The following is a 57671-nucleotide window of genomic DNA, read 5'->3' on the forward strand; positions in this document are numbered from 1 at the left end:
ATTTAGGTGCAAGGGTTCGCAGTTATCCGGTGAAGTAACCATAACCGTTACGGAATTGGTCTTTTACTTGCCTAAAAATCTATAGAGCTTGGATATTGATTGGAAAACGTTTTAAGTAACTCCAAGCAGTGTAGATTTACTAGAAAGCCTTTCTTATAAATAGGTTTGCTGAAAGGCTAACGTAAAAGCTCCAAGTCTAGTTCTGTAACAACCCGATTTCGTCCAGATTTCTTCGCATGATACAGCGCATCATCGGCGCGCTTCACAAACTCTTCTGGTTCTTCGATTGCTTTAAACTTTGAAATACCGAAAGACGCGGTGACAGTTCTAAGTGGCTCGGTTGAATTTTTACGCTTCAGGTGAGCCGCTTCAATCTCTTTTCGGCAACTCTCAGCAATTTCTATTGGAACTTCAATGTCTGGGCCTTTGATTAAAAGTGCAAACTCTTCACCGCCATAACGACAGGTGACCTGATTCGGAATTTGATTTCGTTTAAGGATGTTTGAGTAGTAACGCAAGATGCTGTCACCAATTAGATGACCGTAGGTATCGTTGAAACTCTTGAAATGGTCAATGTCACTGAGTATCAAATAAACATTTTCTTCGGTTTCGCCATTAATGACTTCATCAGTTAATTCTTTAAGAGACATGTTAAAGGCTTTACGGTTGCCGATTTGCGTCAACTCGTCTTTCAAGGCTTCAGCTTTTGCATCAACAAGTTGTTGGCGCAGTTTGTTGATTTCTTCTGCGCTTTCGCTCATTTCTGCGGTAAATTTCTGACTGCTTTCTTGCATTGAATTTGCAGTGCTCAAGACATCGGAAGTAATTTTTCGTACTTGATGTTGGTCGAGGTTGTCAGCACTCAGTTGGTCGGTACAACTTTCCAAACGATTGGTTTGCTCCTCAAGTTTGTCGCCCCAAGCTTGAATGCGCTTGGCCATCATTTCCAGCAAACGCTTTAGTGCTTTATCAAAGCCTAATTGATCCTCCATGTCTTGGTCGGCAAAATAGGTTTGATAAAGTCGTCGACCAGCGCGGTCGTGATAGCCAAATGGATCTTGAAGAATGGCATCCATTTCAGCTCGAAACTGAGGGTTTTCGCCTTTGTAATATTGGTACCAGATATAGTAATTCAATGGCGTTGGGTTAATGTTTTGCTCTTCAAAAGAATCAATTATGCGATTGAAATAGCGTAATGCTTTCTCTTGATCATCTTGTATTTCTAACATGTCCAACATATCCGATAACTTTTTATTTTTGCCTTATATTAAAGGCGTTTAGGGCTTCACTGTGCAATAGTGGCGCAATGTCTTAGAATAGAGAATCCATGTGATTTTGTCTAGTAAACTTCTGCGACAGATTTGGATTTTGCAGGCATTTTGGCGTTAAATTTCAGAGTAATTGATTTACTTTAAGATTTGCGAAATTTTTTGATGCAAGGTGCGCAAGTAGAGTTCGTTCCAAGTCAGGATTGTTAGGCAGACTATAACTCACTTTTTTCATTTACATTATGTTACCTTAAACATTCAGTCAACTCAGAGGAGTTAATATGATTCAGCCTCCACCTATTGACCAGTTAATCGGTCAATTATCCAAATCGATTCCGCAAGGTTTTGGAGACCAAAATGACCAGATTAAACAACAAATGAAATCCATTCTGTCTCGCTGGTTAGAGGAAATGGATTTTGTGACTCGTGAAGAATTTGAAGTGCAGAAAGCCGTTTTACAAAAAACGCGTCAAAAACTAGATGAATTGAGTCAGCGTTTAGATGAAATAGACGCTGGTCACGACTAAAAAGAGACTATGAATGGGATTTGCACGAGTTTATTCCCGAGCATTGTTGGGGGTTGATTCCCCTCAGGTACTTGTTGAAGTGCATATCAGTAATGGTTTGCCAAGCTTAACCATCGTGGGTTTGCCGGAAGCTTCGGTTAAAGAGAGCCGAGAACGTGTTCGAAGTGCATTGCTTAATGCGGGGTTTGACATGCCGGTTCAGCGAATTACGGTCAATCTTGCGCCTGCGGATTTACCGAAATCCGGTGGACGTTACGACTTAGCCATTGCTGTCGGTATTCTGATTGCGTCAAATCAGATTTCATTACCTGATGGTTTGAATGGCGATGGATCTCTTGAAACATTTGAATTTTTTTCCGAGTTAGCTTTAAACGGAAACAGTCGTGCGATTGCTGGAGTTCTGCCAAGCTTGTTATCTGCTCAAGCAGCTGGACGTATCTCCGTTGTCGCTTGGGATAATGCTGAAGAAGTCGCTTTGCTTCAGCAAGCTTGGCAACAAATTCATCACATGGGTGAAAATTCTTACCGGCCGGTTATTGTTGCCAAAGATTTGAATGCGGTCGCAACGGCTTTATCCACTGACACACCAGACGTTTTTACGAGTCAGGAATTTTCAGCGGTGGATTATGTTCCTACTCTATGTCTGTCGGATATTCGAGGTCAACGACAGGCCAAGCGCGTATTGGAGTTGTGTGCTTCTGGTGGTCATAGTCTGCTGATGGTTGGAGAGCCGGGCGCTGGCAAAACCATGTTGGCTTCTCGGTTGCCAGGAATTTTACCTAAAATGTTGCCGGAACAGGCATTGGAAACAGCCGCTATCCATTCTATTGCTGGTCGACCAAGAGATTTGGAACACTTTTTTGAGAGACCATTTTTGCAGCCTCATCACACGGCTTCAGCCGTCTCTCTTATTGGGGGTGGTTCAAATCCAAAACCGGGTGCTATTTCTTTAGCGCATAATGGAGTGTTGTTTTTAGATGAGCTTCCTGAATTTAGCCGGCCGGTATTAGAAGCGCTACGCGAACCTTTGGAAAATCGAAAAGTCGAAATTTCACGAGTGCGCCAGCAGGCTTGTTTTCCGGCAAGTTTTCAGCTTGTGGTTGCGCTTAATCCTTCGCCTTCAGGATATTTTCCTGATGATCGTAAAGGGCGTTGTAAAGACACGCCGAATGAAATTAATCGTTATCTAAAGAAAATATCAGGGCCGTTATTGGATCGCATTGATTGCCATTTGGAAGTACCTGCTGTAGACGTTTCGGAGTTACAAAGAGCTGATAATGTTGAAGGTGCAGAGGCCGAAACCAGCCTTGATGTAAGAGCTCGGGTTGAAGTCTGTCAGGCAAGGCAAATTGAACGCCAAGGATGTCTAAACGCTTTTTTGGAGAACAAACAATTACAATCCCTCAATTTGGATGAGACTTCAATGCAATTGCTGAAGGTTGCTACCGAGGAGCTAGGGTTGTCGGCGCGTGCTTATTACCGAACTCTTCGTCTGGCACAAACGCTAGCGGATATGGAATCCACAGAGATTCAAGCGATGCATGTTGCTGAAGCACTTTCTTATCGACCTTCTCAACGATTTTTGGAATTAGTGTAATCAATGGAATGGACACTGTTAGTTACCGCCGCCATGGTGGGTTTATTGGGTGGTGTGCACTGTTTAGGCATGTGCGGTGGAGTTGTTGGTACACTTACGTTTAGTTTGGATGTTCGCAATCAACAAAGTTGGTGGCGAATGCTGCCATTTCAGTTCGCTTACAATATGGGGCGAATTTTAAGCTATATGGTGATTGGTGCAATTTTTGGACTGATTGGAATGGCAATGGGATCGCTATCCGCGATGCTTCCAGTGCAACAAGCTTTACAAATTTTTGCCGGCATTTTTATGATTGCGTTGGGTTTGTATCTTGGCGGTTGGTGGTTTGGCGTCGCTAAAATTGAAAAAGTCGGTCAAGGACTCTGGCATAGGTTGCAACCTTATGCGCAGCGCATGACGCCTGTGAGTTCACCTTTGCAAGCATTTAGCTATGGGCTGGTTTGGGGCTGGTTGCCCTGTGGCTTGGTTTACAGTACTTTGATTATGGCGATGACCGCTGGTGGTGCACTAGAAGGTGCTTTAGTCATGATGGCTTTTGGTCTGGGAACCTTGCCAAATTTAATGTTGATGGGAGTATTTGCGTTTTACTTCACTCGGTTGGCTCGCACGACTTGGGTTAAAACATTGGCTGGATTAGGTGTGATTGGCATGGGCGTTTACCAAATTTATTTAGCTAGTGTGGTTTCGGTCGGTTGATATTTGCCAAATCTTCAGCAAGCGTTTGTCCTGTTTTGAATTCTTGTGTGGTCATAAGTATTACTTTCTTTTTGATATAGAATTTACTTATTAAAATAGACTGATGATTTTAATAAGGATGTCTATGTCTTCCTTCTCTTTATTCTTTACCGGCCGGTTAAGTTTTATGCAAACGGTTCTAATAATTGGTTTGTTATTGATTTTAACGGCGCTTTATCAGGCTTCACAAAGTCCGATTTCTCTTGTTACGTTCGTTATTGCTTTGGCAATGGGCGCGGTTCTCAATGGCTTGCATTTTGGATTTAGTCGTAGTTTTAGAGAACTGATTTTAGAACGAAAAACGCTCGCTGTTCGTGCGATTATTTGGATGTTGGCGTTGGTGCTTGTTCTGTTTGGCTGGTTACAAAATACTGCTGACAGTTTACAAGGTGAGGCGCTTTATGGTTTTATCCGGCCGGTAGGTGTTTATAGTCTGCTGGGAGCTTTTCTGTTTGGAGTCGGGATGCAGCTGGGTATCGGTTGTACTTCTGGAACGCTGAATCGAGCAGGGCAGTTGCAAGTGCTGTCGATTCCAACCTTGTTCATGATGATCGTCGGTGGCACCGTAGCTGTTTGGAGCCAAGAGCTTTGGCAAGCATGGCCAGCGGTTGCGCCATGGGCGTTTCAGCACAGCGTTCATTGGTTGGTTGCAATCGCTGTTCAATTGCTGTTGTTATTAGTTATTTATCGAAGTTTATTGATATTTGAACGGACTTCAAACGGACAAGTTCAGACATTGCTCCAACTCAAAAAAAGGGGGGATTCAGCATACTGGCATCCGTGGTTATTAGCGGGATTGAGTTTGGCCACGCTGAATGCGCTGTTGTTTTGGGTGTCCGGCTCACCTTGGTCGATTAGTTCAATTTTCCCTTATTGGGGAGTCCACTTGATTGAGCTATTGAAACTTCCTGTTGATTGGCAATTTTGGGATTATGTCATGGAAAATCCGAATCATTTAGCGTCTGAAGCCATCAACCATACTGTCAGCTTAACAACTTGGGGAGTGCTTTTCGGCGCTTTGTTTGTGACTCTCTGGCAAACCAGTGGGCAGTCTAATGCAAAGCAAAATAGGTCAGTTAAATCTGTTTCGCATTGGCGAGCTTGGTTGGTCAGCTCGGTTGCAGGGTTCATTATGGGGTTAGGCGCAGTCATGGCATCGGGTTGCAATATCGGTGCGTTTTTCAGTGGCATTGCTTCTGGTAGTTTGCATGGCTGGGTTTGGTTGCCTGCCGCATTGATTGGAAACTGGGCAGGGCTTTATTTGAAACGATTTTTATCGCTGTAGTTTTCACTCTATAGGCTTTGTTTCATTGCATTAATCAGCACTTCATTCGGCAAGCTCACCACATTTCCAAGCATGCTGCCTGAACGACAATTATCTATTACCGGCTGAAGATTGTCTGCCGTTAGGCCATATTGTCCCAGACCTTGTGGCGTGTAGGTTTGGGCGTAATGCTTGAGTGTCAGAATCAAATCCTCAAGCGTCTCACCGTCAAACAGTTTGGCAATTGTTTGGTATTTATCGAGTGTTGATTTCGCCAATTCGCTACTGTTCTTGTGCAAAGCTTCGATATTCGCTTGCGTGATGGGAGCAAGAAGTTTGGCGCACACTATGCCATGTGGTGCTTCAAAGAATGCCCCGATTGGGCCGGCTAGGCCATGAACGGCTCCTAAGCCGGCATTAGCAAGTGTCGTTCCAGAGAGAGTCGCAGCAAGCATGAGGTTGCTATAGCCCATGTTTTGTTCGGTTTCTTTATCAGAGTCAATGGCTTCAAACGCGCCTTTGAACAGTTTCATGCCTTGAAGCGCGAGTGCATCGGTAATGGGGTTGGCATTTTTTGTGGTGTAGCTTTCCAATAGCTGAGTAAAAGCATCCATTCCTGTGGCGTATAAAACATCTTTCGGACAGCTTTTTAACAGTTCTGGATCAAGCCAGACTGATCTGGCGAGAAGTTTATTGTCGCGAAACGATTTTTTAAAATAGCCAATGCGCGATAAAACCGCGTTTTTGGTGGTTTCTGAGCCTGTACCTGCGGTGGTTGGAACGGCGATAAAAGGACAAGTTTCAACATTGAATGGTTTGCCTGCGCCAACGCCTTCAAGGTAGTCCATCACCGAAGTTTGACTGGGAATTAGGCCTGCGACAGCTTTGGCGGCATCGAGAACACTGCCTCCACCGAGTGCAACCACTGCCGTGGAATCTGCATCACATTTCAAGACGATTTCATCCACTAGATCCGGTGAAGGTTCACCGCTGACAATAAAATGTTGAATCGTATGTGATTGGCTTAAGGTTTCTAAAAGCTCCGCTCCAAATTGCCCTGTTTGAGAAATTGACCGGCCGGTCAAAAGCACTAATTTGCCAGCATAATTTTTTTGTAAGAACTCTGATAATTGGCTGCGAATGCCTAATCCAAAATGCATTTCAGGGTGCGTTGCAAAACTAAAGTTGGCAATAGGATGATTTGAGTACATTTGGAGTCTCCGGGCTTTGAGTTGACAAAAGTCGATATGCGTTAAGTCTTTCAAAAAGACACTGTTCACCATCTTTGGTCGCTCGGCTCAGCCTATCCCATGGGCTTCGACGCATTTTGAAAGACTTAATAATGCATATCTTTTGAAATTAGCGCTAAACCGCCTTTTGATTTAACATCGCTTTGATGTTTTCCAGGTGGTCATTGCCTTGTTGCAGATTTTCTTCTTTGCTAATGACCACGCCTGGTTTACCCTCCCATTTCAAGCCCTCTTCAGGGATTTCAAACAGAAAGCGGCTTGGCTCACACGCGACATCTTCACCACCTTTTCGGCGCTTATTGGCGTAGGTCATGGTCAAACTGCGTTTGGCCCGTGTCACGCCAACATAAGCCAAGCGACGTTCTTCTTCAAGACCCGGTGATTCCATGTTTTGTTTATGCGGCAAAAGCTCTTCTTCCATGCCGATTAAATAGACATGTGGGAACTCAAGACCCTTTGAGGCGTGAAGTGTCATCAGACTAACCATGTCTTGCTCTTGGTCAGATTCATTTCGATCCAGCATATCACGCAATGCCAAATGAGAAACAATCGATGTGAGTGTGCGTTCCTCATTGTCTTCGGTCAGCGCTTTATTAACAATGCGCTCAATCCAGACAATAAAATCACGGACATTGTTAATGCGTTTTTCAGCTTGTTTGGGGGTGTTGGCCGTTTCATGCAGCCAGTTGTCGTATTCTATCTTTTCCATCAGCGCTTTAATAAAATGAATCACCGCTTCACCGGCAATCGAATCGGCTTCTTTAATCCATTCCAGCAGCATTTCACTGAAAAAGCCAACGCGTTTCATCGCCTTTTCGGACAACTCTTGGGTGATGCCAAATTCTTGGGTGGCATCAAATAGGCTGATATTGCGTCGAGTCGCGTAGGTGGCGAGTTTTTCTAATGTGGAAGCACCAATTTCACGGCGCGGCGTATTAATAACGCGTAAGAATGCGGCATCGTCATCGGGGTTGGTAATGAGCTTGAGATAACTCATCACATCTTTGATTTCTGCGTGGTCAAAAAACGATTTTCCGCCAGAGATGACATAAGGAATATTTTGTTCGCGTAGTGCACGTTCAATTAATCGTGCTTGATGATTTCCGCGATACAAAATCGCATAGTCTTTGTGTTTGGTGCGATGTTTAAAGCGGTGCATGACCATTTCAGACACCACGCGCTCGGCTTCTTGGGTTTCATTGGCGCAGGCAATGACGCGCAAGTCTTCACCTAAGCCCATTTCCGACCACAGGCTTTTTTCAAACACGTGAGTGTTGTTAGCAATCAGTTGGTTAGCTGCGGTCAAAATCCGATTACTTGACCGATAATTCTGCTCAAGCTTAATGAGCTCAAGAGAAGGAAAGTCCTCTTTCAGCAAAGCTAAGTTTTCTGGCTGTGCACCACGCCAAGCGTAAATGGATTGGTCATCATCGCCAACCACGGTAAAGCGTGCTTGGATGCCAACGAGTAATTTAACCAATTGATATTGCGCGGCATTGGTATCTTGATACTCATCGACCAATAGATAACGCACGCGGTTTTGCCATTTTTCTAGCACGTCTGGGTTTTGCTGGAAGAGTGTCACTGGCAAGGTAATCAGATCGTCAAAATCAACGGCGTTATAGGCACGAATCTGTTTTTGATAGAGTTGATATAAAACCGCTCGAGCTTGTTCCGTTGCATCTTCAGCGTTTTCAATCGCTTGCTCAGGGGAAATATGGGCATTTTTCCAACGTGAAATATCCCACTGCACGCCATCTAGGACTTCAGGATCAACAGTTTGTTTAGACATTAATTCTTTTAAAATCTGTCCGCTGTCGGTGGCATCCATAATGGTAAAGTTGGCCTTAAACCCTAGGTGTTTGTATTCACGGCGAATAATGTTTAAACCAAGGTTGTGGAAAGTGGAAACATTCAGCCCTTTGGAATTGTCGTCTTTGAGCAGCTTAAACACACGCTCTTTCATCTCTTTCGCTGACTTGTTGGTAAAGGTGACAGCATAGATGTGATGTGGAGCGACTTGATGATGCCGAATCAAATAAGCGATTTTCTCGGTAATCACCCGTGTTTTACCCGAACCAGCACCGGCCAGAACCAAAGCCGGGGTTTCAACGTGTTTAACAGCCATGTGTTGACGATCATTCAATGAATGCATAAAGAGGAATCTTGTATTGGAATGCTTAAAAATGTAAGTCGCATATTTTAGCAAAGCCAATATAAATTCAACACACAATTCAAAGTCTACCGGCCGGTATCTTTTTTTAATGACGCTACCGAGTTAGTCAGTGAAGGTATAATTGGCAAATTACGATTTTCCAAATTTTCCAAATTTTTTTCTAAGGATTTTAGGAGGCCATATGGCAAAACTCTCAGCGCAAGAGATTGCAAAACTCAAAGCTGATATTCAATTTACTGAAGTTTTGAAAGATAAGACTTTGCAGTTTCGCAGTACTTGGGGGATTTTTAGCCCACGAGAAATTGATGCTGGAACACACTTGCTGCTTAAACACCTCGATATTAAAGAAGATGAAATCGCTTTAGATTTAGGCTGTGGTTACGGGCCAATCGGTTTAACAATTGCTGCTTGTGCACCAAAAGGTGAGATTCATATGGTCGACAAAGATTTTATGGCAGTGGAATACGCAAACCGTAATGCAGAATTGAACGGGTTGAACCATGCTAAAGCGTATTTATCGAACGGTTTAAGTAATGTGCCAAAAGATTTGCAGTTCACGACAGTTGTTTCCAATGTGCCTGCAAAAGTTGGAAAAGAGATGTTGAGCATTATGTTGCATGATATTCATGCACAGTTGGCGCCAGGTGGACAGCTTGTGGTGGTGACTATAAACGGACTTCGCGACTATATGAAGCGAAACTTTAACGAGGTTTTTGGGAACTATAAAAAGGTCAAACAAGGGAAAGACTATACGATTTCACGAGCGGTGAAGGAGTGAAATCGACAGAGAGAGGAAAGGATTTGTATAAAACAGCAATTTTAAGAGGTTGTAGTGGATAAAATTCCCCCCCCCAAATACTGACGCATCCAGTTTTTCTGGGACTGGATGGAAATGCAAAAATAGTCAGAGCTCAGCTTTTCTTTGTTAGTTCAATAGGTTTGGTACTTTCCTTTTTTAATTTAAATATTAGTGAGGAATCATCCATCCTAGGAATCAAGTTTCAAAACCTTGAGTCTTGGTTGTCTTCATATAAAGCTAACTTTGTTTATGATTGCTTGTGTTTGTTGGCAAGTACTTTATTTATCTATTAAGCCTTTAGTTTAGTGAGTTTTACCAATTACTACGCAGTACATTAGTCGACCTGTAATTTGATTTATATCAATTTTTGTATTTTTTAGGTGTCTTTTATCACTTAAATGTAGCAAGATGTGCTGTTGTATATTCCATCTTTCTTTTTAAAAATATCTTTTTATACAGGTTTAATAATGACTAAAACTTCTATTTTTAGCGGTAAAAGTTTGCTCAAACTTTCTGCGATTTTTGCCTTTGCCTTAGGCGTTTCAGGTTGTATGTCGAACATGAACCCCGGTTCAAGCGATGCTAAAACAACCGCGACTGGTTCTGCTGGTGGCGCGAATTCTCAAAATGCGAACAGTGGCTTGGAGCGATGCGATGCGACTTTAGGAACTTTGGCAATTTATGAAGACCAAACAGAATCTTGGTATCGATATTTAAGTCGAGATTTGAGATTACCGTCAACCACGCCTGTTATTCGTCTATTAGCACAACAATCTAACTGTTTTGTCATTGTTGAGCGTGGAAAAGCATTCAAACAAATGCAACAAGAGCGACAGATAATGAATTCTGGTGAGATGCGATCAGGTTCAAACTTCTCTAAAGGTCAAATGGTTGCAGCGGATTATACGGTCACGCCTTCTATCACATTCAGTTCTAATGATACCGGTGGCGGTGGTGCCGTTGTCGGTGCGATATTTGGCAGTTTAGCCGGAGCAGTTGCGGGTGGTTTTAAAAACAGTGATGCAAGCACGATGCTGACTATGATTGACAACCGTTCAGGGGTTCAGCTTGCTGCGTCAGAAGGAAGTGCAAGAAATACTGATTTCTCACTGTTTGGTGGACTATTCGCTGGAGCAGCAGCAGGGGGGGCGGGTGCATATTCAAAAACGCCAGAAGGTAAAGTACTTGTTGCAGCTTTCACCGATTCTATGAATGGTTTAATTAAAGCGCTTAAAGCTTACAAAGCACAAGAAGTGAATGGTGGCCTTGGTTCTGGCGGTAATTTAGGTGTTCAGGGTGCTACGACGACTCTTGATGGTGTAATGACAGAGCGTCGATATGACAATGCATTAAAAATGTATGAGTATAAAATCGTAACGAAAGATAAATCTCAGACATACCGATTTAATCACAGTAAAAAAATTCCATATAAAAACGACTTGGTTCGTTTTAGAACGAGTGGAAATAAGGTTGATCCAGAAAGCATCTTATTGCTTGAAAGAAAGTATGTTCAAAAATACTGGTAATCTATACTGATTATTTGGCTTTTCTAAAGCCTTTAATCTAAGCTTAATTCATTGTTTTTTAATAAATCAATGGGTTAGGCTTTTATTTTTGGCTAGATATGCCACCCCTCCTCCATTTTTACGACCTTTCAAAAATAGAAATTTATGCTTGAAGTTTGAGGCGCGTTCTCATAAACGCTTTAAGGCAAAATCTGAATGGTTGTTGAATTTTTTATTTGAGAAGCCTGTCACTATCGCTATATGAAGCAGTGATGTTACAATCCTTTTGAATTTCTAACTTGAGAGAAGATGCATGATGCAGAGTCTATGGAATATACGTTTTGCAGGATTAGGGTTAGCCTTGGTTGCAATTATGTTGATGACATTCAGTCAGTTTGCGGAGGCAAAGCGACTGGGTGGTGGGAAGAGTTTTGGTTATCAAAAGCAGGTGGCGCCTAAGAGTTTTAATAATCAAAAAGATAATAAATCCTCACAAACAACACCGGCCGGGCAAAATGGTACGGCAGCTGGTACAGCTGGAGCAGGCACGGCGGCCGCAGGAACTGCTGCCAAATCTGGTGCCTCAAAATGGCTTGGACCTTTGGCAGGATTAGCAGCCGGTGGACTTTTGGCGGCGATGATTTTTGGGGATGGATTTGAAAATCTTCAAATTTTGGATATTCTAATTTTTGCGTTAATCGCCTTTTTGTTGTTCAAACTGTTTATGTCCCGCAAACGTGCGCAACAAGCTCAAGAGCCTGCTTATCAAGGCTATCAGCAGCGAGCGCCTGACAATGTGGCGCAGCGTGAGATGCCACAAGAATCACCAGCTCCGCAAGTCCGTCAGACACATAAGGATCAGCCTGCTTACAACCCAAATGAAGGGGGGTCGATTTTTGGTGCAGATTTGGGCGAAAGTCCAACGCAGAATGCACAGCCGGTATCTCAAGCGCCTGAATGGTTTGATGCAGATGGCTTTATAGATGGATCGAAATCTCACTTTCTTGCGTTGCAATCTGCGTGGGATCAGGTGGATTTATCTGCCTTGGAATCCTACTGTACGCCAGAGCTTTATAAAGCTTTAGAAGCTGAATTAGAAGGTGTCCAAGCAGGTGAAAATCATACGAAAGTAGAAGATTTACAGTCTGAAATTGCGGCAATGTCGGTTGAAAATGACTACTTTTACGTGAGTGTGCGTTACAGCGGATTTATGGATGAAGATGGGCAAGGTGCGCACGCCTTTACGGAAATTTGGCACATTCGTCGACTTGCTGAAGGCGAAGGTAACTGGGCACTTGCAGGAATACAGCAAAACCACTAACATCATAAGGTCTTTTTGACTGTGTTAGGTGCCTAGACGAAAGGGAGGCAAAGATGCTAATAAAAACCATAACTTTGGCTGGCGTTATTTTATCGGCTTTACTGTTGGGCGCTTGTTCAAAAGAGCCGGTAAAACTGACCAACGCTCAGATGGTGGATTCTTTGGATCGTGGGTCGGGCAACTTTGACCGCGTTTTGCAGATTTGCTTCGATAAACCGCTTTCGAGTGAGTATTACCACAAAATCACTTTAATCACTCAGGAAGATGTAAAAATCAGTGGTGAGGGAGTTCTTCGACCTTTGGCATCTGACCCAGACAATAAGTGCCATTTACGTAATATGTATCTTTATATCCATAAAGATTCACCGGTTGATGCGCGACAGCTTATTAAAGATTTTGTTCGAAAAGGCAATATCCGCCAGCTTTTAGTTCAGGTCTATTACGACAAACCTGAGGGTAAAGAGTTGCCTGTAACGGAGAAAGTTTTTAAAGGTTTGTAACCTTTGATTTTGTCTAATCAATGGATAATATTTTCAAACCCAAGTTGAAAGGTGAGAGCTTTTCACTTGGGTTTTTTGTTGATGAAAAATGTCGAATGAAAACCGAACGGCATTTTGCTTAACGGCATTTTTAGGACCATGTATGACTCAAGATTCCACAAGTAATTTCGACCGGCCGGTAGAGTTTATTAAATCGGAGATGGCTGACGAAGCGGCTTTTTCCGCTTTAAATTATGCAACACAAGCGCCAGTGGTGAGCGGTTATCTACGTGTTAAACCAGAAGATTTTTTGGTTGAAGAGCAGATTGCCTACGATCTTTCTGGGGACGGCGAACATTTGTGGATTTGGGTAGAAAAAACCGGCGAAAACTCGGATTGGGTTGCTGGAGAATTGGCCAAATGGGCGGGTGTTTCCAAGAAAAACGTTGGGCTGGCGGGCCAAAAAGACCGTCATGCAGTGACGCGACAGTGGTTTAGTATTACTTTGCCCGGTAAGCCGAATCCAGATTTCGACGCCTGGCCTCATGACACTGTACGTTTGTTAAAACATTGCCGTCACCAGCGCAAATTGCAAAAAGGTGGTTTGAGTGGCAACCAGTTTGTCATTCGTCTACGAGGTCTGCAGTCGGTTGATCAAAGAACTCTACCGGCCGGTGAATTACAAAATAATATTGAACAGCGAATCCATTTTATTCGTACCCAAGGTGTTCCAAACTATTTTGGTGAGCAGCGTTTCGGCCACTCTGGAAATAATTTACGAAAAGCGATTGCGTGGTTGGTTGAAGGAAAATCAATGCGAATGAAACCAAATCAGAGAAGTTTGTATTTATCTGCTATGCGTTCGTGGGTGTTTAATCAATATTTGAGTGCTCGGATTGAGGCGGGTATTTGGGATCAATATATTTCAGGCGATGCGCTAAATTTGCAAGGATCCAGTCGTTGGTTTGTGGAGACGGATGGCTCTGAGATTGAGAAGTTGCCGCAACGAGTTTCTTCGGGCGATTTGCATCCAACTGGACCTTTGATTGGCGAGGGTGATTTGCCGGTGATGCAAGAAGCGAAAGCTCTGGAAGAGGCACTTTATGAAACCTTTCGTGATTGGTTTGAAGGGTTGAAAAATCAACGGTTAAAGGCGGATAGACGTGCGCTCAGACTACTGGTCTCAAGTGAGCAGCATGCGTTTAATTATCGTTGGCTTGAAGCCGATAATACGAGTTTTTTAGAAAATGATGAGGATTTCAAAGAGCAAGGGTTGCCGGATTTAGAACTCAGCTTTTTCTTACCGGCCGGTAGCTTTGCTACCATGGTTTTGCGTGAAATTGTGCAGGTAGTGGATTATCAAAAGAAACTAAAATTTGTAAAAAAATAAATGCGTATAAGTACGAGTTTGGTATAGTTGTTAATTTACGGCGTAAAGGCATATGCTTTGGGCTGTTGGGGAGCATCTATCGCCTCGAATTAATCCATTAATATAGTCTGGTAGACTATTTCAAAGAGTATTGTCTAATTCATGAACCGATTAGCTGGTCTCATCGCTGATTTTCTGACACGAAAACTATCAATGTTTGCGGTGGTGGCAGGGATGTTACTTGTGGGAACCTTGGTTGTCACAGAGGCTGAAGTCGAAGAGCGTAACAATGATCTTTTTGAACAAGCAGAGTTTGCCTCGCACGCTTTACGTGCAAATTTAGAAAGTGAGTTGAATAGCCAGAAGCAAATTCTGGATGCATTGAGCGAAAATGCACTTACTTCTCTTATTCAATTAATTCAGATCGCCGAAGAGACCACCCCTGTAGGCCAGGGCTCTTCAGAGGGTTTAGTCACCCCAAAAAGCGACCCGTTTTCAGCGTTGAGTCAGCAACCTAGCTGGCAAGATTTCCAATCCAAACTTTTAAATTATCTTCCGCAAGTACAGCAGTTCGCTTTGTTGGACTCTCAAGGCAATGTTGTACTTGATGGCGGCGGATTTTTTATGGGAAATGCTTGTCGGGTTCAAGTTGAACATGGATTGGGAGGTAATAAGGGCGGTGCTGTGATGTTGCAGGCGCACTTTTTCCATGATGGCGACCACCATTATGATTTGATCTATTATTTGCTTGAAGGTGATCAGGTTAAAGGGGCGATACTTGCCAGTTTGCCTTTGACATCGCTTTCAGCCTATCTTTCTCGATTTGTCACCGATGCTTTGGAAGTTGTGATGCTGAATAAGCACAATCCGACCCAGGTTATTTTAAGTTCTTATGAGGATTTAAGTTTGCAAGCCGGCGCAATGATCTCTAATGAATTTGTAGAGCAAGCGTTGGTTTCCATGGATTTGCCGAACACCGATTGGCGTTTTTATTTCTTTGCCAAAGAAGGTGTGTTGGATGAATTGCGTAATCAACTTTATGTATATGCCTTTTTGATTTTTTCGATTCTCGCCTTGTTGCTTGCTTTGCTTCAAAGTCGATGGGCAAATGCATTGAATGTTCAGGCTAAGGGAGATCGTTCCAAGGCATTCCAACTTTATCGACAAAGCCCAATGGCCTTGTTTGTGTTAGATCCTTCTCCAGCCAATACGATTCGCTATTTTTCGGCCAACCAAATTGAGCAAGCAAGTGCCCTTAAGCAAGCCGTGATTATCAATCAGTCCTTTACCACATTGTTGCACCCTGAAGAACATAGTCGCTGGCATGAGTTATTGAGTGAGTTCCTAGAAAATGATCACTCGTCATTGGATGCAAACTTCCGTTTACAAAAAGTTGGAGATTCAAGTAATTTCAGATGGGTGGTGAATTTGCATGTTGTTGCAGATTTTAATGAAAATGGTGAATGCGAACGTTTATTGGTCTATTTATTTACGCTTTCTGAGCATCAAACGGGAAAAAAATTAGTGGATGATCTGCTGGAATCTTTCCCTTTACCGGTTTTTATTACGGATGAAAATGGTATTTTGATTGATGCGAATAAAGCGAGCGAATCGTTTTTATCGAGGAATAAGCAAGCCTTCTTGTCTTCGCCTTTGGCAGGTTGTATGGATTTGGAAAGCGCTCAAAATTATCGCCAACAGTTACAGCAAGCAGAGCAGTCTCATCATTTTTCGGTATTAGCTGAGCAAGATGTCCGAGACACGCCTGACAATTTGATTCCACAGGAACAGGTGGCTTTACGATTTAAAACTGCCAATGGAACCTTAACAAGTTGTGATGTGAGTATTCAGTCGCTGCCATCACTGTATGAAAATGCTTTTATTCATTTTCTTCAACCGGTTGTTCAATCGCAAACACCTGAACCAGAGCAAGGTGAAACGCCTTATCTTGAGAGTTACTATGAGGCTGCTCTGTCACGCTTCAATGTCGGTTACCACATTGCCGATGAGCTGGAAGAGTTAATGGGGTTCTTGAGAGGCGTTAGTGATCGCTTGAAGTTTACTTTCATTGACAAAGTTTCAAGAATTCATGCGGATGAAATCCGCAATCGAAGCGATGCAGTGACACGTTCCTTGCAAGACTTTAAGTTCTTGGCGTTAAAGGATGAGGATTTCTCTAAAACCAGTTTTGATGCGTATATTTTGGTTGAAGAATCATTACATCTTTTACGGCTTAAAGCGCGTTGGCATGGAGTGAATTTTGAGTTTAACTATAACTCAGGTTGTCCTTATGTTTGGATGGGATATGAAAACAGAATTAAGCAAATTATCCTTCAGCTGTTGTCTTATGTGATTGAACGTCTTGCTTGTGAACAAGTGCGTATTAACGTCGGCTGCGTTGAAACGGATAAGGGTAGTTTTTTGAAAATGGTATTTCTCCTGTCATCGTCTGAGAGTGAGAAGTTGGAAAAAGCGAATGAATTCATGGTTGCTGATATTTCATTGACAACAGATTTAGCGAATAGGGAGTTAAGAAGTTCTCAGCGCCATCATGTGTTAAAAGGCTTGGAGCTTTCCACTGCGTTGTTACGAGCTTTAGGTGGCGAGATTCATGTTGGCCAAAGTCGTAATAATGAAATTGGCTTTTCGGTAGATATTCCTGTTGATATGGATGATTTATCTAATAGATATTCGGACAATAAAGACTCTGATGTGATGGCTGAGCAACATTTTATTGATAAACGTTTCTTGTTGGTCGATTCCGACACGGTCGTTGAGCAGTTGCTCGTCGATGTTCTAGAGCGTATGGGTGCGCAAGTCGATGTGGTCGAAAATGGAATTGATGCAATTAGTTTCTGGCGTAACTATTCGCACCTTTATGCCGGTTTACTGATTGAGGTAAACGCTGAAGTCATGGATGCCTATGAGGTCATGAGTTTTATTCGTCGAGAAGAAGAGGAATCTATGCTAGACAGCCATTTTCCAGTAATTGCTGTGGTTGATCGCAATCTTCACAATAGCATGGATTTAGACGAATTTGATGGGGTTGTGGAAACGCCACTGATCGTTGAGCAAATGGTTTCAGAGCTGAAACGGTTGAATGCTTGAGCAGTACCGTTGTAAATTACGCCGCAACGAAAAATGGCCTTGGATGCTGTTGTGCATTCAAGGCCATTTTTGTATTCAGCATCGACTATTTAGGATTATTTTTGATAGAGCGTTTTAGGGTCAATTAGCGGCTCGGAAGTAATGGTGGCTTTATCGCCTTCGACAAGCGTGTAAAAACAGCTACGTCGACCTGTGTGGCAAGCAGGGCCTGTTTGATCGACGAGTAATAAAATTGCATCGCCATCGCAGTCAAAGCGTAGTTCTTTTAGGACTTGAATTTGCCCTGATTCTTCGCCTTTTCGCCAATAGTTTTGACGCGAACGAGACCAATAACATACCCGGCCGGTAGCAAGTGTTTCTTGCAAGGATTTTTCGTTCATCCATGCCATCATCAATATTTCTTTAGTATCGTGTTGTTGTGCAATGGCCGGAATTAAGCCGTCTTGGTCAAATTTGACTGCTTTTAAAACGTCTTCCCATGCAAACTCATCGCCTATCTTAGCCTTTTCAAGGGTTTTAAAATTCAGTGAATCACACATGTTTGCACTCCTTAAGAACGTTTAGCGTTCGCAAACGCGGCAGCAAATAAGTTATTGGTGACTTGCTGTTTTTCCACCTTTTTGGGTTTCTTTTGCTCAACCTGTGATTGCTCGCCGCGTTTAAGCATTGCATTAAACAATTCGACAGTTGCTTGAGCATCGGCTAATGCATCATGTGCATCGCCAGGGAAAGGCTTGTCTAATACTTTGGCGTAGGCATCGGTAAGTTTTGGTGTTTTATAGAACCAATACATGCGCTCAGAGTGCCAACGAATCGCACCGATCAAATCTTTGGAAAGTTCGGCCGCATCAAGCCAGGTGTTGTAGTCCAGTTCAAAGCGCAGCATTTTCTTTTCGGCGCTTTTTTCCAAGTACATAAAATCACTTTCGGTACTGTAAGCCAGCACCACATCAGCATCTCGTAGCGTATCATGGATTTCATCCCAAGCTTTAGCCAGAAGAGGTGCGTCTTGAACCATCTCAGTGGTGATGTTGTGTTTATCGTTTTCAGGGATATCGTAGCCAGGATTAATCAGCTGATTGAATAGTTCCTTACCCTCTCCATCGCAGGCCGAGAGTTGAATGATGTCGGCATCTGGGTCGGTCGAAATGTTCGTGGCTTCAATGTCAATGCAGACAATATTTTTGCCTTTTAGGTTTTGTGCATGTTCTTTAAGCTTGAACAGTGCGTCGTTGCGACGTTCGTTAATCAGGTCAATGACTTCTGATTCGCAAAACGGTTGAATGAGTTTTTCAAGATTTTTGCGCAGGCGCGCAATCGATTTGGTGAGCGCTTTACGAACGTCTTCGTCCTCACTAGATTTTTCAATGAATGCTTCAACTGTATAGGCTTCTTCATCAATAAAAATCGTTTCTAAACTTTTTTGAGCAATCTTTTTAACTTTGAAATTGTACGCTTCCAAAGGTGGGATAAACACTTGGCCATTGAGTAGAGACGTTGCACCTTTTTCAGGTGAGGCCATAATTTCAACACCTTTTAGACTAATGCCGTCGGAAGCGGCCACCGCAACCAAGTATTCTTTTAAGGGTTGTTTACGTTTATCAATCAAAATCAGTTGTGCATTGCTCATAAAAGTTCTTTTAATTCTTGGTTTTAATAAAAATAGTCGGTTATTTTAGCAGACCCTAGAAAGGGTTGCGTGTCACTTGGGGACTAGATTCGGTACTTCAATGATTATCTAAGCGGTAAAAGTCTTTAAAAGACACTGTGAATCCCTTCTAGGAAGTTTTAACAGCTCATCTTTTGGCTGTGAAGCCGTGAAGTTCTTAAGCTCGTTGTTGCATAGCTTTGGTTAGATTTCATTCTTTGCAAAGAGGTTTTCAGCATAATGATGAAACAATTTGTGCAGACTTTTTAGCAGAAGTTGTTGGCGCATGGGCAGGTGGGCGCAGTAGTAGCCGGTGAATTCCATTGCTGCTATGCCTCCACGCTGCTTTTTAAAGTGCGCGGCGCCGGAGCTTAAGTTCAAAAGTTGATGTCGTTCGTGGGCAATTTTTAATAACTGGGCAATGGTTAAACGATAAAGTCCCATGGATTTAGGCAGTGTCGTGTCATAGCCGACAATCGGCATGGTTAAAATGTTGTTGTGAGTGAAGAGTCCCATTGTGGCGACAATTCTCCCTTCGTCATTCCGAAAGCTAAAAAATTCCACTAGCTTATTTTTATGCAGTTGTTGTAGGTATTCGGTGGAATATTGAGGGTTATGTTGCGAGTGTTTTTCAATATAGAGTTGGTAAAAGCATTTTTGAATGTCTTTAAAGTCTACCGGCCGGTGTTCTTTTGGCGTGACCAAACTCAAAGGTGTTTTTCTTAAAAGTCGCCAATCGTTTTTGACATTATTTTTTTTCCACCAGTTCGTTTCATTCGGAAATAAGTACACTTGGCGAGCCGGTAGCATTAACCAACCCAATGATGTGAGGTCTTGAATAAGTTGGCCGTCGCACTCGCTATTCAGTGAGCGAATACTGAGGCTGTGTTTAGGATGTTGTTGGCTGAGTGTTTGAGTTAATTTTTGTAATGTGTCTTTACTCGTCGCTGGAAAGGGGCAAGTGGAAAAAAGCCAGTTGTTCAAGCTAAGAGTTTGATTAATCTTGCCCCATTTCAATGCAGTCGAAAATATGGGAAAAGTCGCTTTGATTAAGGTTCTCTGCATCGGATTTTTAATTAGATGTAATTCTTCCGATGCGTAATCAATATAGGCGTTATAGGCTGAGCAAACATAGCTATTACGATAGTCGGTTTGGTTTTTAGCCACAGGGATTGAAATTTCGTTGAACGAATAAACGTTCAATTCTGTGGCAATATTGGCAATCGCATTTGGTAAGGTCTGCTGAAAAGCGTCGATAAACTGCTGAGTTTTTTTCGCAAGCGCGGCATTCACAGAGTCATTAGAACGGGTTAAATTTTCGTTAACCTCCACATCGAATTCGATTGGGTTTTGCGTCATGAATTACGACTCCAACCCTTGAGGTTTCTCGCCTGTAATTTTTTGATACATAAACACAGCGCCATAAATTGCTGAGCGGTCTTGGCGTGTTAGTTGTGCATTGTAATCGGCATCGGTTTGCCATTGCTCAAGCAAATTTGGCGCAAGTTTTTCTTCTAAAGGAGAAATTTCACCGGCTGTTCTGAAGACAACTCGTGCATCGGTGGTTGCGGTTCGAGTCACTTGAGACCATAGCGCATTCAGTTGTTCTGCGTCCATCCAATCTTGAGCATCCAAAAACAGGTATGCATCTAAGCTGTTGGCAGGCATCGCTTGCAGTTGTTGGGTAAGCGAGGTGTGATGCCAAGAAACTTTGGAGGATTCTTGGCGGATCGTTTCAAAATTTTCAGCTTTTAAGTATCTTGGTAACGCTTTCTGGCTTTCCAAATCATATCGGCGAGCAAAGGCTTGCCAAGCAAAATAGTTTTCTTCTAGCGGAAAATCACAGGCTAAACGGCGAGCACGATCCTTTAACAGTTCATGCATTTGCACGCCTTTTTGTTCAGAGTTGACTTGCATTTCATCGTATTGAGAAGGTGGAATGCCTAGGCTGTAAAGTACAGAAGTTCTTCGGCTTAAAAAGCGTAACAATTTTGTGTCAAATACTGGCGCAACATGCTGTTCAAATTGAGTTCGTTGCTCTTCAAGTGTTTTGGCTTGCATGATTTGGCTAATGTCATAGCCAAGCCGACGACTGACCCAATGAATCAAGCCAATGAATTTACCAAGTAGACCGTGGTGGTAAAAATTGTTGGCAAACAGCTCGATACGCTTTTTTCTCAGAACGCCTGTTTTTTGATTCCAATACTGTTGGGTTTTTGTTGAGAGTTTTGAAATGAGTTTCTTCTCAAATATTTCAATATTGTGCGGTAAGTTGGCATTGGCAAAAAAGTCAAAAAACTCAGATTGAGTTAGATTTTGGCTAGCAATCAATTTCAGCTCTAGCAAGGCTAAGTGGTGTTCATTTAAATCGACAACCGTAATTGATTTTGGTTTGACGGTTAAGTAGTTCAAAACATTGCACCCGCCAGAAGAAATCGTAAACACGCGAGAATTTTCTTTGAGATTCAAAGCTTGGATATCAACCTCTGGGTCTTCCCAAATTTGCGGATAAACCAAACGATCAAACCATTTTGCAAACAGTCGATCTGCCAACCCTTTTTTGCTGAACAAACTTGAGGGTTTCACTGCTTCATTTAATAGCGTTTTGTTACAGCCTTCAGTATGCGTTTGGGAGTTGGAAAACGGGTGAATTTCATCTGGAGTTGTCAAAGATGAGTTTGCAGGTTTATTTGGCAGTGTCATGATTTCCTCAAAAGAAAGATAGTCATCTAAAAGTCATTTGTTTTTGGCATGATAGAAATGAATCAGTGACAGGATTTGACACTCCTGTGAAATTTATATAACAGTGAATTGAAGGTGCCGATATTGCAGGATAGTTTAATGCATTGCATGAGTCTTGCTTATAAAACTGGCACAAAAAGTGTTTTAAGTTTGGTGGTTGCACCATAAAGGAGTGGGTTTGAAGCCTGATTGCATTTTTACCGACATGGATGGCACTGTTTTGGGGCATTCTGATTATGAATATGCGCCAGTCTTGCCAGTGTTGGAACAGTTAGCTGAAGAGGGAATTCCTGTGGTGGTGAATTCGAGTAAAACCTATGCGGAAATCGCTACTTGGCTAGAAAAACTTAATTTAGAACCTCCATTTATTTCCGAAAATGGCGGGGTGATTTATTTACCCAGTCGGGCACAAGGACCCATACAGGCACAAGTACCCATACGGGCACAAGTACCGGCCGGTAACAAACAGATACTGGGAACACCTTACCCACAAATTCGTGCTTTTATGCAGCAGGTTAGAGAAGAATTTGATTGGCAGTTTGAAGGCTTTGGCGATATGTCGGTTGATCGAGTCGTAGAAACGACTGGGTTGGCGACAAAAGATGCAGAGCAAGCGATGCAACGAGAAGTGACTGAACCGATGTTGTGGCATGACTCTGAAGAGTCGCTTGAGGCTTTCATTCAATTGGCTGAGAGGACCGGGTTGCAAGTCGTCCGAGGGGGGCGTTTTTATCATGTCATGGGTCAGCATGATAAAGCAAAAGCGATGAACTGGTTGTTGACTGAAAGTGGTTTGCTTGGGCAAAAGCAGCGTGAAAATGTATGTGTTGTCGCATTGGGTGATGGCAATAATGATCGAGCAATGTTAGAAGCCGCTGACATTGCAGTGGTGTTACCGGCCGGTAACTTTTCAAGTTTGGAGATTGATGCCAAGCCTGATGGTTACCCTAAACAAGTGATTTATGCACAAAAAGCTGCCCCGGAAGGTTGGGCGGAAACAGTCAGACGAATCTTGAAAGATTTGAAGGGTAGATAGGTCACCGATAAAAGCTTCGCATTGCATGGATGCAATGCGCAGAGTGGTTATGGATGACGAACAACGTCTTTTAGCAATGACCTATCTGCCGGTGAGAAATAGTCAATATTAGAGATCAATTGATTAACCAAAATGAGGGTGTAACAATGTGTTTGCTTTATCAGCGTTTTAGCGCGTTTTTGAGTTTGCACCTGAGGTGTTAGTCAAAAAAATAGAAATTATATAGAGGATTTGAGATGAGTGATTTTTTTCAGAATGGGACTGTAACGACTTTTCATAATCTAACTGACCGGCCGGTTGAAAGTTTAGAAGAGGAGTTAATTAAGTTTTCCGAAACCCGAAACATGGGATTGATTCTTCCGTCACTGTTCAGTGAATTGGAAATGCCAGCCCTGAAAAACATTGTTGAAGAGTTAAAAAAAGTTCCTTATCTCTCCGAAATTGTTATTGGCTTAGATCGTGCAGATAAAGAGCAGTTTGAATTCGCAAAAAAATATTTTTCCGAGCTGCCTCAAGAGCATCGCATTATCTGGAATGACGGCCCACGTGTGACAGCGATTATGGATCGTTTAAAAGAGGAAGGTCTTGCCCCAACCGAACCGGGTAAGGGTACCAATGTTTGGGGGTGTTATGGCTATGTGCTGGCATCGAAAAGGGCAAAAGTGGTTGCTTTACATGATTGTGACATTGTCACTTATTCACGTGATTTATTGGCACGACTCATCTATCCGGTCGCTCATCCTAACTTCAACTTCACCTTTGCTAAAGGCTACTACGCCCGACACGCCGATGGAAAGTTAAATGGTCGTGTTGCGCGATTAATGGTCACGCCGATTTTGCGAGCATTGGAAACGGTACTTGGGCCAGATGAATTATTGGCCTATTTGGATAGCTTTCGCTACCCATTGGCAGGCGAGTTTGCGATGAACGTCCATGCGCTGCAAGACATGCGGATTCCTGCAGATTGGGGGCTTGAGATTGGTATTTTGGCCGAGATGCGCCGTAACTATTCCAATCGCCGAATTTGTCAGGTGGACATTGCTGATGTTTATGACCATAAACATCAGGATTTATCGCAAGAAGACCACACCAAAGGTCTGTCGCGTATGAGTCAAGACATTGCGAAGTCGTTGTTTAGAAAATTATCGACGCGTGGACATGTGTTTTCTCGGGGGACTTTGCGTTCGATTCGTTCGGTGTATTTACGAACGGCTTTAGATCAGCTTGAGAGTTACTCGTTTGATGCGCAGATGAATGGTTTGACCGTTGATATCCATGCCGAAGAGCAAGCGATTGAGTTGTTTGCACAAAATATTTTTGAGGCAGGGGAAGTCTTTTTAGAAAACCCTAATGAGCGTCCATTCCTGCCGAATTGGAACCGTGTGACCAGCGCTTATCCGCACATTTTGGCGGAGTTATTTGAGGCGGTGGAGTTGGATAATATGGAGTAATACTTGTTGGCTAATGGTGTTTTTAGCCAAGCACATGATATGAAGTCTCAAAGTCGTTACTAAACCCATTCTTGGGAACTTCGAGAGAGCAGCCTGCTCTTTCGAAGGATGTAGGCCGAATATTGTGTGATCCCATGACTTCTGTTTTCTTACCGGCCGGTCTCAATCGTATTTGTTGTCATAGTTCTCTCTGAGACAGAGATTTGATTCAATTTTGCATTCCAAACCGCTCTCTACTCTGTGGGGGGATTTTTCCATTGGAGGAAATAATATGGTGGCTTTGACCGCATCTCAACAGCAGCAGCTTCAAAAGCGTTTATCGGTTTTATACGGCGATGACGATTTACAAATCGCCTATCAAGGCATTGAGCAGTTGCTTGTTAATTTTGACAAAATCTTACCGGCCGGTTGTGACCCTAAAAGTGATGCGCCTTGTCATCCACAGCGTTGGACGCAAAATGATGCTTTGTTGATTACCTATGGAGACACTTTTTTAGAAGAAGGTAAGCGCCCTTTACAAGCATTGCAGAAGTTTTTGGGGAAATATGTCAAAGAGGCTATTAATTGCGTGCATATTTTGCCGTTTTTCCCTTATAGCTCTGATGATGGTTTTTCGGTGATTGACTATTCGATGGTTGACCCTGACTTAGGTGATTGGGGTGATATTGATGCACTTCGTCAAGATTACGATTTGATGTTTGATTTTGTGGTCAATCATATCTCGCGAGAGAGTTTGTGGTTTACCAATTACAAGGCGAATATCGAACCATACACAGAATTTTTTATTGAAGTGGAAGGTGAGCCCGATTTATCCATGGTGACTCGTCCACGAAACACGCCGTTGCTTGTTCCAGCCTATACTCATCGCGGCCGTAAAAAGGTTTGGGCGACGTTTAGTGCCGATCAAATTGACTTGAACTTTGCCAATCCCAAAGTATTGGTGAAAATGATGGAAATCCTGTTGTTATATGTCGCAGAAGGTGCTCGGATTATTCGACTGGACGCGATTGGCTTTTTGTGGAAGAAGATTGGCACTAATTGCATACATTTGCCTGAAACACATGAAGCGGTCAAATTGTTTCGAGATGTGATGGAAATCGTCAATCCGCAAGCGATTGTTCTCACTGAAACCAATGTTCCGCACAAAGAAAATCTATCGTATTTTGGTCATCAGGACGAAGCGCATATGGTGTATCAATTTAGTTTAGCACCGTTGATTTTGCATGCTTTGCACAGAGGCGATGGTCAATATCTAACCCAGTGGGCATTGGGTCTTGATGCGCCACCTGAAGGTTGTACGTTCTTGAACTTTACTGCTTCGCATGATGGGATTGGTTTGCGTCCAGTAGAGGGTATTTTGCCTGATCGTGAAGTCGGTGACTTGGTGAATAACATGCATCGTTTGGGTGGTTTTGTATCGATGAAAACTAACTCGGATGGTTCGGAAAGTCCTTATGAAATTAATATTACTTATTTCAGTGCCATGCGTGAAACGCATAATAGCAATGGTCCAGATCAATGGCAGGTAGAAAGGTTCATCTGTTCGCAAAACATTATGATGACGTTACAGGGGATTCCTGCGTTTTACATTCACAGTTTAATTGCCACGCCGAATGACCGTGAAGGGGTGGAAAAGACTGGCCGGACAAGATCTATTAACCGTAAAAAATGGGAATATGAATACATTGAGGCGATGATTGAAAGTGGTCGAACCTCGAATGCAGAAGTGATTAAGCGGCTAACCAATTTGCTCATGCGTCGCAAAAAGCACAAGGCATTCCACCCTGATATTGGGCAGAAAGTTCTTGATTTGGGAAGTGATTTTTTTGCCCTGTGGCGTGATGAAAAAGGCTTACGTTTCCCGTTATTAGCGATTCATAATTTGACGTCGGAGTTGAAAATTTTGGATATTTCGGCGATTGAAGGAATTGAGCGTCATTCTTACTGGATTAACCTGTTAGATAATCATGGCGTTTCGGCACAAGAGCAGAAATTTGTCATGCAGCCTTACCAATCAATTTGGCTCATGCCTGAGCAGATTGATGGTGAAAGTGCGCTATGGGCGATGTATACGGATTAATGATTTTGTTCACTGAGTGAATTTCTTTATTAAAAGAGAAGATTGCCACGGCCTGAAGGCCTCGCAATGACCGTCATTGCGAACGCAGTGAAGCAATCTTTATTCTTAAGTGAACAGAAGACGCTTGCCCCGTCGACTGGTTTTACAAAGGTAAAAGATGTATGAAAATAGTGGTTGCTCCTGATAGCTTTAAAGGGTCTTTACCGGCCAGTGCGTTTTGCCAAATTGCCGAGCAGGTGATTTTGCAGCATTGCCCAGAAGCGGAAGTCATTAAGCTGCCCTTGTCTGATGGTGGGGAAGGCTTTGTGGAAGCGTTTGTTTGTGCCGGCTTGGCGGAAGAAATCAAGCTTTGGGTGAGTGGACCTTTGGGTAAAAAAACGAAGGCTAGTTTTGCATGGCAAGCCGATACGAAAACAGCGATGATCGAAATGGCTCAGGCATCAGGTTTACCGAAGTTACGTCATGAAGAGCGAAACCCCTTACAAACTCATACTTATGGAACAGGACAACTCATTCAAGCGGCGATTGAGAAGGGGGCAAAAAATATCATTTTAGGCTTGGGCGGTTCGGCCACTAATGACGGTGGTGTGGGTGCCTTGCAAGCTTTAGGCGTTGAGTTTTTAGACTCTGAGAATCAACCCATTGGATTGGGTGGTCAAGCGCTAAAAACGATTGCATCTATTGGTAGGATTCCAGAAAAACTGTTGGAAATTGATTGGATACTCGCGTGTGATGTAACCAATCCTTTGTTAGGTGATGAGGGTGCAACGGCGATTTTTGGCCCACAAAAAGGTCTGCAACCTCAGCAGTTTGATTCACTAGAGAATGGTTTAGCGAATTTGGCGGAGAAAATTTATACAGCAACCGGCCGGCAGATTGTTGAGGTTGCTGGTGCCGGTGCCGCAGGCGGAATGGCTGGTGGTTTTATCGGTATTTTGAATGCACAGGTCGAACCGGGTTTTGAAGTATTGAATCGTTATTTGAAAATTGAGCAAGCGATGCAATCAAAAAATAACCGGCCGGTTAGTTATGTGATTACCGGAGAAGGTCGTATGGATGAGCAAACTGCCTTTGGAAAATTGCCAATGCGAATTGCGCAATTAGCCGAGCAGTATGGCATCCCCGCGATTGGTATATGTGGTAGTTTGGGTGTGTCGCAACTTCCTCCTTTCCAGAGTCTGTTTAGTATTGTTAACACGCCGATGCATGAGTTCGATGCAATGCGAGATGCGCCGCAGTTGTTAGAATCCTGTTTGCAAAATCTTGTTCCACTTTTAAAATAGAGAAAAAATTCAAGAGGAATAAACAGTGAATTCAGTCGTGATTAAAGGCAATCGCCCTTTACGAATTTTTGCATCAATGATGTTAATCTTGTTGGTGATCTCTCACTTTATGGGACAGGTAGATTTAACCGAAATTTCGTTTTTGTGGGTGATGATTGCCATGTCAATAAATGCCTTGCAAGCTAGTTTTACGGGTTTTTGTCCGATGTTTAAAAACGGAAAAGGCGAGTGTGTTGCGTGTGGCGTGGCTTGTGATCATCCAGAAAGCGTAACCCAAACAGCGCAGCAAGCTGAATCGAGCTGCTGTTCTGGATCGGATTGTTGCTCAGAAAAAAAGAAAGAATCTACACGCTCTTGAATAGCTTATGGTTCCCGCGTTGATCAATCGCGCCAGCAAGTCGTTCAACGCCGTGAACATATGCGGCCGTGCGTAATGAGCATTTATGTTTTTTAGCATGGTCAAAAATACTTTGTGACTCTTTCACCATGATCTTTTTAAGCTGTTGTTCGACTTCAGCTTCTTCCCAATACATACCTGAACGATTTTGTACCCATTCAAAGTAACTCACAATGACACCGCCGGCATTTGCAAGTACATCGGGGATGACATCAATTTCACGAGCTTCAAGGATTTGGTCTGCATCAGGTGAAACTGGACCATTGGCAATTTCTAAAACAGTTTTTGCTTGTATTTGATGCGCATTTTGTTCAGTAATTTGGTTTTCTAGAGCAGCCAGCACCAATACATCCACATTAAGCTCTAATAAGGCTTCGTTACTTAAAGTTTCATAGTCGAGTTCATTGCAAACTGAACCATCGCAATAGACCGATGCGAGTCGATTGTCTTCTTGTTTGAGTCGATGGACATCTAAAACATTTAACCCTTTGGGGTCGTAAATCGCACCCTGTGAATCTGAAATTGCGACGACTCGGTAGCCGCACTGCTGGGCGATTCTTGCAAAATGGAAGCCTGCATTACCAAAGCCTTGCACAGCAATCGTCATTTGTTCACTGCTTGGTTTGTAGTGTTCTAGGTATTCTTGTAGTGCAAACAGTGCTCCTTGACCAGTGGCAAATTCACGACCTTTAGAACCGTTTAAATGCAGAGGTTTTCCTGTGATAATTCCGGGTTCTTGGCGACGGGCAATCATGGCGTATTCATCGGCCATCCAGCCCATAATGGTGGCGTTGGTATAGACATCGGGTGCTGGAATATCTCGTTTTTCTCCTAAGACATCGGCAAACGCACGAATATAGCCGCGAGATAAGCGTTCAATTTCCATTAAGGAAAGTTCTTTTGGGTTGACAGTTACACCGCCTTTGGCGCCGCCAAATGGCAAACCAGCGACGGCACATTTGACAGTCATCCAGAAGCTCAGGGACGTGACTTCTTGCATATCTACGTCTGGGTGAAAACGAATACCGCCTTTCGTCGGTCCACGCGTATCATCATATTGGATTCGATAGCCCGTGAACACGCGCAGAGTTCCATCATCCATTCTGACAGGGATGTTGGCGACAATGGTGCGTTTAGGAACCGATAGTCGAATCATGACTTCCTCGTTGATGTCGAGTAAATTAAACACCGGTGCGAGTCGTTGTCTTGCCAATTCAAACATCATAGGCCTCCTATGCAGAGCGAGTTTTAAGTTCGTGTGAAAAATTAGAGACGGAGTGTGAGGGGAGTGATTTTGAGTAAAGAAATCCTTGTTGACGACGGACTTCAATACTTTCAAGTTTTAGCGCAGTTTCCTCATTTTCGACGCCTTCAACGATGACTTTAATGCCAAGCTGATGACAGAAATTTGCTGTATTCTCAACCAGAACCTGATGTTTTTTTGAATATGCAAACGGAAAAATCAACATTTTATCTATTTTAAGATAGTGAATGGGAAGCTCAATCAAACGTTCAAGATTACTATGTTCTTTTCCGAAATCGTCCAGTGCAATTAATACCCCCGCATCGATAAGCTGGTGAATATGAGCTTGTAAGATGGGGTCTTTTAAAAATTTGTCTTGTTGCTCAAGTATTTCGACTAACAGTTGGTGAGGTAATGTTTTATTGAGAACGATTAGATGTTCAATGATTGAGGTTTGCCTAAGATGGTTAGGGGAGAAGTTCACAGACACATAATCCAATTCAACGCTGGAAAATTGTGATAACTGTTGACTGAACTTTTTTATTAACTTTTTTTGTAGTTCTTGATTAGAAATCATGGCTTCAAAAGGCTCGATAAATGCCCCGACGGGAATTTCGCCAATTTTGGGTAATTTCAAACGAATAAGTGATTCTAGGCTGACAAGCTTAAGTTGTGATTTCTCTCGGTAAATAATCGGCTGAAATTCATATCTGAGCCAACCTTTTTCAATCCATTGAATGAGCCTTTTGACGTTCACGACTTCAATGTGATTCTGGTGGCGAATTATCCAGTTTCGATTGTAGAAGCTATCGGCATAGGCGTGAAAGATAAAAATCAATGCACAGGAGAGGGTAAATAGTGTGATCAGAGGTTCAAGTTGTAAATAAAGGTTTTCGCCATGAGTTAGTGGTGATTGACTGAGCAAATATGCACAAATAAAGTAGGTCAAACCTGCCGTTAGTGGGCCAGCAAGAGAAAGCGCACCGAGGGTAAAAAAGATGAGGAGAATGAGGCTGTCGTAACCATGAGTAAATGCCTGATAAAAAGTGCCTGTAAAGCCTAGAGCAACAGCGATTGTGACCCATTGCTTGAGTAAGTGCTTGCTAGGATACTTTGCAAAAAACCAAATGATTGCGTAGCCCAATGGAATGAAAACAGCTGCCCCACGTAAACTTGCAGATGACCAGAATAGAAAACCTTCAGTCCATGAAATTTGTATATTTTGACTGAGAAACCAGCCACCAATACCGGAAACTCCTAGTAATAGTGCAATTGAAAGCACTGCAAATTGCGTCAATCTGCTCGAATCAATTTTGAATTTTAAGTTTTGTTTTCTAGTGTGGGTAATGGCAATGCGAAGAATTTGTAAGCCGAGCCAGGGTTCCAGTGTTTGCAAAACCGAGAGAATGATGGCTTGCTCGGTAGAAATTGTCGCGAGATTGTAAAGCCAGATTGCAAAAGCTCCACAAAGAAAAATTCGGTTTTGAATTTTGTGAGGAGAAATTAATGTCAGCGTTGCGAGTAAAACTCCAGATAGCCAGATACCACTTGGTTCGAGCATTTGCCAAGGATCAAAGTTCGAGCCATATTGTGCAATCAAAATAAGCGTAAAAATAGAAAAATAGGCAATCATTTTATAGCCTTGGCTAGTTTTGCTTAAGGTTTATTCTAGCGCTGTATCTCTATGATAGGGACAAAAAAGTATGAAGAGTGTCGGGCGACAGTACGAAAGAAAGCCGGTAAAACGTTACCGGCCGGTGACAAATTGGATTTAATTCTTCCACTTAATTGAACAGCCCATGGATGGAATCTGTTCGAGTGGTCCTTGGCCGGTTTGTGCCACTTGTTTCATGGCTTCGAATAAATCTCTGCGAACGCCTTCAGGCGCGGTTTCTTTACGAGATTCATCTAAACGGCCGCGATATTGCAGCTTGAGTTCAGAGTTATAGCCGAAAAAGTCAGGGGTGCAGACTGCGCCGTAAGTCTTCGCCACTTCTTGGGTTTCATCGATGACGTAGGGAAAAGGAAAATCCCATTCGTCAGAGACTTTTTTCATATTTTCAAAACTGTCTTCGGCATATTCATTTGGGTCGTTCGACATAATGGCAATAGCGTTAATACCAAATTCATCACGCAAAATGCGCATGTCTTCAACTAGGCGTTTATGAATGGCTTTGACGTAGGGGCAGTGATTGCAAATGAACATCACTAACAAACCGTTTTCGCCTTTGGCTTTTTCAAGTGTCCAGTTTTGTCCGTCAACACCGGGTAGGTTAAAGTCGATTGCATTGGCATCAAAGTCGCACACTGGCGTAGTTAAACTGACCATTATTTTTTCCTTTTATATAAAAAATTATCAAGAATGATTTTATTGGAAATAAGGCTCAGGCGGCACAGTTTTTCTGAAGTTTGAAGAAGTTGGTTTTGCTTGCTAGAAAACCTATGACCTTTAATCAAAAGAGTCTATGATAATTTTGCAAGTTCAAACAAGAGGAGCGTTAGCATGAAAAAGTTATGGTTAGGAGTATTTTTGTCGGCATTGAGTTTTCAAGTAACTGCTGATTTTACGATTGAAAACGTCGGTTTTTCGACTCCGGAAGCGATGGAATATTCTGCTGTGAATGACCGTTATTTGGTGGCGAATATCAATGGCAGTCCGTTTGGCAAAGACAATAACGGTTTTATTTCGATGGTGAGTCCGGAAGGTAAATTGGAAGCCTTAAAGTGGATTGAAGGCGGTAAAAATGGGGTTGAACTGAATGCGCCTAAAGGAATGGTTGCGATCAAGGATCGATTGTATGTGGCTGATATTGATCATCTGCGCGTGTTTAGTTTACCGGCCGGTAAACTTTTAAAATCGATTCATGTTCCTGATGCTGGATTTTTGAATGGTGTATCGATTGCCAAGCAAGGCGGAGTTTGGGTGACCGACAGTGGTGTCAAAGAAGGTTTTAAACCCAATGGTAAAGATGCGATTTACCATATCTCTGAAGACGGTGAGATTACCACTTTAACCAAAGGCGAAGACCTTGGTCGTCCAAACGGGATTTTGCAACGCGGTGATGAATTGATGATGGTGACCATTTTTAGCGGCGAGGTGCATCACTTTGATTTGAACGGCAAGTTATTGAGAACCGAAAAGCAGCCATTTAATCGTATTGACGGCTTGGTTGAAGATACTAATGGCAACGTAATTTTCTCGAGCTGGAAAGACCAAGGGGCTTCTCAGTGGCAAGAAGGAAAGCCTTTGAAACAACTGTTTTCTGGCATGGAATCTCCGGCAGATTTAGGTGTGGACACCAAGCGCAACCGTTTGTTAATTCCTTCGTTTTTGGGGAATAAAATTTGGGTGAAGGATTTAAGTGATTCTTAAAGCTGTTTAAGGAGACTTTGATTGAATCAGAAGTTTCTTAGGGTCTGTTGACAATTCATAATTAGGCTCTGCTCAAACCATTTTTCGTTCCAGCAAGGCTGAAAGAGCGCGGAATAGTTATTCTATTTGAGCGAATTTCTAACACTGCTGGGGCAAAAATGGCTTGAGCCCCCCGGGTTGCGCTTAAAAATGTCGCACTCTTTGTTGCCTATCGCTTATTTGGAATAACCAAAATACGCTCTGAGCGTCGCGATTGCTGCATTTTTAAGCAGCAACAGAGTCAAGTCTGAATTGTCAACAGACCCAAACCCAAACCCAAGACATAAAAAAACCGAGATAGCAGATGCTTCTCGGTTTTTTATTCTGCAGGTGGAACGTTTCCAGACTGCATGCAGTAAAGAAAACGAGCGAAGGCGCTAAGGTCGAGGCAAAAACTGGCGAAAGAACGGAGTTTACAAAAAATCGTAAATGAGTATCTTGAGCCAGTTTTTAACAAAGAGATGAGCGTTTGCAGCCGTTTTCGACAGCCTTACTTAGCGGCTGAATATAGTTCGCTAACTTTATTCCAGTTAACCACATCCCACCAAGCTTGCATGTAAGCAGGGCGTAGGTTTTGGTAACGTAGGTAGTAAGCGTGTTCCCAAACGTCAAGACCTAAGATAGGCTGACCTTTAACCGCTGCAACATCCATTAGAGGGTTGTCTTGGTTAGGTGTTGAAGAGATTTGCAACTTGCCGTCTGCAGAGACAGATAGCCATGCCCAACCAGAACCGAATTGCGTTGCACCAGCTTTGTTGAACAGTTCTTTCATCGCATCTAGGCTACCGAAAGTCGCGTTAATGTCATCTGCTAGTGCGCCAGTTGGTACGCCCATGCTGTCGCCGGTCATCACTTCCCAGAAGAAAGCGTGGTTCCAGTGGCCACCACCGTTGTTACGAACAGCAGGAGAAATAGATCCTGCGTTGGCAATTAATTCTGCAAGTGATTTGTCAGCGTGTTCAGTGCCGTCAATTGCCGCATTTAGGTTTGTAATGTAAGCATTGTGGTGTTTTGTGTGGTGAATTTCCATCGTGCGAGCATCGATTGAAACTTCTAGTGCATCATAATCATAAGGTAGATCAGGTAGCGTAAATGCCATAATGGTTTCCTCTTAATTTTTCAATGTAGAACGTTTTATACGTTACTTCATTCCCTATCTCAGAAGGTTTGATCGAGGTAGTCAAGTTAGGGAGTGAATTTGTTAATCATGTACCGGCCGGTGAATTATCCAGCCGATGTTTAAAAATCATGAAATTCTATTGTAGTGAGTTTGCGGTCTCAGACAAGTGGTTAATAGATATTGTCGAGCTTTTCTGGTGAAGGTGCATAGTTACTTAATTTTTCGATCTCGGTTGGCGGCATCTGCATGTAAAATCCTTTAGCCTGAATGGCTTCATAGACTTCTTTGGCATCTTCGCGAGCCATTTTCCGATCAGGTGTCAATTCAAAATCTAAAACATGAGTGGGTTCACCAAACATCGTGAGCAGTTCTTTTGGTAATTTTTCAAGCCCACCATCTGTTGGGACAAACAGATACAGTTCTTCTTTTTTTGGGCTGCGAAAAGCGGATACTTGAATCGGTTCCATTGGTAAATCCTTGAGTCATTCTGAACGAAAATTTGCGCGCTATTGTAGCAAAATCAAGGGGTCACTACAGCAGATTCGGTTTTAGGATTGACAGTAAAGCCTGTGGAAAAACTTGACCAATTCTCTGCATTTTCTTATCCTTAGCCGGTTTTGAGTAAATAAATGTGGAACTTTCCTATGTTAGGTAACAAAGTAACTGTATTTGGGGCGACTGGTTATATTGGCCGCGAAGTGGTCAATGAGCTTGCCAATACTGGCTATGAAGTGCGCGTAGTGGTTCGTCGCCCTGAGCGTTTTCGTGAATTTGCGTTATATCCAAATACCAAATTGTTTACTCTTGAGTCGTTTGACGACACGGAAGCTTTGAAGCAATCTATGCAAGATTCTGAGATTGTTTTTAACTTGATCGCCGATCGCTCAACTGGCACGGAAATGATTGATCTCGATGATATGGGGAATGTCGGTAAGCGACTTAAATCTGCGATGGAATCGGCGCATGTGAAGCGTGTACTTAGTTTATCGTTTATCGGTGCAAACAATGATTGTGATAGCCATGAATGGTTAGGTGTTCTTGCAGATTTTGATAACCAAATGCATGCGGTTTCTACCGCAAATGAAACCATTTTTCGTGCAGGGATGTTGATTGGTGAAAACGATCAATCGACCGCTTATTATGTCAAGCAACTTCTGCGATTCCCATTTTTAGCGGTTGCTAATGGTGGTTCTGAAGTTCAGCCTTTGTGGGTGAAAGATTTTGCCAAAGCAATGGTAAGTTCAATTCGTAATGAACAGCTGTTTGGTCAAAAAATTGAAGTGGCTGGCACAGAATTAATGACAGTTAAAGAGCTGGGCGAAAAAGTCGCTGCTATTATGGAACAGGATGATGCGGTCGTTTTCCCAATGTGTAAGCTTAATGCACGATTTATGGCGGCTTTGGGCATTTTGGCTCCGGTTCAGTCAATTCATAAAAGTCAATTGACGTTATTGGCGAATGATGCCACGACGGAGACGGAGTTTTCAGAAGTCTTTGAGATGACTCCGAGTTCGTTGGATTGGGTGATTGCTCAGTATGCGAAGCCAAAGCATCAACGTGAAAAATACAATGATTACCGTAAAAATGCAGGGCGAGATGAAAATTAGATCTTCGTTACTTTGCGAAACATGCTAGTTTTAAAGCCGTCGTATGACGGCTTTTTTGTTTGGACGTTTTTTAGGGAAGTGTTATGGAAACCTATTTAGTTGGCGGAGCGGTTCGAGATGCATTGCTTGGAATCGAGGTCTATGACCGTGATTGGGTTGTGGTGGGTGCCACACCTAAGCAGATGCTTGAGAAAGGTTTTGAGCAGGTTGGTAAAGACTTTCCGGTGTTTTTGCACCCTAAGACTAAAGAAGAACATGCATTGGCGAGAACAGAGCGCAAACAGGGTCGTGGTTATCACGGGTTTGAAGTTTTCGCTGAACCAAGCGTGACCTTAGAAGAGGATTTGATACGTCGTGATTTGACAATCAATGCGATGGCACAAACACCGGCCGGTGAAATTATTGATCCTTACAATGGTCAGCAGGATTTGGAAAACCGGGTGTTACGCCATGTGTCTGATGCGTTTTCTGAAGATCCGCTGCGAGTGCTAAGGGTGGCTCGTTTTGCTGCCAAGCTTGCCCCTTTCGGCTTTAAAGTAGCGCCCGAAACAGTAGCGCTTATGAGGCAAATGGTTGACAGTGGTGAGTTGGAGCAGCTGACGCCTGAGCGAGTATGGCAAGAAGTGGTTAAAGTCTTGAATTCTGTCAAACCCAGTGAGTTTTTTGAGGTTTTGGCGGCTGTTGGTGCCGATAAGGTTTTGTTTCAAGAATTACATGCCTTACATGGCGTGGAGCAACCTGAAAAACATCACCCCGAAGGCGATGTCTGGATTCATACTATGATGGTCTTGGAATCAGCCGGCCGGTTAAGTTCTGACATTGATGTGCGTTTTGCCGCACTCATGCATGATTTGGGTAAAGGCGTGACGCCTAGAGAGCTTTGGCCTAAACATCATGGCCATGAAGCCGCTGGTTTGCCTTTAGTGAAAGCTGTGTGTAAACGCTTTCGGGTGCCGAAAAAGGTTGAGCAGTTTGCACTCAAAGTCACTGAGTATCATGGTTTGATTCACAAGGCATTGAGTCGAGATGCAAGTGGTGAAAAACGCTCAGAACTGAAACCTGAATTAAAGCCCAAGACCTATCACAAGGTTTTGCAAAATTGTGGTGCCTATAAAGATGCCGCGACCTTTGAAAAAATTCTCACAGCTTGTATGGCGGATGCTCGTGGGCGTTTAGGGTTTGAGTCTGTGGGTTATCCGCAAAAAGATTTTTGGATGAGATTATTGCGAGCCGCAGATCAAGTGGATAATCAAGAAATTATTGCTCAGGGTTTCAAAGGCAAAGAAATTGCCGAGCAGATTGAAAGGGGCAAAATAAATAATATTCGTGCATTTATCCAAAGCTTGGATAGTGACTCTTTATTGTCTGATTAATGTTACCGGCCGGTATCTTTTGGGTGGCAAAATTTTAGGAATAAAAAAACCGCGAATGGAAAAACCATTCGCGGCAATTTCTAGCATTAAGCTGAGTTTTGTTATTTTGCTAGCTTCACGAGCTGAGCGTATTGGTCAGCGGATAGCACTTTACCCATCATTTGATGACAACGTAGTTTTTGGTTTAGTATCGTTTGGCGAAGTGCAATGCTTTTTTGGCCAAGCTTTTGTGCTTCATTTAAGTCCCCGGTCAATGAAGCGGCTGCCGCTTGTTTTTCAAGTTTGACGACATTTTTCATATCCTCACGCTGGCTTGGCGAATTTTCAGCGTGATAATTCTTCAGTGTTTGAATTTGTTCGTTGCTCAAATTCAATGCGCTTTGGTTTTTCATCGCAACTGCCATTAGGGTTGGCATAAAGTTGCTGTGCTTAACTGCGTATTTGAATTCAGCATCTTGTCCCATACCCATACCTTGACCGTTACCGGCTTGAATAGGTGCTGTGAATGCTAAAGTCACTGATGTTAAACCAATGGCGGTTAACTGAGTTATTTTATTCATTCGATAAGTCTCCAAGGTTGCGCAAGAGTTTGTTAAGATTCTTAAGAAAGTTTAATGATTAATTCTATTAAGTCAATATTTATAAAACTTATAAGTTGTATATTTAATTTGGTTAATGTGGCTAAATAAATATGAATTCAGAGTGTGCAGGGGAATAAAGTGAAAGTCTGGTTGTTTTTATTGATTGCTGTGGTCGCTGAGGTCATTGCGACTTCGGCATTAAAAGCTACAGAGGGATTTACGCAATGGAAACCGAGTATCTTGGTGGTGATTGGTTATAGTGTCGCGTTTTTCTTTTTGGCATTAAGTTTGAAACAGATTCCGGTTGGTATTGCGTATGCAGTGTGGGCCGGCTTGGGAATCGTGTTGATTGCACTCATCGGCTGGTGGTTTTTCAATCAAGCATTGGATGCAGCCGCCTTAATTGGTATTGGGCTGATCTTGGCTGGTGTGTTGGTCATTAATTTGTTTTCAAACAGTACAGGTCACTCATAAGATTTGTGAGAAGTGTCTCCTTAGGTTTACTGTCAAGTGAGTGGCGTTAGAAATTGGGCTGAAAGAAGTATCGCCAACGTAATTCGAGTTTGGCATCATTCAGCTTTTCGCCGTATTCAGTCAGTTTAGAGCCATTTAGCAGACTTGCTCGGAGCCGCCATTCTTGATTTTTAACACCTGAATGGCTTAGTTCTGCTGTCCAAGCACTGCTACCATCGTCTGGATTAATCAGCCCCCAGAGTGCTGCATTTAGATACAAAATATCGAGCCAGTCTTTAGTGCTTGCTTTTATATAAACACTGTTTTGCGCAGTGTCGGTGCCGAGCAACCCTGCGGACTTTGCTTGTTTGGCGAGAGTCAAATTTTCAGGTTGAGTACTGTTAGCCAGTTGGTAGAGTTGTTTCATTGTTGATGGCGTGGGTTTATTTGGTTGATATCGCCATTCGAAAATCCAGGTAACTTCATTTTGAGTGAGGTATCGAAAGCCGAGTAAGGTTTGAATTTCCGATTTTTCACTGAGTTTTATGGAGTCTGTTAGCAGTTCTGGCGTGAGTTGATTGGGTCGATAGCTGATGTCGCCGTGCCATTCAAATTCAGGGCTTAAATTGCTGGCAAAGCTAAAACCAATATCGGTTTGAGTTTGTTGTGAATGCCGCCAATAAAAGTCTAGATCGGTCGTACCGATGAGTCCTGAAAATTTGCCTGCTAATAGCCAGTTGTCGGAGGGCAGGAATTCCTTGTGATTAATCTCTGAAGTGATGGGGATTAAATGAATGCTTGCACTGGCCGATTGCAGTGAACTGTTTAAGCTTTTCGTCCATTGCGTACTGAGTTGAGTAAAACCTTCTCGGTTGAGTTCAGGGTCGTCGGGATTTTTTGGGCGTTCAATAAAACCCACTGGATTCCATGCATAGCCTTTACCCCATTTTTCGGCAATTTTTCCTGCTTTAAACTGCCAATTTGAATTGAGTTGGGTTTGCCAGTAGAGTTCCTGAAACTGATGCTGGCTTTGGAAGTTTACATTGGGTAAATCGTTTTTTGTCCCGAGTGACAAACTGCGAAAATAGGCGCTGCTTTGCTCCCAGCGGTAAAGCCCATTGAGTTCGAGTTCACTTGCAAGGCTGTTCACAGAGTTTACCGGCCGGTCAAAAGTCATTTGACTGAATACGGAGTTTGAGTTGATTTGTTGGTGGCTTGAGAGTAAATCAAAGTGTCCGTAGAGCTCATAAGGTGCTTTTTGATAAGCGCTTACATCGAAGCTAAACTCTTCTGCCAAACTTGTGTTGGTTGTGCAAACTCCAAACCCTAGCGTAAGCCATAAAAAAGACCGGCCGGTGGATAAGTTGATGAGATTGCAAAGGTTACGCACAAAGTTATCCACAGTTTATTGTCGTAATTCACCGATTCGTGACATAAATTCTAAGCTAAAGACTTCCGGTGCAAAATTGCGCGACTTTAAGCCGTCAAACAGCATCACGGATTTAAAACCTTTGTAAAGAGGGCTGTCAGTTTCCAGTTGTGCAGGGCGTAAGTAGCCATTTCCAAAATCTTTGAGCTTGCTGTAATGCAAGGTTTTTATCAGCATTCCGCTAGCAGAATAAGCTTCAATCTTCATAGGGACTTTATGGGTTTTATCGACCTGCATAATGAGTTGATCGTAGGCAACGGAACGGTTTTTTGCTTTCAAAGTTAAAACCAAATGGTCACCGGTTTCTTGTAGGTCAACCGCGTTATATTCCACGCTGTAATCCAGTTGCAAGATGTCAGAATTATTAAAGACACCTCCGACAACGGATTGTAGACTGGTTATGCGTAAAGGCTTGCCAACATTGGGAATGTACAACCACATATTTTCACCGACACGTAATGTTGTGCGTCCTCGTTCGCTTGCTGGATCTAGGAACAGCGCGGCAACTTTATCTTTGTCATGTTTGACGGTGTACAACACAAACTCTTTACGTTTTCCATTTGGTTCAATGTTGATGAGTTTGCGGTACATTTCATAACTTTCCGGCTGTAAGCGTTCATCAATGGTCTGTAACAGTTGTTGCGCTTGTGCAAGAGAGTCACCGGCCGGTAAGGTTTGCGAAAAAACCGGTAGAGAGAAGGTTGTCAATAGCATCAATAGTAGGGGTTTCATTAAGGTTCTCATTGGTTGAACGTTAGACTTGTCGTAATGCGTCGACTGGGTTTAAACGAGAGGCTTTCCAGGCAGGTTGTAAACTCGCCAGAACTGCGGCACTCAGTACAATCACTGAGGCAAAAATTACGTCTTTCCAAAGCAAAACAGGCTCCAGAATTAAACCGGTTTGGCGACCAAAGGAAAAGCTTATTTGCGCTTGGTTCAAAAGATAAATGCTGATAGCACTCAGCATTAGCCCAAAAGCCACCCCGACCAAACCTAAAAGAACACCTTCGGTTAAAAATAGTTGCAGAATTCGATTAGGTGGTGTTCCCATCGCGGCCAAAGTGCCAATTTCTCGAATACGTTCGTAGACCGCCATAATCATGACATTCATTACGCTGATTAACACGATAGCTGCGAGCATGATTTTGATAAACAGCGTCATTAAATCGATCATATTGGCAATATTTGAAAATGGTGAGAGTTTTTCCCAGTCATGGATCTCAAAGGCAGGTTTTCCTTGTTGATTGGTCAAGCTGCCCAGTGTGGATTTAAGTGCTTTCATGACGGGTTTTTCATTTTGTGGTGCGGCTAAGCGGATGGCAATTTCACTGATTTCATTGGATTCTAGTCTAAGCAGTGCTTGAGCGTCTTCAAGATGAATGTAGCCATCGCGGCCGCCTGGACCAGAGAGACCTTCTAAAATGCCATGCACTGTAAAATTCATACCATTAACTGAGCCGTCACGATTGGTGGCCACCAAAACGATTGCGTCTCCGACCTTGACTTTCATGCCTTTGGCAATCAGTTCAGGTAATAAAATGCTGCCAGGCTCGACTAAGTTTTCTGGCTTGTCACCAATAATGCGGCTGGGCAGCTCTGGACAGGTTTGGAGTTCTTTTTCCGGCAAAATTCCATTTAAACGTAGGTTGGTGGTTTCATTAAAGTTGCTGAACATGGCGCCAAACTTTAAACGGGGTGACCAAGCTACGATTTTGCCTTGTTCGTTTAGAGTGTTTAATTCAGCTTCCGCTTTTTCGACCATTTTGGGCTTCATATTCATGGTTAAAGGCAAGCTATCGATAGACGATACATAGCCTTTTTTATGAATTTGTATGTGGCCGATCATGGAGTCAGTAATCTGCCCAATCATCATTTGTTTAAAAGACCCCGCGGTACTGGTGAATAGCAACATGGCCATGACACCAAGAGTAATCAGCGCCGTGGTCAGTAGCGTACGTCTTTGGTAGCGCCAAAGGTTGCGCATTGCAATCATTAAGAGTTTCACAATGATTTCTCCTCTTGTTGCAGTGCGTTCGAATCGATTTTACCGGCCGGTGAGGTTTGGTGTTCTTGGCGAAGTTTTCCGTCTTCCAGAATGAACAGGGTTTCGGCGGCATTCATGATTTTTGAGTCATGCGTTGAAAAAATAAAAGTGGTGCCGAATTCATCACGCATTTGCTTCATCAGCTCAATGATTCGATAAGCTGTTGCATGATCGAGGTTGGCGGTCGGTTCGTCTGCTAGGACTAATTTGGGTTTGGAGGCTAAAGCTCGTGCAATAGCGACGCGTTGCTTTTGTCCACCGGAAAGTTGTGAAGGATATTTGTTGGCCTGTTCATGAATGCCCACAGCTTTCATTAAGGCCTGTACGCGTTCCTGTCGCTCCGGTTTTGGCCAGTTTTGAACCATTAGCAATGGATATTCGATATTTTCATAGACGCTTAGCACAGGAATCAGGTTGAAATCTTGAAAGATAAATCCAATTGTTTCGCCACGAAACTGAGCCGCTTGTTCCCGATTTAACCGGCCGGTATCGGTTTGCGCCACAATGAGTTCACCAGAGGTGGGCTGGTCAAGACAGCCAATCATATTGAGTAGCGTGCTTTTGCCGCTTCCAGATGGACCGACAAACGAGACAAAAGCCCCTTCGGGAATGTCGAAGTCGACAGACTGAATGGCTGTGAGCATTTGATCACCGGCGGGGTAGTTTTTGCAGAGCGCGGTAGCACGAACAATCGACATGGGAATGGCCTATTTGAATTAGTAAAAATAGTTATGTCATTAAATCATTGGATCTTTTGCAGACAAAGCATTTTTTGTTTCGGTGTTAAAATTTTTGAAAGATTTGCAATATTTTTGAGCCAAGTTTTTAGCGTTTTTTCCTAAATTTACCTTATTTAAGTTAAGGGTTTGATATAGTGATTCACACCTTATTGTTTGATTTTTATTGACAATCAAGATAAGTACTGCGAAATTAAAATCCAAAATTGGAGGCTTAGCTAATCATTTTTTTATGATGGTCTAGTTGTATTGCTAAATGAGAGTTGTAATTATTACTTATGTGTCATTGATATGAATTCTGTCCAATTCAGCTCTGAAAGAGAGTTGCCTAGTCATTTAAATCTATTTCAGCAGATGGCCGATGCGGTGTATTTGCTCGACCCTAAAACATCTAATGTACTTTGGTGTAATCGTATTGCTTATGAAGAATTAGGTTATTCAGAAGATGAGGTTCTGAATCACTCTGTTTTGAGTTTGCAAAAAGACGTTAAGGGTGCTCCACAATGGTCAGAGATTGCCACGGTTATCCGTTCAAAAAATGTTTTTACATTTGTGGGGCGTCATCTTCATAAGGATGGTTATGAGATTCCTGTTGAGGTAAATACCACGCATTTTTGGGTGGATGGGCATGAGTATTTTTTATCGGTTGCACGCAACATTAGTAATAGAGTCGCCTTTGAAAAAGATTTTCAAGAGCGTGATGGGCGTATTCGATATGCATTGCATGAAGTCTCCGATGGGCTTTGGGAGTGGGAGTTGGAAAGTGATTATGTGTTTTTCAGTCCACAATTGAAAAAGATGCTTGGTTATGGTCCAGATGAAATGACTCCGCATGTTGATACTTGGAAAAGCAAGGTTCATCCCGATGATGTCGAGAAAGTGATTACTATTTTGTCAGATCATATAAAAGGAAAACGCCCAGCTTACCAAGCGGAATATAGGCTTCGTAATCGTAATGGCCACTATATTTGGGTGCACGATGCCGGCAAAGTTTGCGAAAGAAATGATGAAAATCAACCTACGCATGTGATTGGTATGGTGCGTAATATCAGTGATCACAAAAAGGTTCAAACGCAATTGGAAAGCCTCGCTCATGAAGATGTTTTAACAGGGCTTCCGAATCGACGACATGGTGAGCGTTCAGCCCAAAAGGCGCTAAAAAAAGCTTGTGATAAAAAGGTACCTCTGACATTAGCCGTGATTGATTTGGATTTCTTTAAACGTATTAATGATTTGTATGGGCATGCCAAGGGCGATGAGATTTTAGTGTTTATTGCGCAGTTATTGAATTCGGCCAGACCTAAAAAATCGTTTTTGTATCGCTGGGGTGGTGAAGAGTTTGTATTGATTTTGCCAAGTTATAACCTTGAGGCTGTACAGGAAGTTTTGGAGGGGGTACATCAAGTCATCGCCCAGGCGGATTGGACTGGCCTTGGAGTTGAGCCGGTGACTCTTAGTATTGGCGCCGTTGAATGCAGTCAAGCGAATGTTGAATTCAATGAATGTTTTAAACTGGCGGATCTTGCGGTCTACCAAGCCAAGGCAAATGGTAGAAATCAAACTGTACTCGCTTAATTCCTACCAAGTTTTAATGTGGGACTATTTTAGGCGTTAGATTTTCCGGATTTAGTTTGCCGGCTTCTGAAAGCTGAACGCTCCACGAATCTGTCCTTCTTGATAGCCTGTCGCTTTATCCTTCGGATAAAGTTCAGCGAGTTTTGCTTTAACACCTTGCGGAATTTTTTGCTCGCTCCCATGACAAGTTAAACACAGCCCTGCGGTTGGCACTGCTTTCATATAGCGAGTTACTGCTTGGTTGCCGGTCTTAACGATTTCAAATTTTTCCAGTTTTTTAGGGTCTGCACCTGAGGCCAGTTGCTCGTCGAACCATTTTAAAGTGGCGGTTTCCCATGTGTCCGGTGTTGCGCTTGCCCCACGAGGTTTTAGGCTCACTCGGTTCACTTGCCAAGGAGCGTGTGTGGCGCTCAAATCTTGTGCGATGGCAGGTGCTTTGGTATTGCAAACATCAATTGCTGCTACTGGACCGCCTGATTTCATTGCTCCTTTTAAAGCGGGCACTAACTGTCCGCCAAACTCTTTGACGATGCTTCGGGCTTCTTGATGGTCGGCACTGATGTTCTGTGCTTGTACGCTCATTGCCATTGAACTTATTAATGTTGCCAAGATAACTTTTTTCATGGATCTGCCTTTTTGGTTAGTTTAATTTATATATTAATAAATTTAATGAGCTAATGATAACAATGGCTTATAAGCGGTGCAAATGGTAATTTTCTTGTTCTCTATACGAGTAGAGAGGTTATTGTCAAACTGTCTTCAAGTTTTCAGTTTTGGAATGCGCAAAATATGCAACCAGTTTGAAGAATGCAAAATAAGCCCAGAGTTGTGTTTGCTTAAATTTCGGTTTTCGCTTATAAACTAGCAATTCACTAATTGATGGCAATGGCCTTTGCCGATACCTGAATGGACACAGATTTATGATGAAATTGTTTAAACGATTTTTGCCGCTTGCGATTCTTGGTTTGGCGATTGTGGTTTTTCTCTACATGAAAAATACCAAGCCAGAGCAACCACCGGTTGAAGTGAAAGAAAAGGTCTGGATGGTGAATTCGCAGCCAATCACTCTAGAGACTTTACCGGCCGTTCAAACTTTGTATGGTGTGATTGAGTCGAATGCGATGGTGGATGCTGCCGCACCAGTTTCATCTGTGGTTTCTAAAGTAAAAGTCTTGCCAGGAGATGAGATTCAAAAAGGCCAGGTCTTGCTGGAGTTGTCAGAAGAAGATTTGGCTCTGCCTGTCGCTCAGGCGAATGCTGACTATGCGGATGCAAAGTCGCAAATTGCCCTGCAAAAGATGACGATGAAAGCTAATGAAGCGCGTTTAATACATGAGAAAAAGGTTTTGACATTAAAGCAAGAGGCTTTACAGCGTGCCAAAAGTTTAATGGCCAAAAATCTGGCTTCACAGTCAGTTGTTGATGTGGCAAAAGAAGCCTTGGTGAAGCAGGAGTATGCAGTGGTCGGGGTTGAGTTGTCAGTTGAACAGGGGGCAAATCAATTGGCTCAATTGCAAGCGCGTTTGCAAAAGACCAAAGCGAGCTTAACCCAAGCAAAGCTTAATCAAACCCGTGGCGTGGTCATTGCACCATTTGATGGGCGTGTTGCGAAGGTTGCGGTGGCTGAGGGTGATCGTGTGAATGCTGGTACTGTCATGGTTAGTTTTTATGCGCTTGAAAGCATGGAGTTAAAAACGAAGCTCGATTCGCAAAGCTTTGAAGCGGCGCAAAAAGCGATTTCTGAACATGTCTCTTTGCAGGCGGATTACTATTTTTCTGGAGGTGAGGCGAAATTAACCTTGCAACGTTTGGCTGGAGAGGCACAAACCAGTGGTGTCGATGCTTATTTTAGTTTGCCGGAAACTTTGTATTTCAAGCGTCCAGGAGAGTTGTTGGAAGTGTATTTTAAAGGTCAGGCCGCTGAAAATGTTGCGGTTGTTCCTTACAGTGCAGTTTATGGAAATGACCGGGTGTATCTCGTTGAAGATGGGCGTTTGAAATCTCAAGCGGTTGAGCTTAAAGGGGATGTCATGCGTGACGGTAAGCTTATGGCATTGATTTCTCACCCTCAAGGTCTACCGGCCGGTAAGAATGTTTTGGTTACGCATCTGCCAAATGCCATTGATGGCTTGCGAGTGACTGAGGTGACAGAATGAGCTCTACGACGTCAAAATCAGATTCTGTCGCAAACACGGATGATAATTTAGACCAAGATTTTCAAATTAAAGAAAAGCAGTTTAAATCGCATGGAGTGATTGGTCTGTTCGCTCGACATAAAGTCGCACCGAACTTGTTGATGATTATTATGATTTTGGCAGGGATTGTGGCACTGCTGAAAATGAATGTGCAGTTCTTTCCCAATTTTGAGCTCGATTATGCTTCGGTAAGAGTGGTTTGGCCGGGCGCAAATGCCGAGGATGTTGAAAGTAGTGTTACAGAGCCCATAGAGCGAGTGCTGCGTAATCTGGATAATCTGGATGAGATGACATCGACTTCGGGAATGGGTGTGGCGACAATTTCATTGAAGTTCAATGAAGGCACCAACATGATTGAAGCTTTGGATCAAATCAATCAACGGGTGAGTGAATTACGGAATTTGCCGCAAGATGCGCAAAAACCGATTATTGAAAGAATTGTCCGTTATGAATCTGTGGCTCGGATGTTGGTCATCAGTGAGAATGGTGATTTACAAGAACTTCGACCACTTGTTCGGCAGTTTGAGCGTGAGTTACTGGATCGAGGAATTGATAAGGTTGGATTTGTTGGTTTACCGACCGAAGAGATGGCGGTTGAAATTTCACAGGATACACTCGAAAAATACCAGCTTTCGTTTGAATCGGTAGGGAATCAATTAGCCGGTATGAGTCGTGATTTACCGGCCGGTACCGTTGGCGATAACGATTCGGTACGTGAATTGCGTGCTTTGGAACAAAAGCGTGATGAGATTGCTTTTGAACAGACATCAGTTATTACCAATGATTATCAAACGCTCACTTTGGGAGATTTAGGAGAAGTTGAACGTCGTGCGGTCAAGGATGCCGCTTATCTGCAAGTGGAAGGTTTTCCAGCCGTTGAGATGCAGCTGCAGCGTGCAGAAAATGGCGACACCTTAAAGTCATCCGAAGTGTTACAGCAATGGATGCTAGAAACCGAGCCACAACTACCGGCCGGTGTTCGTTTGCAGGTTTATGATGAAACTTGGTCGTTGGTTCAACAGCGCATTATGTTGTTGGTCAATAACGGTGTTGGCGGTCTGATTTTAGTCGTGCTGATTCTGTATGTTTTTATGAATGGGCGAGTTGCTTTTTGGATTGCGGTCGGGATTCCAGTTTCCTTTATGGCAACCCTGATGATTGTCTATTTAGCGGGTGGATCCATCAATATGATTTCCCTGTTTGGGTTGATTATGGCGTTGGGGATTATCGTCGATGATGCCATAGTGGTCGGAGAGGATGCGTTAGCACATCATGAAAGAGGTGAGCCTGCATTGCAAGCAGCCGAAGGTGGTGCGCACAGAATGCTAGGGCCGGTGACCGCGTCCTCTTTGACAACGGTGGCCGCATTTTTACCATTGATGATTGTCGGTGGAGAAGTGGGGAATATTCTGTTTGCCATTCCATTGGTGATTATTGCGGTGATTTTTGCGTCGCTTATTGAAAGTTTTACAGTTTTACCGGGGCACCTGCGTCATGCCTTGCACAAAGTTGAACCGGCAAAAGAAGGGTCAATTCGCTATAAACTCGATTCTAAAATCGATCACTTCAGGCATCATCAATTCCGTCTGGTGATCCGTTGGGTGCTTGCCCATCGAACCATCACGATTTCCAGTGCAATTGCCATGATGATTTTTGTGGTGGCATTGTTTGCTGGCGGGCGATTAGGGTTTGTGTTTTTCCCGAGTCCCGAATCTAATAAGTTAGCAGCGGATGCACGTTTTGTTGCAGGGACCTCTGCTGAGGAGTCGGCACGCTATGTTGAGCGTTTGTATCAAGCTCTGCGAGAAGCCGAGGCAGAGTTAGAGCCGGGCATTGTGAAAGTCGCTGTTGTGAATTTTAATAAAACGTCGCGTCAATCCGGTGCGAACTTCGGCGGGGTGAACATTGAGCTCATTGATTCGGGTGATCGTGAAACGCGTAATGAAGAGTTGATTCGTGTCTGGAAAGAAAAAGCAGGCACCGTCCCGGGCTTAGATTTGTTAACGATTGAAGCGCCGAGAATGGGGCCGCCTGGAAGTGATATTGATATTCGTTTAAGTGGTGCGGCAACGGATAACCTCAAACAGGCTTCCCTTGAATTACAAGAAGTGGTGTCGCAAATCCCAGGCGTTTTGTCGATTCGCGATGATTTACCTTATGGTCGTGATCAGTTGATCTACCAACTCACTCCGCAAGGGGAAGCGCTTGGGTTTACTTATTCCTCGGTTGGTCGTCAGTTGAGTGATGCTTTTTCTGGAAGATTGGTGCAGATTTTCACGGATCGAGAGGATGAAGTGGAAGTGCGTCTACAGTTTCCGCGACATGAGCAGATGAGCTTGGCAACTCTAAATCGTATGCAAGTTGTTGCGCCGAATGGACAAAGAGTGCCATTGCGAACAGTGGTCACTTGGCAAACTCAGCGTGGATTTGATGTTATTCGTCATGTTGATGGACAGTTAACGGTAAATGTGATCGGTGAAGTCGATAAAACTGTGAATAATGCCAATCGTATTTTAGCTCAGTTGGAACAATCAACCTTGCGAGAGCTAGAGTCAAAATATGGTTTGACCTACAGTATTGAAGGTCAAAAGGCTCGTCAGGCAGAAACGATGGGTGATATGAAGATTGGATTGCTAATTGGTCTGGCGATTATCTACATTGTTTTGGCTTGGGTGTTCGGTTCATATGGTTGGCCATTGGTTGTTATGATGGCGATACCTTTTGGCTTGGTTGGAGCCATTATGGGGCACTGGTGGATGGGAATTGATATGACCATTTTGTCGTTGTTTGGATTTTTTGGGCTTTCAGGGATTGTAGTGAACGACTCGATTATTTTGGTAAGCTTCTATAAACAGTTGCGAACGGCTGGTTTAAGTGTGAATCAGGCATTGGAAGAAGCAGCGGTGCAACGTGTCCGCGCCGTATTGCTCACATCCTTGACGACCATTGCTGGCTTAACGCCTTTATTGTTTGAAACGTCTTTGCAAGCGCAATTCTTAATTCCAATGGCCACAGCGATTGCGTTTGGATTGATGTTCTCGACCTTGTTAATTTTGCTGGTCATTCCTGCAATGTTGTCAATTTACGAACAGTTCTATTTGAAAGTGCATCGGAGAGACGAGGTTTATAACGCAGTTTAAAACGTTACTTGTTGTTTGTATTCATTCATTTTTAAAAGCTACCGGCCGGTGGCTTTTATTTTTTGTAAAGAAAGTGTCACTCAAGTCAGAAAACGACTATTGCAGAATGGTTTTTCTCTGAAATCACCACGCAATCTATTGTGTCAAAAAGTGATCTTGGTCGCTAGATAGCTGATTTTTAATGAGATTTGCTGTTGGTGTGCGAATCGTTTTCCATGATGCGATGATAAGAAAACTTGATGCAAATGCCGTTTTGAGAGAGAATACAGCACCAAATTTATACCGTGGCGAAATCTAAGTTGCGAATTTCACTGGTAAAGTCGCCTTTTTATTCGTCACGGTTCACCGAATTTTTATTTAAAAATTGAGGAAAATCTATGGCAACTCGTAGAGATCTAGCTAACGCTATCCGCGCTTTAAGTATGGACGCGGTTCAAAAAGCCAACTCTGGTCACCCAGGTGCACCAATGGGTATGGCAGACATCGCTGAAGTATTGTGGAATAGCCACATGAAATATAACCCGACCAATGCAAATTGGGCGGATCGCGACCGTTTCGTTCTTTCTAACGGTCACGGCTCAATGCTTATTTACTCTCTACTACACTTGACTGGTTTCGACCTAAGCATGGAAGACATTAAGCAGTTCCGTCAATTACACGCTAAAACTGCAGGTCACCCTGAGTATGGCTATGCGGAAGGTATTGAAACGACGACTGGTCCTCTAGGTCAAGGTATTACTAACGCTGTAGGTATGGCGATTGCTGAGCGTACGCTTGCTGCACAATTCAACAAGCCTGGTCATGAAATCGTAGATCACCACACTTATGTGTTCATGGGTGATGGTTGTTTGATGGAAGGTCTTTCACACGAATCGTGTGCAATGGCCGGGACTCTTGGTCTTGGTAAATTGATCGCTTTCTGGGATGACAACGATATCTCTATCGACGGTAACATTGGTGATTGGATGGAGAAAGGTGTTCCAGGTCGCTTCAATGCGTATGACTGGCACGTAATTCCAAATGTTGATGGTCATGATCCAGAGGCAATTGATAAGGCAATCGCAGAAGCGAAGTCTGTTACAGATAAGCCATCTTTAATCTGTACTAAGACCGTGATTGGCTACGGTTCTCCAAACAAGTGTGGTACATACTCTTGTCACGGTGCGCCACTAGGTGATGATGAAATCGCGCTGGTTCGTAAAGAGCTAGGCTGGACTGCGGGTCCTTTCGAAATTCCAGAAGATGTTTACGCTGGATGGGATCACAAAGAACAAGGCCAAAAAGACGAAGCAGCTTGGAATGAAAAATTCGCAGCTTATAAAGCAGAATTCCCAGCTGAAGCAGCTGAATTTGAACGTCGTATGGCAGGTGAGCTTCCTGCGAACTTCGAAGTTGAAATGGATAAGTTTATTGCGGATACTCAAGCTGAGTCTCCAAAAATTGCTTCTCGTCAAGCGTCTCAAAAAGCAATCGAGAAGTTGGGTGAAATCCTTCCAGAAATGTTCGGTGGTTCAGCTGACTTGACAGGTTCCAACCTAACAAACTGGTCGAAGATGGTGAAAGTTAACCGTGAAAACGCTAACGGTAACTACCTATCTTGGGGTGTTCGTGAATTCGGTATGGCGCACATGATGAACGGTATGGTTCTTCATGGTGGTTTCAAAGTATTTGGTGGAACATTCTTCATGTTTATGGAGTTCATGCGTAACGCTCTACGTATGTCTGCATTGATGAAAATCGGTACGATCTATGTTTACACGCATGATTCTATTGGTCTAGGGGAAGATGGTCCGACTCACCAACCAGTTGAGCAGATGGCGACGATGCGCGTTATCCCTAACTTCCAAACTTGGCGTGGTTGTGATGCGGTTGAATCTGCGGTTTCTTGGAAAATCGCTATGATGCGTAACGATGCTCCAACTGCACTTGTCTTCTCTCGCCAAGCACTTGAGCCAATGCCTCGTACGGCAGAGCAAGTTGCGAATATCGAGAAAGGTGGTTACGTACTGAAAGATTGTGAAGGCACGCCTGATCTGATCATTATTGCGACAGGTTCTGAAGTCGGTCTAGCAGTTGAGTCTGCAGAAGCGATGGAGGCAAATGTTCGTGTGGTTTCTATGCCTTGTACAAACGCATTTGATGAGCAAGATCAAGCTTATAAAGATTCGGTTCTTATTCCTGGTGTTAAGCGTGTTGCTGTTGAAGCTGGCGTGAAAGATTCTTGGTATAAGTATGTTGGTCTAGACGGTGATGTTGTTGGTATGACTACTTTTGGTGAGTCTGCACCAGCTGGCGAACTATTCAAAGAGTTTGGTTTCACGGTTGAGAATGTTGTTGCGACTTGTAACAAAGTTCTAGGTAAGTAATTCATCTGCTAGAACGGCGACTTTGGTGTTGGGCTTGGTAGTCGTGTATTTCAATACACTCCTGCAGCCCGCCTGGAATTAACCCGTCCTAGCAGCAAATGAACATAATCGCCTTGCTCAGTCGCGAGCTAAACGATTATTGAAATTCAAACCGGTGGGTAATCTCTACCGGCCGGTTTAAAAGTTTTTTATTTTAAAGAAAGAAACTGCACTAAATTCAGTGTGGTGTAATTTGGAGAAAACGATAATGACAATTAAAGTTGGTATCAATGGTTTTGGCCGTATCGGTCGTATGGCTTTCCGTGCAGCAGCTAAAGACTTCCAAGACATCGAAGTTGTAGCAATCAACGATCTACTAGATCCTGAGTACCTAGCGTACATGTTGAAGTATGACTCAGTACACGGTCGTTTCGACGGTACGGTTGAAGTTGTTGACGGTAACCTAGTTGTAAACGGTAAAACTATTCGTATCACTGCTGAGCGTAACCCTGCTGATCTAGCATGGTCTGACGTAGGTGCGGATCTAGTTATCGAATGTACTGGTTTCTTCCTAACTGAAGAAACTTGTCAAGCGCACATCGATGCAGGTGCTAAAAAAGTTGTTCAGTCTGCACCTTCTAAAGATGCGACTCCAATGTTCGTTTATGGTGTTAACCACAACGACTACGCTGGTCAAGCAATCGTTTCTGCAGCTTCTTGTACGACTAACGGTCTTGCGCCGATGGCTAAAGTTCTTAACGACAACTTCGGTATCAAACGTGGTCTTATGACAACTGTTCACGCGGCAACTGCTACTCAGAAAACTGTTGATGGTCCTTCAATGAAAGACTGGCGCGGTGGTCGTGGTATTCTTGAGAATATCATTCCATCTTCAACTGGTGCAGCTAAAGCGGTAGGTAAAGTACTACCTGAGCTAAACGGTAAGCTAACGGGTATGGCTTTCCGTGTTCCTACTTCTGACGTTTCTGTTGTTGACCTAACTGTTGAGCTAAACAAAGAAACTTCTATGGAAGAAATTTGTGCAGCGATGAAAGCAGCATCTGAAGGTGAACTAGCAGGTGTTCTAGGTTATAACGAAGAAGCAACTGTTTCTACTGATTACCGTGGTGATTCTCACCCATCAATCTTTGATGCTAACGCTGGTATCGCTCTAGATGGTACTTTCGTTAAGTGCGTTGCATGGTATGACAATGAGTATGGTTATACTTGTAACATGATGCGTGTTGTACGTCATGTTGGTAACAACTAATAGTTGTTACCTTTGGGGTTCATTCCATTAGTGAGTAATTTCGTTGTTGCTTCTGGCTCTCGTGTACGAATAGTACACGTCGAGCGAAGCGCCTAGAAATTCCTTCGCTACTGGACGAACACAGTGATTTGAGGATTTGTTTTCTAACTTTTCCTCAAATTAAATTTCCTTTTGTGAATTTTCTAAACCAACTCAAAACTTATTTTAAAAAGCGTTGAAGGCCATCGGTGGCCTGAGTCGTACCCAAAGGGCATAAAAGCCCGCAGGATGAGTTTATACCGCAAGGGTACAAGTAGCGTCTTTTTAAAATGAGGTTTAGTGTTGGTTCTCAGTTGAGAGTTTGTAAAAGCAAGTTTAATTAATCTTCGTATCGTTTATTCGATACTAAATTTATAAAAAGAGGACTCAACATGTCTGTATTAAAGATGTCTGATCTTGATTTAGCTGGTAAGCGCGTTCTAATTCGTGAAGACCTAAACGTTCCAGTTAAAGATGGTAAAGTTACTTCTGATGCGCGTATCCGTGCTTCATTACCAACCATGAAAATGGCTGCTGAAGCCGGTGCGAAAGTAATGCTTATGTCTCATCTTGGTCGACCAACCGAAGGTGAATATGCTGAAGAGTTCTCTCTTGCTCCAGTTGCAGCAGATCTTTCTGAAAAACTAGGTAAAGAAGTTCGTCTTGTTAAAGATTACCTTGATGGTAACGTTGAAGTGGCGGATGGTGAAATCGTTCTACTAGAAAACGTTCGTTTCAATGTAGGTGAAAAGAAAAACGCTGAAGATCTATCTAAGAAATATGCATCACTTTGTGATGTATATGTAATGGATGCTTTTGGTACAGCTCACCGTGCGCAGGCTTCTACTCACGGTGCGGGCGCATTTGCAGAAACAGCGTGTGCAGGCCCACTTCTAGCAGCAGAGCTAGATGCACTAGGTAAAGCTCTTAACAATCCAGCGCGCCCAATGGTTGCTATTGTTGGTGGTTCAAAAGTTTCTACTAAGCTAACGGTTCTAGAATCTCTATCTGAAAAAGTTGATCAGTTAGTTGTTGGTGGTGGTATCGCGAATACTTTCATCGAAGCAGCGGGTTATAACGTTGGTAAGTCTCTGTCTGAAACAGACTTAGTTCCTACTTGTAAAAAACTGAACGAAATCATGGAATCTCGCGGTGCGGCAATTCCTTTGGCATCAGACGTAGTTTGCGGTAAAGAATTTTCTGAATCTGCGGCTGCAGAAACTAAAAATGTTTCTGAAACGGCTGATGACGATATGATTTTCGATATCGGTCCAGATTCGGCAGCTGAATTGGCTGAAATCATCAAAAACGCTGGTACGGTTGTGTGGAATGGTCCAGTGGGCGTATTCGAATTTGACCAGTTTGGTGAAGGAACGAAAGCAATCTCTATGGCGATTGCGGAATCTTCAGCGTTCTCTATCGCCGGTGGTGGTGATACTCTAGCTGCAATTGATAAATATGACATTGCCGATAAAGTTTCTTACATCTCTACAGGTGGTGGTGCTTTCCTAGAGTTCTTGGAAGGTAAAAAACTACCAGCGGTTGAAATGCTAGAACAGGCAGCTGCGAAGTAAATTACTTCATGAGCCAGGCAATCGCCTGGCTTTTCACACTTTTTATACTTAATTTGGCAGAAGCGAATAGGGTGACTCGTCAAGTATGTTTATCGCAAACCACAGCCAGGCGGCTGCGGTGATGATGCGGTAAGTCTATTTCGCGAGACATCTTCTGTGGATGCCGTTTTTAAAAGGAAATAAAAACACATGTCTAACCTTGGTTTAAAACGTACCAAAATTGTTGCAACGCTTGGACCAGCAACTGACCGCGAAGGCGAGTTGGAAAAAATGATTCAATCTGGATTGGATGTTGTTCGTATCAACATGTCGCACGGAAACCCAGAAGAGCATAAAGCGCGTGCGCAACGTGTTCGCGAATTAGCAGAAAAGTTTGATCACGAAGTCGGTGTATTGGTTGATCTTCAAGGGCCAAAAATTCGTATTGCGCGATTTGCAGAAGATAAGATTTTCTTGAATACAGGTGACAAGTTTGCCTTAGATAATAATGTTGATAAAAACTCTGGTAATCAACATGAAGTGGGTTTGACCTACAAAAACCTGCCTTATGATGTGAAACCTGGTGATAAGTTATTACTGGATGACGGTCGTTTGGTTTTTCAAGTTGATAACGTTGAAGGCGAGCGTGTAAATACAACGGTAATCGTTGGTGGCGCATTATCGAACAACAAAGGTATCAACTTGTCTGGTGGTGGTCTTTCAGCTGCTGCACTGACGGATAAAGATAAAGAGGATATTATTACGGCGGCAGAGATTGGCGCAGACTATCTTGCATTATCCTTCCCTCGTTCAGCTGAAGATGTTGAATATTGCCGTTCACTGGCACAAAAAGCCGGTTTGAATTGCGCCATTGTCTCTAAAGTTGAGCGTGCTGAAGCGGTTGCTGATGATGCGACGCTTGATGGGATTATTCTAGCTTCTGACGTTATTATGATCGCTCGTGGTGATTTGGGTGTTGAAGTCGGCGATGCACAACTACCAGCACTTCAAAAGAAAATGATTAAACGGTCACGCCAATTGAATCGTGTCACCATTACAGCAACGCAAATGATGGAAACCATGATTGAAAATGCGATTCCTACACGTGCAGAAGTTTTCGATGTTGCGAACGCTGTAATGGATGGTACGGATGCGGTTATGTTGTCAGGTGAGACGGCAACAGGTCGATCTCCAAGCTTGGTCATCGAAACCATGGGGCGCATTTGTCGTGAGGCTGAAAAGCAACGATCAGCTCGTGAATCGACGCACCGTATTGATGAATCGTTTACTGCGGTTGATGAAACGGTTGCTATGGCGGCCATGTATGCAGCAAACCATTTTGATATCAAAGCAATTGTTGCCTTGACTGAATCTGGTAATACAGCATTGCTGATGTCGCGTATTTCTTCAGGTAAGCCGATTATTGCGTTAACACCTCACAAAGAAACTCGCCGTAAAGTAACTCTTTATCGCGGCGTTTATCCTTCATCTGTGGATTTTGATGGTGTCACAGAAGATGAGACGCGTGATGAAGTGGTTAAACTTATTAAAAAATATGGTATCGCTAAAGAAGGTGAAATGATTCTCTTAACTCGTGGTGAAAGTCGCGGCTTGATGGGCGGTACGAATATGTTGGAAATTATTAAGATTTCTTAATTTAAATTAAATTTGCCTCAGAGCGGCATAAATACCGGCCGGTAGATTCTTATTCAAGATTTTCAGGTTTGGTGTGAATAGAAAAGCTTGGTAGAATAGCCAAAATTTTTTGAAACTAAAGATAGGAGTCACGCACATGGCGATGATTACACTTCGTGAATTAATGGATTACGCAGCAGAAAATAACTTTGGTATGCCTGCGTTCAACGTAAACAACATGGAACAAGTACGCGCAATCATGCGTGCTGCGGACAAATGTAACTCTCCAGTTATCCTTCAAGGTTCTGCTGGTGCACGTAAATACGCGGGTGAGCCAATGTTACGTCACCTAATCGAGGGTGCTGTAGAGATGTTCCCACACATTCCTGTTGTTATGCACCAAGATCACGGTTCTGATGAAGGTGTATGTCTACGCGCTATCCAATCTGGCTTCACGTCAGTCATGATGGATGGTTCTCTAGAGTCTGACATGAAAACTCCTGCTTCTTATGAGTACAATCGTGATATCACTGCAGCTGTAGTAAAAATGGCTCACGCTGGCGGTGTTACTGTTGAAGGTGAGCTAGGTTGTCTAGGTTCTCTTGAAACCGGTATGATGGGTGAAGAAGACGGTCACGGTTCTGATGAGAAGCTTGACGCTGATGCACTTCTAACAGATCCAGAAGAAGCAGCGCAATTCGTTAAAGAAACAAACGTTGACTGTCTAGCGGTTGCGGTTGGTACTTCTCACGGTGCTTATAAATTTACTTCTAAGCCTTCTGATGACGTTCTACGTATTGACCGTATCAAAGAAATCCACGAGCGTATCCCTGATACTCACATCGTAATGCATGGTTCTTCTTCTGTTCCAGAAGAGTGGTTGGAAACAATCAATAACTACGGTGGTGATATGGGTCAAACTTATGGTGTACCTGTTGATGCAATCGTTGAAGGGATCAAGTACGGTGTTCGTAAAGTAAACATTGATACTGATCTACGTATGGCTTCTACTGGTGCGGTTCGTAAACACCTAGAAGAAAACAAATCAAACTTCGATCCACGTAAATTCTTAAAAGCGGCTGAAGATGCGATGATGGAAATCTGTGCAGCACGTTTTGAAGCGTTTGGTTGCGCGGGTCACGCTGATAAGATCAAGTCTCTTGGTCTAGAAACTATGCAAGCTCGTTATGCTGCAGGTGAATTAGACCAGCGCGTAAAATAATTAATTTTTAAAAATTAATTACGTTACAAAGAAACCGGCCGGTAAAGTTTTTACCGGCCGGTTTTTTTTCGTCTGGAGAAAATAGGCCTATAAGTGAAGAATCGTATACCAATCGTAGGTGGATGCATTAAAATCAAAAAAAGTTGATAAAGAATTAGTTTTAAATTTATAAGAGCCTCTATATCAAGCGTTTAGCGTTAATATAAAGCTTTGGTCTGCAGAAGGAGTGGAATTATGTTGAAAACCCTTAAAGCAAAGTTGATTGCAAGTTTTGTTGTAATCAACGTACTGATTATTGGGAGTTCAAGTTTCAATTATTTGAAGGTTTCGGAAAGTGCTGGGGCATTTAAAGAATATCGACAAATGGCAAGAGTATCTGTAAATAGTGGTGTGATTGCTACAAATCTATTGCAAATGCGAATGGCTGTTAAAGATTATTTAGCGGCAGACTCAATGGAATCCGTTATGCGCTTTAATACGGGTTATGAAAAAACCATGATTTCTATTGATGAAGCGAAAAATATTACCTCTGATTCTGAGCAGGAAGTGTTGTTGGATAAGCTTAAAAAAGAGCTTGCTGAATATAAGAAGCATTTTGAAGACGTCCAAGTCTTTACAGAGAAAGCAAATGATATTGTTCATAACACACTTAATGTTCAAGGTGTTGAGATGGAGGAAACTCTA

47 protein-coding genes (2 of these 47 only partly in view) are annotated in these 57671 nt (G+C 43.0%); 29 read left to right on the forward strand and 18 right to left on the reverse strand.

Annotated elements, in window-relative coordinates; translation table 11 throughout:
- Positions 1-38: the 3' portion of an SPOR domain-containing protein gene (locus D9T12_RS01165; RefSeq protein ID WP_130536456.1), read on the forward strand. Its footprint begins 790 nt before the window's first position; 38 of the gene's 828 nt are visible here — the last part of the coding sequence; its start codon lies off the left edge, out of view; its stop codon occupies positions 36-38.
- Between the two features lie 138 nt (positions 39-176).
- Here the strand turns inward: D9T12_RS01165 and D9T12_RS01170 are convergent, their stop codons facing one another.
- Positions 177-1238, reverse strand: coding sequence for a GGDEF domain-containing protein (locus tag D9T12_RS01170; RefSeq protein ID WP_240693205.1), 1062 nt, complete (start codon positions 1236-1238; stop codon positions 177-179).
- A gap of 311 nt (positions 1239-1549) precedes the next feature.
- On the opposite strand from D9T12_RS01170, the gene D9T12_RS01175 reads away from it, so the two are divergent.
- The 4 genes from D9T12_RS01175 to D9T12_RS01190 all read left to right on the forward strand — a co-directional run bounded on the left by D9T12_RS01175 (position 1550) and on the right by D9T12_RS01190 (position 5412).
- Positions 1550-1795, forward strand: a complete 246-nt coding sequence (locus tag D9T12_RS01175) for an accessory factor UbiK family protein (RefSeq protein ID WP_130536457.1) — start codon at positions 1550-1552, stop codon at positions 1793-1795.
- Between the two features lie 13 nt (positions 1796-1808).
- Entirely contained in the window at positions 1809-3392 is a 1584-nt protein-coding gene (locus D9T12_RS01180) for a YifB family Mg chelatase-like AAA ATPase (RefSeq protein ID WP_130536458.1), read from the forward strand.
- 3 nt (positions 3393-3395) lie between these two features.
- The gene (locus D9T12_RS01185) at positions 3396-4088 is read left to right on the forward strand and encodes a sulfite exporter TauE/SafE family protein (protein ID WP_130536459.1); all 693 of its coding nucleotides are present in this window, start codon (positions 3396-3398) and stop codon (positions 4086-4088) included.
- 124 nt (positions 4089-4212) lie between these two features.
- On the forward strand, positions 4213-5412 hold the full coding sequence (locus D9T12_RS01190) for a YeeE/YedE family protein (protein WP_240693206.1): 1200 nt from the start codon (positions 4213-4215) through the stop codon (positions 5410-5412).
- A gap of 8 nt (positions 5413-5420) precedes the next feature.
- Here the strand turns inward: D9T12_RS01190 and D9T12_RS01195 are convergent, their stop codons facing one another.
- Positions 5421-6602, reverse strand: a complete 1182-nt coding sequence (locus tag D9T12_RS01195) for an iron-containing alcohol dehydrogenase (protein WP_130536460.1) — start codon at positions 6600-6602, stop codon at positions 5421-5423.
- Positions 6603-6756: 154 nt separating this feature from the next.
- The gene (gene rep / locus D9T12_RS01200) at positions 6757-8796 is read right to left on the reverse strand and encodes a DNA helicase Rep (protein ID WP_130536461.1); all 2040 of its coding nucleotides are present in this window, start codon (positions 8794-8796) and stop codon (positions 6757-6759) included.
- 202 nt (positions 8797-8998) lie between these two features.
- On the opposite strand from rep, the gene D9T12_RS01205 reads away from it, so the two are divergent.
- From D9T12_RS01205 to D9T12_RS01230, 6 genes are all read left to right on the forward strand, one after another.
- A complete protein-coding gene (locus D9T12_RS01205) occupies positions 8999-9595 on the forward strand; it encodes a class I SAM-dependent methyltransferase (protein WP_130536462.1) in 597 nt (198 codons plus the stop codon).
- A 488-nt stretch (positions 9596-10083) separates the two neighbouring features.
- Positions 10084-11142: a CsgG/HfaB family protein gene (locus tag D9T12_RS01210; RefSeq protein ID WP_130536463.1), complete on the forward strand. Its 1059-nt coding sequence runs from the start codon at positions 10084-10086 to the stop codon at positions 11140-11142.
- Between the two features lie 292 nt (positions 11143-11434).
- Positions 11435-12442 (forward strand): Tim44 domain-containing protein, encoded by a 1008-nt coding sequence (locus D9T12_RS01215; RefSeq protein ID WP_240693207.1) that lies wholly within the window; start codon positions 11435-11437, stop codon positions 12440-12442.
- Positions 12443-12495: 53 nt separating this feature from the next.
- Positions 12496-12942 (forward strand): hypothetical protein, encoded by a 447-nt coding sequence (locus D9T12_RS01220; protein ID WP_130536464.1) that lies wholly within the window; start codon positions 12496-12498, stop codon positions 12940-12942.
- 142 nt (positions 12943-13084) lie between these two features.
- Entirely contained in the window at positions 13085-14311 is a 1227-nt protein-coding gene (gene truD / locus D9T12_RS01225; protein WP_206199115.1) for a tRNA pseudouridine(13) synthase TruD, read from the forward strand.
- Positions 14312-14452: 141 nt separating this feature from the next.
- Positions 14453-17398 carry a response regulator gene (locus D9T12_RS01230; protein WP_130536465.1) on the forward strand — a complete coding sequence of 982 codons (2946 nt, stop codon included), beginning with the start codon at positions 14453-14455 and terminating at the stop codon, positions 17396-17398.
- Between the two features lie 95 nt (positions 17399-17493).
- On the opposite strand, the gene hisI is transcribed toward D9T12_RS01230, so the two are convergent.
- The 4 genes from hisI to D9T12_RS01250 all read right to left on the reverse strand — a co-directional run bounded on the left by hisI (position 17494) and on the right by D9T12_RS01250 (position 21749).
- The gene (hisI, locus tag D9T12_RS01235) at positions 17494-17937 is read right to left on the reverse strand and encodes a phosphoribosyl-AMP cyclohydrolase (protein ID WP_130536466.1); all 444 of its coding nucleotides are present in this window, start codon (positions 17935-17937) and stop codon (positions 17494-17496) included.
- A gap of 11 nt (positions 17938-17948) precedes the next feature.
- Positions 17949-19028 (reverse strand): 3'-5' exonuclease, encoded by a 1080-nt coding sequence (locus D9T12_RS01240; RefSeq protein ID WP_130536467.1) that lies wholly within the window; start codon positions 19026-19028, stop codon positions 17949-17951.
- 222 nt (positions 19029-19250) lie between these two features.
- A complete protein-coding gene (locus D9T12_RS01245; RefSeq protein ID WP_130536468.1) occupies positions 19251-20405 on the reverse strand; it encodes a VHS/ENTH/ANTH domain-containing protein in 1155 nt (384 codons plus the stop codon).
- A gap of 3 nt (positions 20406-20408) precedes the next feature.
- Positions 20409-21749: a BtaA family protein gene (locus D9T12_RS01250; protein WP_130536469.1), complete on the reverse strand. Its 1341-nt coding sequence runs from the start codon at positions 21747-21749 to the stop codon at positions 20409-20411.
- A gap of 217 nt (positions 21750-21966) precedes the next feature.
- Between D9T12_RS01250 and D9T12_RS01255 the strand changes: the two genes are divergently transcribed.
- From D9T12_RS01255 to D9T12_RS01275, 5 genes are all read left to right on the forward strand, one after another.
- Complete coding sequence (locus D9T12_RS01255; protein ID WP_130536470.1) at positions 21967-22824, forward strand: HAD-IIB family hydrolase; 858 nt, start codon at positions 21967-21969, stop codon at positions 22822-22824.
- A gap of 236 nt (positions 22825-23060) precedes the next feature.
- Positions 23061-24275, forward strand: coding sequence for a glycosyltransferase family protein (locus D9T12_RS01260; protein WP_130536471.1), 1215 nt, complete (start codon positions 23061-23063; stop codon positions 24273-24275).
- A gap of 271 nt (positions 24276-24546) precedes the next feature.
- Positions 24547-26355 (forward strand): sugar phosphorylase, encoded by a 1809-nt coding sequence (locus tag D9T12_RS01265; RefSeq protein ID WP_130536472.1) that lies wholly within the window; start codon positions 24547-24549, stop codon positions 26353-26355.
- Positions 26356-26516: 161 nt separating this feature from the next.
- The gene (locus D9T12_RS01270) at positions 26517-27638 is read left to right on the forward strand and encodes a glycerate kinase (protein ID WP_130536473.1); all 1122 of its coding nucleotides are present in this window, start codon (positions 26517-26519) and stop codon (positions 27636-27638) included.
- Between the two features lie 25 nt (positions 27639-27663).
- On the forward strand, positions 27664-27996 hold the full coding sequence (locus tag D9T12_RS01275) for a YgaP family membrane protein (RefSeq protein ID WP_130536474.1): 333 nt from the start codon (positions 27664-27666) through the stop codon (positions 27994-27996).
- On the opposite strand, the gene D9T12_RS01280 is transcribed toward D9T12_RS01275, so the two are convergent.
- The 3 genes from D9T12_RS01280 to D9T12_RS01290 form a co-directional block, all read right to left on the reverse strand.
- Positions 27983-29260: a Glu/Leu/Phe/Val family dehydrogenase gene (locus D9T12_RS01280; RefSeq protein ID WP_240693208.1), complete on the reverse strand. Its 1278-nt coding sequence runs from the start codon at positions 29258-29260 to the stop codon at positions 27983-27985. The two genes, D9T12_RS01275 and D9T12_RS01280, sit on opposite strands and share 14 nt — an antisense overlap.
- A 7-nt stretch (positions 29261-29267) precedes the next feature.
- Positions 29268-30911 (reverse strand): EAL domain-containing protein, encoded by a 1644-nt coding sequence (locus D9T12_RS01285; protein ID WP_130536475.1) that lies wholly within the window; start codon positions 30909-30911, stop codon positions 29268-29270.
- Between the two features lie 138 nt (positions 30912-31049).
- On the reverse strand, positions 31050-31607 hold the full coding sequence (locus D9T12_RS01290; protein WP_130536476.1) for a thioredoxin family protein: 558 nt from the start codon (positions 31605-31607) through the stop codon (positions 31050-31052).
- A gap of 174 nt (positions 31608-31781) precedes the next feature.
- Here D9T12_RS01290 and D9T12_RS01295 point away from each other — a divergent pair, with 174 nt between their 5' ends.
- Positions 31782-32651 carry an SMP-30/gluconolactonase/LRE family protein gene (locus D9T12_RS01295; protein ID WP_130536477.1) on the forward strand — a complete coding sequence of 290 codons (870 nt, stop codon included), beginning with the start codon at positions 31782-31784 and terminating at the stop codon, positions 32649-32651.
- 529 nt (positions 32652-33180) lie between these two features.
- On the opposite strand, the gene D9T12_RS01300 is transcribed toward D9T12_RS01295, so the two are convergent.
- Together D9T12_RS01300 and D9T12_RS01305 are read right to left on the reverse strand one after the other, a co-directional pair.
- Positions 33181-33789: a superoxide dismutase gene (locus D9T12_RS01300; protein WP_130536478.1), complete on the reverse strand. Its 609-nt coding sequence runs from the start codon at positions 33787-33789 to the stop codon at positions 33181-33183.
- A 191-nt stretch (positions 33790-33980) separates the two neighbouring features.
- Positions 33981-34277 (reverse strand): YcgL domain-containing protein, encoded by a 297-nt coding sequence (locus tag D9T12_RS01305; RefSeq protein ID WP_130536479.1) that lies wholly within the window; start codon positions 34275-34277, stop codon positions 33981-33983.
- A 177-nt stretch (positions 34278-34454) separates the two neighbouring features.
- On the opposite strand from D9T12_RS01305, the gene D9T12_RS01310 reads away from it, so the two are divergent.
- Both D9T12_RS01310 and D9T12_RS01315 read left to right on the forward strand, forming a co-directional pair.
- A complete protein-coding gene (locus D9T12_RS01310) occupies positions 34455-35417 on the forward strand; it encodes an SDR family oxidoreductase (RefSeq protein WP_130536480.1) in 963 nt (320 codons plus the stop codon).
- A gap of 83 nt (positions 35418-35500) precedes the next feature.
- Complete coding sequence (locus tag D9T12_RS01315) at positions 35501-36790, forward strand: multifunctional CCA addition/repair protein (protein ID WP_130536481.1); 1290 nt, start codon at positions 35501-35503, stop codon at positions 36788-36790.
- Between the two features lie 101 nt (positions 36791-36891).
- Here the strand turns inward: D9T12_RS01315 and D9T12_RS01320 are convergent, their stop codons facing one another.
- Positions 36892-37350: a hypothetical protein gene (locus D9T12_RS01320; protein ID WP_130536482.1), complete on the reverse strand. Its 459-nt coding sequence runs from the start codon at positions 37348-37350 to the stop codon at positions 36892-36894.
- Between the two features lie 159 nt (positions 37351-37509).
- On the opposite strand from D9T12_RS01320, the gene D9T12_RS01325 reads away from it, so the two are divergent.
- A complete protein-coding gene (locus D9T12_RS01325; RefSeq protein WP_130536483.1) occupies positions 37510-37845 on the forward strand; it encodes a DMT family transporter in 336 nt (111 codons plus the stop codon).
- Between the two features lie 46 nt (positions 37846-37891).
- Here the strand turns inward: D9T12_RS01325 and D9T12_RS01330 are convergent, their stop codons facing one another.
- Genes D9T12_RS01330 through D9T12_RS01345 form a run of 4 tightly spaced genes read right to left on the reverse strand, consistent with a single transcriptional unit; the run spans position 37892 to position 41995 of the window.
- Positions 37892-39214, reverse strand: a complete 1323-nt coding sequence (locus D9T12_RS01330; protein ID WP_130536484.1) for a hypothetical protein — start codon at positions 39212-39214, stop codon at positions 37892-37894.
- Positions 39215-39229: 15 nt separating this feature from the next.
- Positions 39230-39985 (reverse strand): outer membrane lipoprotein-sorting protein, encoded by a 756-nt coding sequence (locus tag D9T12_RS01335; RefSeq protein ID WP_206199116.1) that lies wholly within the window; start codon positions 39983-39985, stop codon positions 39230-39232.
- A gap of 22 nt (positions 39986-40007) precedes the next feature.
- On the reverse strand, positions 40008-41258 hold the full coding sequence (locus D9T12_RS01340) for an ABC transporter permease (RefSeq protein ID WP_206199117.1): 1251 nt from the start codon (positions 41256-41258) through the stop codon (positions 40008-40010).
- Positions 41255-41995, reverse strand: a complete 741-nt coding sequence (locus tag D9T12_RS01345) for an ABC transporter ATP-binding protein (protein ID WP_130536486.1) — start codon at positions 41993-41995, stop codon at positions 41255-41257. The genes D9T12_RS01340 and D9T12_RS01345 overlap by 4 nt, the downstream gene beginning before the upstream one ends.
- Positions 41996-42325: 330 nt before the next feature.
- Here D9T12_RS01345 and D9T12_RS01350 point away from each other — a divergent pair, with 330 nt between their 5' ends.
- Positions 42326-43609, forward strand: coding sequence for a sensor domain-containing diguanylate cyclase (locus tag D9T12_RS01350; protein ID WP_130536487.1), 1284 nt, complete (start codon positions 42326-42328; stop codon positions 43607-43609).
- Between the two features lie 51 nt (positions 43610-43660).
- Here the strand turns inward: D9T12_RS01350 and D9T12_RS01355 are convergent, their stop codons facing one another.
- A complete protein-coding gene (locus D9T12_RS01355; RefSeq protein WP_130536488.1) occupies positions 43661-44233 on the reverse strand; it encodes a Tll0287-like domain-containing protein in 573 nt (190 codons plus the stop codon).
- Positions 44234-44529: 296 nt separating this feature from the next.
- Between D9T12_RS01355 and D9T12_RS01360 the strand changes: the two genes are divergently transcribed.
- The 8 genes from D9T12_RS01360 to D9T12_RS01395 form a co-directional block, all read left to right on the forward strand.
- Positions 44530-45765, forward strand: coding sequence for an efflux RND transporter periplasmic adaptor subunit (locus D9T12_RS01360; RefSeq protein ID WP_130536489.1), 1236 nt, complete (start codon positions 44530-44532; stop codon positions 45763-45765).
- Positions 45762-48944, forward strand: a complete 3183-nt coding sequence (locus D9T12_RS01365) for an efflux RND transporter permease subunit (RefSeq protein ID WP_130536490.1) — start codon at positions 45762-45764, stop codon at positions 48942-48944. Before D9T12_RS01360 ends, D9T12_RS01365 begins: the two co-directional genes overlap by 4 nt.
- Positions 48945-49321: 377 nt before the next feature.
- Positions 49322-51310, forward strand: coding sequence for a transketolase (gene tkt, locus D9T12_RS01370; protein WP_130536491.1), 1989 nt, complete (start codon positions 49322-49324; stop codon positions 51308-51310).
- Positions 51311-51557: 247 nt separating this feature from the next.
- Positions 51558-52559 (forward strand): type I glyceraldehyde-3-phosphate dehydrogenase, encoded by a 1002-nt coding sequence (gap, locus tag D9T12_RS01375; RefSeq protein WP_130536492.1) that lies wholly within the window; start codon positions 51558-51560, stop codon positions 52557-52559.
- Positions 52560-52969: 410 nt separating this feature from the next.
- Complete coding sequence (locus D9T12_RS01380) at positions 52970-54151, forward strand: phosphoglycerate kinase (RefSeq protein WP_130536493.1); 1182 nt, start codon at positions 52970-52972, stop codon at positions 54149-54151.
- A 189-nt stretch (positions 54152-54340) separates the two neighbouring features.
- Positions 54341-55786, forward strand: a complete 1446-nt coding sequence (gene pyk, locus D9T12_RS01385) for a pyruvate kinase (RefSeq protein ID WP_130536494.1) — start codon at positions 54341-54343, stop codon at positions 55784-55786.
- Positions 55787-55922: 136 nt separating this feature from the next.
- A complete protein-coding gene (gene fba / locus D9T12_RS01390; RefSeq protein WP_130536495.1) occupies positions 55923-56987 on the forward strand; it encodes a class II fructose-bisphosphate aldolase in 1065 nt (354 codons plus the stop codon).
- 234 nt (positions 56988-57221) lie between these two features.
- On the forward strand, positions 57222-57671 hold the 5' portion of the coding sequence (locus tag D9T12_RS01395; RefSeq protein WP_130536496.1) for a methyl-accepting chemotaxis protein. 2190 nt of this gene lie beyond the right edge of the window; only the first 450 of its 2640 coding nucleotides appear in the window; the start codon lies at positions 57222-57224; its stop codon lies off the right edge, out of view.

It is taken from the genome of Thiomicrorhabdus indica, assembly GCF_004293625.1.
GTDB lineage: Bacteria > Pseudomonadota > Gammaproteobacteria > Thiomicrospirales > Thiomicrospiraceae > Thiomicrorhabdus > Thiomicrorhabdus indica.

Bases quoted from the DNA above. Each gene is read 5' to 3' on its own strand.
- D9T12_RS01345 (WP_130536486.1), bottom strand. From the start codon at position 41,995: ATGTCGATTGTTCGTGCTACCGCGCTCTGCAAAAACTACCCCGCCGGT.
- D9T12_RS01260 (WP_130536471.1), top strand. From the start codon at position 23,061: ATGAGTGATTTTTTTCAGAATGGGACTGTAACGACTTTTCATAATCTA.
- D9T12_RS01365 (WP_130536490.1), top strand. From the start codon at position 45,762: ATGAGCTCTACGACGTCAAAATCAGATTCTGTCGCAAACACGGATGAT.
- D9T12_RS01320 (WP_130536482.1), bottom strand. From the start codon at position 37,350: ATGAATAAAATAACTCAGTTAACCGCCATTGGTTTAACATCAGTGACT.
- D9T12_RS01315 (WP_130536481.1), top strand. From the start codon at position 35,501: ATGGAAACCTATTTAGTTGGCGGAGCGGTTCGAGATGCATTGCTTGGA.
- D9T12_RS01355 (WP_130536488.1), bottom strand. From the start codon at position 44,233: ATGAAAAAAGTTATCTTGGCAACATTAATAAGTTCAATGGCAATGAGC.
- D9T12_RS01240 (WP_130536467.1), bottom strand. From the start codon at position 19,028: ATGAGCAATGCACAACTGATTTTGATTGATAAACGTAAACAACCCTTA.
- D9T12_RS01185 (WP_130536459.1), top strand. From the start codon at position 3,396: ATGGAATGGACACTGTTAGTTACCGCCGCCATGGTGGGTTTATTGGGT.
- D9T12_RS01350 (WP_130536487.1), top strand. From the start codon at position 42,326: ATGAATTCTGTCCAATTCAGCTCTGAAAGAGAGTTGCCTAGTCATTTA.
- D9T12_RS01180 (WP_130536458.1), top strand. From the start codon at position 1,809: ATGGGATTTGCACGAGTTTATTCCCGAGCATTGTTGGGGGTTGATTCC.
- pyk (WP_130536494.1), top strand. From the start codon at position 54,341: ATGTCTAACCTTGGTTTAAAACGTACCAAAATTGTTGCAACGCTTGGA.
- fba (WP_130536495.1), top strand. From the start codon at position 55,923: ATGGCGATGATTACACTTCGTGAATTAATGGATTACGCAGCAGAAAAT.
- D9T12_RS01170 (WP_240693205.1), bottom strand. From the start codon at position 1,238: ATGTTGGACATGTTAGAAATACAAGATGATCAAGAGAAAGCATTACGC.
- D9T12_RS01280 (WP_240693208.1), bottom strand. From the start codon at position 29,260: ATGATGTTTGAATTGGCAAGACAACGACTCGCACCGGTGTTTAATTTA.
- D9T12_RS01295 (WP_130536477.1), top strand. From the start codon at position 31,782: ATGAAAAAGTTATGGTTAGGAGTATTTTTGTCGGCATTGAGTTTTCAA.
- D9T12_RS01210 (WP_130536463.1), top strand. From the start codon at position 10,084: ATGACTAAAACTTCTATTTTTAGCGGTAAAAGTTTGCTCAAACTTTCT.
- gap (WP_130536492.1), top strand. From the start codon at position 51,558: ATGACAATTAAAGTTGGTATCAATGGTTTTGGCCGTATCGGTCGTATG.
- D9T12_RS01195 (WP_130536460.1), bottom strand. From the start codon at position 6,602: ATGTACTCAAATCATCCTATTGCCAACTTTAGTTTTGCAACGCACCCT.
- D9T12_RS01305 (WP_130536479.1), bottom strand. From the start codon at position 34,277: ATGGAACCGATTCAAGTATCCGCTTTTCGCAGCCCAAAAAAAGAAGAA.
- hisI (WP_130536466.1), bottom strand. From the start codon at position 17,937: ATGTGTGATTCACTGAATTTTAAAACCCTTGAAAAGGCTAAGATAGGC.
- truD (WP_206199115.1), top strand. From the start codon at position 13,085: ATGACTCAAGATTCCACAAGTAATTTCGACCGGCCGGTAGAGTTTATT.
- D9T12_RS01230 (WP_130536465.1), top strand. From the start codon at position 14,453: ATGAACCGATTAGCTGGTCTCATCGCTGATTTTCTGACACGAAAACTA.
- rep (WP_130536461.1), bottom strand. From the start codon at position 8,796: ATGCATTCATTGAATGATCGTCAACACATGGCTGTTAAACACGTTGAA.
- D9T12_RS01360 (WP_130536489.1), top strand. From the start codon at position 44,530: ATGATGAAATTGTTTAAACGATTTTTGCCGCTTGCGATTCTTGGTTTG.
- D9T12_RS01310 (WP_130536480.1), top strand. From the start codon at position 34,455: ATGTTAGGTAACAAAGTAACTGTATTTGGGGCGACTGGTTATATTGGC.
- D9T12_RS01175 (WP_130536457.1), top strand. From the start codon at position 1,550: ATGATTCAGCCTCCACCTATTGACCAGTTAATCGGTCAATTATCCAAA.
- D9T12_RS01335 (WP_206199116.1), bottom strand. From the start codon at position 39,985: ATGAAACCCCTACTATTGATGCTATTGACAACCTTCTCTCTACCGGTT.
- D9T12_RS01300 (WP_130536478.1), bottom strand. From the start codon at position 33,789: ATGGCATTTACGCTACCTGATCTACCTTATGATTATGATGCACTAGAA.
- D9T12_RS01380 (WP_130536493.1), top strand. From the start codon at position 52,970: ATGTCTGTATTAAAGATGTCTGATCTTGATTTAGCTGGTAAGCGCGTT.
- D9T12_RS01215 (WP_240693207.1), top strand. From the start codon at position 11,435: ATGATGCAGAGTCTATGGAATATACGTTTTGCAGGATTAGGGTTAGCC.
- D9T12_RS01245 (WP_130536468.1), bottom strand. From the start codon at position 20,405: ATGACGCAAAACCCAATCGAATTCGATGTGGAGGTTAACGAAAATTTA.
- D9T12_RS01265 (WP_130536472.1), top strand. From the start codon at position 24,547: ATGGTGGCTTTGACCGCATCTCAACAGCAGCAGCTTCAAAAGCGTTTA.
- tkt (WP_130536491.1), top strand. From the start codon at position 49,322: ATGGCAACTCGTAGAGATCTAGCTAACGCTATCCGCGCTTTAAGTATG.
- D9T12_RS01250 (WP_130536469.1), bottom strand. From the start codon at position 21,749: ATGACACTGCCAAATAAACCTGCAAACTCATCTTTGACAACTCCAGAT.
- D9T12_RS01285 (WP_130536475.1), bottom strand. From the start codon at position 30,911: ATGATTGCCTATTTTTCTATTTTTACGCTTATTTTGATTGCACAATAT.
- D9T12_RS01205 (WP_130536462.1), top strand. From the start codon at position 8,999: ATGGCAAAACTCTCAGCGCAAGAGATTGCAAAACTCAAAGCTGATATT.
- D9T12_RS01270 (WP_130536473.1), top strand. From the start codon at position 26,517: ATGAAAATAGTGGTTGCTCCTGATAGCTTTAAAGGGTCTTTACCGGCC.
- D9T12_RS01190 (WP_240693206.1), top strand. From the start codon at position 4,213: ATGTCTTCCTTCTCTTTATTCTTTACCGGCCGGTTAAGTTTTATGCAA.
- D9T12_RS01220 (WP_130536464.1), top strand. From the start codon at position 12,496: ATGCTAATAAAAACCATAACTTTGGCTGGCGTTATTTTATCGGCTTTA.
- D9T12_RS01290 (WP_130536476.1), bottom strand. From the start codon at position 31,607: ATGGTCAGTTTAACTACGCCAGTGTGCGACTTTGATGCCAATGCAATC.